Raw genomic sequence first — 55,965 nt, forward strand, 5'->3', positions numbered from 1 at the left:
AATTTTTGGGAAAACCCCGCTCCTTTCCGGTGCGGGGTTTTCTGCGTTTAGGCTCTTGGTCATGCGCTATGACCTCGTCATCTTCGACAACGACGGTGTGCTCGTCGACAGTGAGCCCATCTCCAACCGACTGCTCGCCGCCTATCTCACCGAGCTGGGGCACCCGACCTCCTACGAGGACTCCCTGCGCGACTACATGGGCGCGGCCATGCACCGCGTACACGATCTTGTCGAGGAGCGGACCGGGGAGCGGTTGCCGGTGGACTTCGATGATGTCTTTCATGCGCGGGTGTTCGCGGCCTTCGAGCGGGAGTTGAAGCCTGTGGACGGGGCTGTGGGGGTGCTGGAGAAGCTTGCCGCCGATGGGGTGCCGTACTGCGTGGCCTCGTCCGGGAGTCATGAGCGGATTCGGGTGGGGCATCGGACCACCGGGCTGGCTCGATGGTTCGAGGACGGGCGGATCTTCAGTTCGCAGGATGTCGGGCGGGGGAAGCCGGCGCCGGATCTGTTTCTCCATGCGGCCGAGCGGATGGGGGTCGCGCCGGAGCGGTGCGTCGTCGTGGAGGACAGTCCGCTGGGGGTGCGGGCTGCCGTCGCGGCCGGGATGGACGTGTACGGGTTCACGGCGATGACGCCGGCCTCGCGGCTGGAGGGTGCCACTGGACTCTTCGGTGACATGGGGGAGTTGGTCGGTCTGCTGGTCTGACCAAAGCTGAGGGAAATTCATCTTTGGCTGGATCTACCCACGAGTACGCCGGGGCCCTACGCTCGCCGCCATGACTGATGTGCTGCGGCGCGGCAGGGCCTCGCTGGCGTTCAGCTTCTTCGCCCAGGGCGTCGCCTTTGCGCTGTTGGTGACCCGGATCCCGGCCATTCAGGACCGGTACGGCGTCTCCGACGCGCTGTTGCCGGCCTTTCTCGCCGCCGTGCCGATCCTGGCCGGGGTCGGGAGCGTGGCGACCGAGCGGCTGGTGAAGCGGGTGCCGCCGAGTCGGGTGCTGCGGTGGTCCCAGCCGGTCGTGTTCCTGGCGCTGTTGGGCGTGGCGGCGGGGGACCGGATGGTCGAGCTGGGGGTGGCGCTCGGTGCGTTCGGGCTGTCCGTGGGGGCGTTGGACGCCTCGATGAACATGCTCGGGGTGAGTCTGCAGCGGTCGTACGGGCGCAGCATCATGCTCAGTTTTCACGCGGCGTACAGCCTGGGCGGGATTCTCGGGGCCTCGCTGGCGTGGGTGGGGGCGCACTGGGATCTCGCGCTGTTCGTCTCGTATCTGCCCGTCGTTGTGGCGCTGTTGCCGGGTGCGCTTGTGGGCAGTCGGTGGTACGTCGACGGGGAGCCGGTTGGTGTGAGGGACGAGGTGGTGAAGGGGTCGGCGGGCGGCGTCGGGTTCAAGGTGCTGTTGCCGCTGTGTCTGGTGATGACCTTCGCGTACATCGGGGATTCCACGGTCTCCAACTGGAGTGCGAAGTATCTCCAGGACGTGTTGGGGAGCAGTGAGCAGTTGGCGACTGTGCCGTACAACGTCTATATGGTGACGACCCTGTTGGGGCGGGCCATCGGGGACTTCGGGGTGCGGCGGTTCGGGGCCGTGGCCGTGGTGCGGGGTGGGGCGGTGGTCGCCGCGGGCGGGTTCGCCGTCGTGGCGGTGGCGGCTGGGGCCTGGGTGGGGATGCTCGGGTTCACCTTGCTGGGGCTGGGGTTGTGTGTGCTGGTGCCGCAGACCTTTGCCGCGGCGGGGCGGTTGTTCCCGGGGGCGTCCGATGCGGCCGTTGCTCGGCTGAATGTGTTCAACTATGTGGGCTTTTTGATCGGTTCGCCGTTGGTGGGGGCCTTGGGCGATGCGTGGAGTTATCGCGGGGCGATGCTTGTGCCGATGGTGTTGGTGCTGGTGACGCTCGTGTATGCCCGGTCGTTCGAGGCTCAACCGGACCGATACGGTGGCGGGCATGAGCGGCCGCGCACAGCTGATGTGGGACGAGGCAGTAACGGGGTATGACTTCGGTCCGGACCATCCGATGGATCCGGTCCGGCTTGCCCTGACCCGGCGACTGGTCGAGGCCTTCGGGCTCGACCAGGACGTGGATGTGGTCGCGGCGAAGGCGGCGGGGGACTCGACGTTGCGGCTCGTGCACCGGGAGGACTACATCGCGGCCGTGAAGGCGGCGTCGGCGGATCCCGGGGTGGCGGACGGGTCGTACGGTCTTGGGACGCTCGATGATCCCGCGTTCGCGGGGATGCATGAGGTCTCGGCGCTGATCGCGGGGCAGTCGGTGGGGGCCGCGGAGGCGGTGTGGCGCGGGGAGGCGCTGCACGCGGTGAACTTCGCGGGTGGGTTGCATCATGCGATGTCCGGGGGTGCTTCGGGGTTCTGCATCTACAACGACGCGTCGCTGGCCATCGCGCGGTTGCTGGAGCTGGGTGCTGAGCGGGTCGCGTATGTGGACGTGGATGTGCATCACGGGGACGGTGTGCAGGCGGCCTTCTGGGAGGATCCGCGGGTTCTGACGATCTCCCTGCATGAGCATCCTCGGACGTTGTTTCCGCAGACCGGGTGGCCTGAGGAGACCGGGGCGGCAGGGGTCGCGGAAGGGTCGGCGGTGAATGTGGCGTTGCCGGCGGGGACCGGGGACGCGGGGTGGTTGCGGGCGTTTCATGCTGTGGTGCCGGAGTTGATCGCTGATTTTCGGCCGCAGGTGTTGGTGACGCAGCATGGCGCGGATACGCACTTCGAGGATCCGTTGGCGCATTTGGCTGTGTCGCTCGATGCGCAGCGGGCTGTGCAGGTTGCCTGCCATTCGTTGGCACATGAGTACGCCGAGGGGCGGTGGGTGGCGCTCGGGGGTGGCGGGTACGCGGTGGTGGATGTGGTGCCGCGGTCGTGGACGCATCTGGTGGGGATTGCCGCGGGGCGGGAGATTGCTCCGGAGGCTTCGATTCCTGAGGAGTGGCGGCAGGAAGTGTTCGTTCGTACGCGGCAGTTGGCGCCGGTGCGGATGACTGACGGGCGGTGGCCTGTCAGGTGGGGGGACTGGGAGGCGGGGTACGACCCTGCGGACCGGTTGGACCAGGCGGTGCTGGCGGCTCGGCGGGCGGTGTTTCCGTTGCGGGGGCTGCTGGCGTAGGGGGTGGGGCTTTTCGCCCCCCCCAAGCGGCCCCCCGGTTACGCCAACCGTGTGCACTTCCCCCATTCCACCCCGCACCCTCGCCCCCCGCCCGTCAGCATCGCTCCCGTGTTGTCCATCGGTGCTCTGCGTGCTCATCTCGTTGCCGCTCGGTTGGCCGGGGTTGTGGCGACTTCGCGCGAGGAGAGTTTGCGGAGTTATCGGCTCTTCGCGGCTCGGGATCCTCGTGTGTTGATCGGGCTTGATCCTGAATCGTCCTGGGGGCAGCTGGAATTGATCGAGCTCATGGCCGACAGATGCGGGGTTTCCGGCGATCCGTTGCGCAGCGACGGGCATGATGTGATCGATCCCGCACGAACCCTGGTCGCGCTCGACGCCTTCGCCGAGCGGATCGGCGCTGCCGCCCAGCGCGGCGCCCCCGTCCTGCTCGGGACCGGACACCCGCATCGACTGCTCGGTTTCTACGTCGCCTTGGCGGACGCTCTCTCGGCGGCTGGATGTGCCGTACTCACACCGGCGCAGGGTCGCTGTATCGACATAACGACCCGGTTCGGTCTACGTACGTACAACCTTGACTACGTACGAGGAGTCGCGCTCGTACGCGAACCCGGTGCCCCGAGCTCCGGTGGTGAGCCCGGCGCACACACCCACTCGCCGCTCCCGGTTCGTACCGCGCTGGCCGCGGCCGCCGAGGCCGGCGGGCCGTTGCCGGAGCTGGTGATCGGGGATCACGGCTGGGTCTGCGGGGCAGGTCAGCTGGGGTTTGAGGCCATTGGGCTCGCCGATACCGATGACCCCGCGCTCTTCGTGGGGGAGGCCGAGGGGGTCGTGTCCGTCGTCGTTCCACTTGATGACGCTGTGCGGTCTGATTACTACCGGCCGCTTACCCGCTACGTACTCAATCGAGCGTGTCTGTCACAGTAGGCCGCCGATGGGTGCACCTCTTCCCCACTCGCATCACCCGCCCCTACATTGGGGAGTGAGCACGCAGCGACGAAGAGTCACCGGAAGGGGAAGCCGGTGGCCGTCGAGTGCGGAAGGTTCAGGTGTGTCATGGCTGCAGCTGGCGAGAGGCCTCTGAACGAGGTTCAGTTCCTTACCGTGGCGGAAGTCGCCTCGGTGATGCGAGTGTCGAAGATGACCGTGTACCGGCTGGTGCACAGCGGTCATCTGCCCGCGATCCGGGTGGGGCGGTCCTTCCGCGTCCCCGAGCAAGCGGTACACGAGTACCTCCGCGAGAGCTATGTGGGGGTGGAAACCGCCTGACGGCAAAGGGCGTGGGGGGATCCTCAGGGCACCAGCGGATCTCCCCCCGCCGCCTCGATTACGACCTCAGCGCTCGGGCGGGTAGGCTAGCCCCTCGTAGGTCGTGTGGGCCCATGGCGCCCAAACACCGAGTGATGAGAAGTGAGCGAGGGTAGTCGTGGGCTCTGTTATCAAGAAGCGGCGCAAGCGGATGGCCAAGAAGAAGCACCGCAAGCTGCTCAAGCGCACGCGCGTTCAGCGTCGCAACAAGAAGTAAGTTCGCGACGCGAGCCGCGAGAGCATGTGTGGCCCCCCACCGGATCAGGTGGGGGGCCACGCGCGTTCGCAGCCCAGTTGTGCGGTGGGCCGGACTCTGTGCGTATGTCTGGACACCGGCATGGCTTGGTCTGTTCGTACGTCTGTCGCTGTCGTCACTTCGTGCATTGGGTGGTCATCACAGCGCAACATCGACCCGCTAAGTTGGCCGCACACGGGGAACCCGGCAGGGTAACGAGCAGCGGTAGAGCAGGTCTGGACGATTCCTGGAAGGAAGGCGCTGATCTTGGGCAAGATCGTGCTCGTGACCGGAGTGGCCCGTCAACTGGGAGGCCGGTTCGTACGTCGGATCCAGCGTGACCCACAGGTGGACCGGGTCGTCGCCGTGGACGCGGTTGCGCCCGAGCACCATCTGGGCGGCGCGGACTTCATCCAGGCCGACATCCGGCAGCCCACCATCGCGCGGGTGCTGGCCGAGACGGCCGCCGACACGGTCGTACACATGGATGTGACGGGCACGGCGCTCGGCAGTGGCAGCCGGACCACGGTCAAGGAGACCAACGTCATCGGCACCATGCAGCTGCTCGGCGCGTGCCAGAAGTCGCCGACCGTGAAGCGGCTGGTGGTGAAGTCCAGTACGAACGTGTACGGGTCGGCGCCGCGCGATCCCGCAGTCTTCACCGAGACCACCCCGCCGAAGTCCCTGCCCAGTGGCGGGTTCGCCAAGGACACCGTCGAGGTCGAGGGGTATGTGCGCGGCTTCGCCCGGCGGCGGCCGGACGTCGCCGTGTGTGTGCTGCGGTTCGCCAACATCCTCGGCCCGACCGCTGACTCGCCGCTCGCCGCGTACTTCTCGCTGCCCGTGCTGCCGACCGTCTTCGGCTACGACCCGCGGTTGCAGTTCGTGCACGAGGACGATGTGATCGAGGTGCTGCGGATCGCCTCGCACGAGCCCGAGCGGGGCACCCTCAACAGCGGCACCTTCAATATCGCCGGCGACGGAGTCCTGCTGCTGTCGCAGTGTTCGCGACGGCTCGGCCGGCCCACCGTGCCCCTGCTGCTGCCCGCCGTCACCTGGGCCGGCTCGCTGGTGCGCACGCTCGGCATGACGGACTTCTCGCCCGAACAGATCCGGCTGCTCACCCACGGCCGGGTCGTGGCCACGGATCAGATGCGCGAGACCCTAGGCTTCCAGCCGAAGTACACGACCGCGGAGACCTTCGCGGAATTCGCGCGCAGCCGCGGACCCGGACTGCTCCCGCCGGAGGCCCTTGCGGGGGCCGTCGACCGGATCGCCGCGCTGTCCCTCCAGGGCAGCGGTCACCCCCCGACGCAGAGCGCCAACTGAGGAGCGCATCAACGATGGCGGACGCCAAGGTCATTCCGTTCGACGACGACCGGTCCCGCGCGGGCGCCGTACAGCGGCCGGCGCGGCGCCGGAGCGCGGGGAACCGGCGCAAGAGCGCGGAGCCCGCGCTGGTACGTGAGGTCAAGACCCTGCCCGACCGGGCTGCCTCGCAGGATGATGTTCCGGTGACACAGGAGAAGCGGGAGCCGCAGGACGGCGGCCTGGAGCGGCGCATCGCCGGCGGCCTGTCCTTTCTGCGCCGCCGTCTCACCGGGGACTACGAGGTCGACGACTTCGGCTACGACGAGGAGCTGACCGACCAGGTCCTGATGTCGCTGCTGCGCCCGGTGTACGAGAAGTACTTCCGGGTCGAGGTGAAGGGCGTGGAGAACATCCCGTCCGAGGGCGGCGCCCTGATCGTCGCCAACCACTCCGGCACCCTGCCGCTGGACGGCCTGATGATGCAGGTCGCCGTCCACGACAACCACCCGGCGGGGCGTCATCTGCGGCTGCTCGCGGCGGACCTGGTCTTCATGCTGCCGGTGGTCAACGAACTCGCGCGCAAGCTCGGCCACACCCTGGCCTGCGCGGAGGACGCCGAACGCCTTCTCGGCCAGGGCGAGCTGGTCGGGGTGATGCCGGAGGGCTTCAAGGGCATCGGCAAGCCCTTCAGCGAGCGCTACAAGCTCCAGCGCTTCGGCCGTGGCGGCTTCGTCTCGACCGCGCTGCGCCAGGGCGCGCCGATCATCCCGTGCTCGATCGTGGGCGCGGAGGAGATCTACCCGATGATCGGCAACGCCAGGACGCTGGCCCGGGTCCTCGGCTTCCCGTACTTCCCGCTGACCCCGACCTTCCCCTGGCTGGGCCCGCTGGGCGCGATCCCCCTCCCGACGAAGTGGACGATCCAGTTCGGCGAGCCGATCCGCACGGACGGCTATCCACCGGAGGCGGCCGAGGACCCGATGCTGATGTTCAACCTGACGGACCAGGTCAGGGAACAGATCCAGCACACCTTGTACAAGCTGCTGGTGCAGCGCAGATCGGTGTTCTTCTAGGCCATCCTTCGCGGACAGAAGAAACGTTTATACGGCATCGGGGGCGCCCTTCCGAAGAAGGGCGCCCCCGATACGCGTACTGCCTAGTTCGCGTCCTCGCCTTCGATGCCGAGCCCGGGGAGCAGGCCCGGGAGCAGCGGCGGGAGGGTCACATCCGGCTCCGGGAGCGGCATGTCGCCGGTCGACGGAGTCGTACTGTCGGTGCTGTTCAGGGGCGAGTCGAGCAGGCCTCCCGTGCTGCCACCGAGCAGGCCGTCGTCCTCGCTGCCGGAGCTCGCGGACTTGCTGGGGCTCCCGCTGCTGGACTGGCGGCCGTCGGAGGTGCTGATGCCGCTGCTGGGGGCGGTCGAGCGGTCCGTACCGGACGAGCCGGTGGAGGCCGCGCCGGAACCGCCCTGCCACATGCCGTCGCCGCCCTGGGCGGGGAGCTCGGGCAGCAGGGACTGCAGCGGGGCCACTTCTTCGTCTATGGCGTCGAAGACCGACGACACCTGCTCGCCGACGTCGCCGAGCTGGACGGGGAGCCGGTCGCGCAGGGCGCCCCAGGTGCCGCGGTGCGAGCGGGAGAAGGTGGACAGCGCCTGGATGGGGCCGAGGGAGTCCGGGTCGGCCGCATACGCCGCGGAGAGCAGGCGATGGCCCTCGGAGGCGTCGTGATGCATCCCGGACAGGGCGCGGCGGATCTCGCCGAGGGACTCGTGGTCGAGGTGGCCGCTGCGGCCGCGCTCCATCAGCCGACGCGCCTCGCTCAGCCGGGTGGAGGCCTGGTCGAGGAAGACCTGGCCGCGCTCGCTGTCGCCGTCGGCGAGGCCGCGCTTGAAGTCCTCTATGCCGCGCTTGAGGCCGTAGAGCGAGTCGCCGGGCAGGGCGTCACCGCTGGCGGCGGCGACTCCGCCGAAGGCGCCGGCGGCGACTCCGACGCTGAGGCCGCCCGCGGCGAGGCCCTTGGTGAGCCGGGACCGCGGTCGCAACTTGCCCAGCGGACTCGCCCGGTGGGCGCCCCGGGCCCGACGGGAACGCTGCTCGGGTACCGAAGAATCCGCCCCGCCTCCGGAGCCCTCCAGCAGCATGGCCTCCATCGCGGCCACGAGCTGAGCGCGCTGGACGACCTTGACCTCGGGATCCATCTCCGGCTTGGGCAGCTCGCCGAGACCCGACGCGAGGGCCAACAGGCGGCCCTGCTCGGTCTGTTCCGCAGCAGCCGGGGCCGGTGCCGGTCCTTCGGACTGCTCGGCCGCCGTACCCCGGTCGGACTGCTCCTGCAGGGCCTGGGCGAAGGCGTTCGCCCGCCGGTGCGCCGATACGTTCGCGATCACTGGCGGCACCTCCTCTCGTCATGACGGTCGACTCCCCAGGGGGTCCTGAGGGTTGCACGACCTGACCACATCCACACGATCGAGTGATCGGAGACGGCCGGGTAGTGACCACAGGGAGCCTGCATCCCGCACAACGAGCGGCTCGGCACTTGGGTTACGGACGGCGGATGATCGGATCGGGGAGTCAACGGACTTTCACCGAAAGCGAGTTGAGTACTACCGAGCGTATGCGATCAGCGGGCGTCGTCCGGCAGGAGCCGGGCGAGGGTGCGTACGGCGCGGTACTGGAGTGTCTTGATGGCGCCCTCGTTCTTGCCCATGGCGCGGGCGGTCTCGGCGACGGACAGCCCCTGGAGGAAGCGGAGCGTGACGCACTCCTGCTGCTGAGGATTGAGCCGCCGTACGGCGTCGAGCAGAGCCGCATTGGAGAGCGACTCCAGCACCGAATCCTCAGGGGACCGCTCGACCTCGTTGGCGTCGAGCATCTCGCCGGTGGTGACCTCCAGGCGGAAGCGGCTGGACTTGAAGTGGTCGGCGACGAGATTGCGGGCGATGGTGACGAGCCACGCGCCGAAGTCCCGCCCTTGCCAGGTGAAGGTGCCGATCCGCCTAAGCGCCCGGAGAAAGGTCTCACTCGTGAGGTCCTCGGCGGTGGCCTTCCCCCCGACCCGGTAATAGATGTACCGATAAACCGTGTCGCTGTACTGGTCGTAGAGCCGCCCGAAGGCTTCGGCCTCGCCGGCCTGGGCGCGTTCGACGAGATCCATCATGCGGGCGCTGTCGCTGTCAGCGGCCGGACGCCGGGCGGTCGTGGCACCGGCCGAACGCCCCCGTCTGCCGACGGCGGCGCTGCCGTCGGCGAGCGCGTAGCACGGGCCGACGGGGGCGGCGGCGACGGCGAGGGTGGGGACGGCGTACGCGGTGGGGACGAAGCCGCGCAACAGGTCTTGGACCGTTGCGCGCAGCGTAGCCAGGCCCGAGGCGTCAACCCCGACGTGTGGGTACACGGGACTCCCAGAGGCAGAGCTTCCATCACGTGCAGTGCGGGACCGTTCACCCGTCGTAGCGACGGAGAGGTACCGGTTTGCGTCTGAGGAGAATAACGCTTCGTGCAGGCACTGCTACACCCAGTTGCTCAAATCATCGATTACGTCGCTTCTGTAACCGAATGACGGTCAATCAAGTGCCGTATCGTGACCGGTTGTTGATCAGAGGGGGCGTATTTCGGTCGCGCCCGGGGCGTGTTGTGGCCGTGTGCGGCCAAGGGGACTGCACAGAGGGTTGTGGGGGTACGACGTCGGGATTGGCCGGGTTCGGTCGGCGCGGCCCGGGCGCTGCGCGTACCCCACCCGCGCGCGCAGGCCGCCGCAGGTACTACCGGCGACGGCGCGAGAGCGCGATCGCGGCCGCCGTGCCGCCGGCCACCGCGCCGACGCCCGCCGCTGCCGGGATGCCGACCTTTGCCGCCTTGCGGCCGGTGCGGTAGTCGCGCAGGCGCCAGTCCAGTTCGCGGGCGTGCTTGCGGAGCTTCGTGTCCGGGTTGATCGCGTAGGGGTGGCCCACCAGAGAGAGCATCGGGATGTCGTTGTGACTGTCGCTGTAGGCCGCGCAGCGCGACAGATCCAGGCCCTCCGCCGAGGCCAGCGCCCGTACCGCTTCCGCCTTCGCCGGCCCGTGCAGCGGCTCGCCCACCAGCTTGCCCGTGTACACGCCGTCCACCGACTCGGCCACCGTCCCCAGCGCCCCCGTCAGCCCCAGCCGGCGCGCGATCACCTGCGCGATCTCCACCGGCGCCGCCGTCACCAGCCACACCTTCTGCCCCGCGTCCAGGTGCGCCTGCGCCAGCGCCCGCGTCCCCGGCCAGATCCGCTCCGCCATGTACTCGTCGTAGATCTCCTCGCCGATCGACATCAGCTCGGAGACCCGGTGACCCTTCACGATCGACAGCGCCGAGTCCCGTGCGTCCTGCATGTGCTCCGGATCCTCGACCCCAGCCAGCCGGAACCACGCCTGCTGCCAGGCGAACCGGGCCAGATCGCGGGTCTCGAAGAACTTCCGCTTGTACAGGCCCCGCCCGAAGTGGAACAGCGCGGCACCCTGCATCACGGTGTTGTCCAGGTCGAAGAACGCCGCCGCCTGGTCGTCCCCGAGTACCGGGAACTCCGGTTCCTCCTCCGGTGCGGACTCCGGCACGGATTCGGGGACCGACTTGCGCGCTGCCTCCGCCGAGGCCTCGCCTGCCAACACGCTCCGCGCCGTGGCGGAGCGCCTACGGGGAGTGAGCCATCCGAGAGCGGCCATGACGTGAGCATAGCCAGTTTGTTCGGTGCCACCGGAGTCGAGAGGTTTGGAGGCTGTGAACTCTCCGCGACCGTGTCGTTAAAGAACTGATCTGGTCGGCGCGTTGTCCGACGGTTTCCCAGGGGTTCCGGGCGTCTGCCGACGAGCGAGAATGGCCGACATGAGTCCCATCTTTCGCCGCCGCCCGGCCAGGTCGCCCGAGGACCGGCTCGTCACCCTCATCCGCAAACCGGGCTGTCATCTGTGTGATGACGCACAGATCGTCATCGAGAAGGTCTGCGGAGACCTGGGCGTCCCCTGGGAGCAGAAGGACATCACCGAGGACCCCCAACTCCACGACGAATACTGGGAACAGATCCCCGTGGTGCTCGTCGACGGGGAGCAGCACACCTTCTGGCGCGTGAACGAGGACCGCCTCCGCAAGGCACTGACTGACTAGTCCAACTGGTCCGGCCCGTCGCTTAGGATCGATGGAGAGTTGGTCTTGGGGGCGGTATTGATGAGGGAAGTGTGCGGTTTTGCCTCCAGGAGAGATGCGCGTGACCCCGGTCACGTTGGCCGGGCAAATCGGACACCATCTTTGTGCACGCGTTCACAAAGACATAGCCTGCATTCGACGGGGCGGTCTGGGGACGCATGACCGCCTGCAGCCCCGCTCTACCCGCAGGAGCACCGTGGCAACTGGCCGAACTCACCGACCGGCGACCCGTAGCCGAGGGATTCCCGAGGCCACCGTCGCCCGGCTTCCGCTGTACCTCCGCGCGCTGACCGCACTGTCGGAGCGCTCGGTACCCACGGTCTCCTCCGAGGAGCTCGCCGCCGCGGCTGGGGTCAACTCCGCCAAGCTGCGCAAGGACTTCTCGTACCTGGGCTCCTACGGGACGCGTGGTGTGGGTTACGACGTCGAGTATCTCGTGTACCAGATCTCCCGCGAACTGGGGCTGACCCAGGACTGGCCGGTTGTGATCGTAGGTATTGGTAACCTCGGCGCCGCGCTGGCCAACTACGGCGGGTTCGCCTCGCGTGGATTCCGGGTCGCGGCGCTGATCGACGCCGATCCCGCAATGGCCGGAAAGCCCGTCGCCGGGATCCCGGTGCAGCACACCGACGACCTTGAGAAGATCATCGAGGACAACGGCGTCTCCATCGGTGTCATCGCCACCCCGGCCGGTGCCGCCCAGCAGGTGTGCGACCGTCTGGTCGCCGCCGGTGTCACCTCCATCCTGAACTTCGCGCCGACCGTGCTGAACGTCCCCGAGGGCGTCGATGTGCGCAAGGTCGACCTCTCCATCGAGCTGCAGATCCTCGCCTTCCACGAGCAGCGCAAGGCCGGCGAGGAAGCCGCGTCGACCGACGGCACCGGTCCGGTGACCGCCGTCCGCGGCGAGTCCGGCGACAAGGGGCCCGACGGGGACGTACCCGCCGTGATGCCGGCATGAGTCTTCTCGTCGTAGGACTGAGTCACCGCAGCGCTCCGGTCAGCGTGCTGGAGCGGGCCGCGCTGAGCACGGACGGCCAGATCAAGCTGCTCCAGGACACCGTCGCCGCCGAGCCGGCCACCGAGGCCGCGGTGCTCGCCACCTGCAACCGCATCGAGCTGTACGCCGATGTGGACAAGTTCCACGCGGGTGTCGCGGAGCTGTCCACGCTGCTCGCGCAGCACAGCGGGGTCGGGCTCGACGAGCTCACCCCCTACCTCTACGTGCACTACGAGGACCGGGCCGTCCACCACCTCTTCTCGGTGGCCTGTGGTCTGGACTCGATGGTCATCGGTGAGGGCCAGATCCTCGGGCAGATCAAGGACTCGCTGGCCCGGGCGCAGGACCTGCACACCGCGGGGCGCCTGCTGAACGATCTGTTCCAGCAGGCCCTGCGGGTCGGCAAGCGCGCCCACACCGAGACCGGCATCGACCGCGCCGGGCAGTCCCTGGTCACCTTCGGCCTGGAGCAGCTTTCCGGTGGTACGGCGGTGCAGGACTGGGTGCGTGGGAAGAAGGCCCTGGTCATCGGCGCCGGGTCGATGTCGTCGCTGGCCGCGGCGACGCTGGCGCGGGCCGGGGTCGCGGAGGTCGTGATCGCGAACCGTACGGCCGACCGGGCCGAGCGGCTTGCGGAGATATTGAACGAGGGTACGGCCGGGCCGGCTCGTGCGGTGCCGATGGACGCGGTGGCCGATGAACTGACACGTGCCGATGTTGCGGTGTCCTGTACCGGGGCTACGGGGTTGGTGCTCGGCGCCGAGGCTGTTGCTGCCGCTGTCGGAGGGCGGGTGCCGGAGGGGTCGGACGCGCAGCCCGGCGCGGACGGGGTGCCGCCTTCTTCGGCAGCGGGCGCCACCCTGGGCGGCGCGAATGCCCGCAGCCTGACGGGCCCCGTCACCGAAGAGAACTGCCCCCTCGACCTTGCCGCCATCCAGACCGGCTTCTCCGTGATGGGGGAAGCAGCCGTCGCCGGCATGGACGCGGCCACTCTGGAGCAGCACGCCGCCTGGGTGGACAACGGCATCCCGCGTCCGCACAGCCCCGCCGATGAGGCCGATGCCATTGCCGCGCTCGCGGCTGCCGCAGCGGCCGTCGGACGGATCCCCGAGCGTCGTAGGCCCGAGCCCGTCGTCGAGGCGCCGCGGCCCGAGCCCGTGCTGTATCTGCTCGATCTCGCCATGCCGCGGGACATCGACGCGGCCGTGCACCGGCTGGGCGGGGTGCGGCTGGTGGACATCGAGTCGCTGGCCGAGGCTTCGGCGGACGCTCCCATGGCGGCCGACGTCGACCAGGTGCGTCGTATCGTCTCCGACGAGGTCGCCGCATTCGGGGCGGCGCTGCGGGCCGCGCACATCACGCCGACCGTGGTCGCGTTGCGGACCATGGCCGCCGATGTGGTGGCTGGTGAGATCGCCCGGCTCGAAGGACGGCTGCCGGGGCTCGACGACAAGCACCGCAGCGAGATCACCCAGACCGTGAAGCGCGTCGTGGACAAGCTCCTGCACGCGCCGACCGTACGGGTCAAGCAGCTCGCGGCCGAACCCGGCGGCGCCGGGTACGCGGACGCGCTGCGGACCCTGTTCGACCTCGACCCCGAGACGGTGGCCGCCGTCTCCCGGGCCGAGGACAGCACCGAGAAGGACCGAGGGCCGGCATGAAAGACAAGGCACTGAGGCTCGGGACCCGGCGGAGCAAGCTCGCCATGGCCCAGTCCGGGCAGGTGGCGGACGCCGTGAGCCAGGTGACCGGGCGGCCCGTGGAGCTCGTCGAGATCACCACATACGGCGATGTCTCCCGTGAGGCGCTCGCCCAGATCGGCGGCACGGGTGTGTTCGTGACCGCCCTGCGCGAGGCGCTGCTCAAGGGCGAGGTCGACTTCGCGGTGCACTCCCTGAAGGACCTGCCGACCGGGCAGCCCGACGAGCTGGTGCTGGCCGCCATCCCGGTGCGCGAGGACCCGCGGGACGTGATCGTCGCCCGGGACGCGCTGAAGTTCACCGACCTGCCGCGTGGGGCGCGCATCGGTACGGGTTCGCCGCGCCGCATGGCGCAGCTGAACGCGTATGCGCGCGGCCACGGTCTGGACATCGAGACGGTCCCGATCCGGGGCAATGTCGACACGCGGATCGGGTATGTGCGGGACGGTGAGCTGGATGCCGTCGTGCTCGCCGCCGCCGGACTGAACCGCATCGGCCGGATCGACGAGGTGACCGACTTCCTGTCGGTCGACACGGTTTTGCCCGCCCCCGGCCAGGGGGCTCTGGCGATCGAGTGCGCCGCGGACAACGCGGACCTGATCGCCGCGCTCGGTGAGCTCGACGACCCGTTCACGCGGGTCGCCGTGACTGCCGAGCGGTCACTGCTCGCCGCCCTGGAGGCCGGTTGCAGCGCCCCTGTGGGCGCGCTGGCCGACCTTCTGGCCGACGGGCAGATTGTCAAGGAAATGCGCCTGCGGGGCGTCGTCGGCACGACCGACGGCACTCGTACGGTGCAGCTGTCCACCACCGGTCCCGTGCCCGAGACGCACGACCAGGCGCTGGCGCTCGGTCGCGAACTCGCCACCGAGATGCTTGCCCAGGGCGCGGCCGGTCTGATGGGGGAGCGAGCACATTGAGCCCCACCACCCTTCCCACCGGCCTCGAACACGGGCACGTCACCTTCCTCGGTGCCGGACCCGGGGATCCGGGACTACTGACTCTGCGCGCCGTGGAGGCGCTGGCGAACGCGGACGTTCTCGTCGCCGAGCACGAGGTGCTCGACGTCGTCCGCGTGCACGCCAGGTCGGGCGTCGCCGTAGTGAACCCGGATCCTTCCGCGGATCCAGGTCCGGACACAGGCACGCCTCAGCTAGCGGTTGTTGACGGCACGTCAACAACCGCTGGGGCACCCGCTGTGCGGGATGCCTCACATCTTGTCATGGAGGCCGCGCGGAGCGGCAGGCGGGTCGTGCGTGCGGTGTCCGGGGACCCCGGGCTCGACGCGTACGCCGCCGGGGAGATGCTGGCGTGCGCCGCGGCGGGGGTGCCCTTCGAGGTCGTCCCCGGTGTCGCGGCCGCGGTCGGTGTGCCCGCGTACGCCGGTGTGCCGCTGCGCGACGCGCAGGGCGCGGACGTGCGGTTCGTGGACGCGCGGACGGCGTCCGACCGGTGCTGGACGGAGGTGGGTGCCTCCGACGGCACGGTGGTCGTCTCGACGACCCTCGACTCCGTCGCCGCCGCTGCCGGTGAGCTGGTCGCCGCCGGGCGTAAGCCCGATACGCCCATGACGGTCACCGTCGCCGGTACCACCACCCGGCAGCGGACCTGGACGGCGACGCTGGGCACCATCGCGCAGACGCTGAAGCAGGCCAAGGTGCTGCCCTCGCCCGAGGGCGGGCGGCCGGTCATAGCCGTGGTCGGTGAGCGTTCCTCCGCCGCCCAGCGCGACCAGCTGTCGTGGTTCGAGTCCAAGCCGCTCTTCGGGTGGCGGGTGCTCGTGCCGCGCACGAAGGAGCAGGCGGCTTCGCTCTCCGACCAGCTTCGGTCGTACGGGGCCGTGCCGCACGAGGTGCCGACGATCGCCGTCGAGCCGCCGCGGACGCCTCAGCAGATGGAGCGCGCGGTCAAGGGCCTGGTGACCGGGCGGTACGAGTGGATCGCCTTCACGTCGGTCAACGCCGTGAAGGCCGTGCGGGAGAAGTTCGAGGAGTACGGGCTCGACGCTCGGGCGTTCGCCGGCATCAAGGTCGCCGCGGTGGGGGAGCAGACGGCGAAGGCGCTGATCGCCTTCGGCGTGAAGCCCGATCTGGTGCCCTCCGGGGAGCAGTCGGCCGCGGGCCTGCTGGAGGACTGGCCGCCGTACGACCCCGTCTTCGACCCGATCGACCGGGTGTTCCTGCCGCGGGCCGATATCGCCACCGAGACGCTGGTCGCGGGTCTGATCGAGCTCGGGTGGGAGGTGGACGACGTCACGGCCTATCGGACCGTGCGGGCGTCGCCGCCGCCGGCGGAGACCCGGGAGGCGATCAAGGGGGGTGGCTTCGACGCCGTTCTCTTCACGTCGTCCTCCACCGTGCGGAACCTGGTGGGTATCGCCGGCAAACCGCACAACGTGACCGTGATCGCCTGTATCGGTCCGGCGACCGCGAAGACCGCCGAGGAGCACGGGCTGCGGGTGGATGTGATGGCTCCCGAGCCGTCCGTCCACAAGCTGGCCGAGGCGCTGGCCGACTTCGGTGCCAGGCGTCGGGCCGCGGCCGTGGAGGCGGGGGACGCGGTGACCCGGCCGAGCGAGCGGCGGCCGGGGGCGCGTCGGCGGCGTACGACGACCTGAGGGTGACGGTCGGCTGGGGCGGCAGGGTGTTGGTGCCTGGTGCCGCCCCAGTGGCATGTCCGCTTCCGGGTGCCGTGGATGTTGACCATCGGGGGTGTACGGAGGGACGGTGTGGGTTGGCCGCTGAGGGCCGACATCGCGTCGGCATCGGGGGTGTCGGGGCGGGCGTAGCGTAGGTGGTATGACGACGTATGGATCATTTCCGGGGACTCGGCCTCGGCGGTTGCGGGGTTCTGCTGTCATGCGGCGGATGGTTGCCGAGACTCGGTTGCATCCGGCCGATCTGATCCTTCCCGCCTTTGTCCGGGAAGGCGTCAGCGAGCCTGTTCCCATTGCCAGCATGCCCGGCGTTGTGCAGCACACTCGGGACAGTCTGAAGAAGGCTGCCGCCGAGGCCGTTGCCGCCGGGGTTTCCGGGATCATGTTGTTCGGGGTGCCGGAGGAGAACAAGAAGGACGCCTTCGGGACCCCGGGGACCGATCCTGAGGGGATTCTGCAGGTCGCCCTCCGGGATGTCCGTGCCGAGGTCGGGGATGAGCTTCTCGTCATGTCCGACCTGTGTCTTGATGAGACCACCGATCACGGGCACTGTGGCGTGCTCGACGATCAAGGGCGCGTCGACAATGACGCCACCCTTGAGCGGTACGCCGAGATGGCTCAGGTCCAGGCCGACGCCGGGGCCCATGTCGTCGGGCCCAGCGGGATGATGGACGGGCAGATCGGGGTCATCCGGGATGCCCTTGATCAGATCGGGCGGGAGGATGTCGCCATCCTCGCCTACACCGCCAAGTACGCGTCCGCGTTCTACGGGCCCTTCCGGGAAGCCGTTGCCTCCTCGCTGCAGGGCGACCGCAAGACCTATCAGCAGGACCCCGCCAACGTCCGGGAGTCCATGCGGGAGTTGGCCCTCGATCTGGAGGAAGGGGCCGACATGGTGATGGTCAAGCCTGCCGGGCCCTATCTCGACATCCTCGCGCGCGTCGCGGATGCCGTGGACGTTCCGGTCGCCGCCTATCAGATCTCCGGTGAGTACTCCATGATCGAGGCCGCCGCCGAGAAGGGGTGGATCGATCGGGATCGAGCCATTCTGGAGACGCTCACCGGGATCAAGCGGGCGGGTGCGCGGAACATCCTCACCTACTGGGCGACCGAAGTGGCCCAGAAGCTTCAGTAGGCCAGGGCGTCCTCCGCCTCCGACTGCCAGTACGTCACCGACAGCGTGCTGTCGTAGTACATGCCCTTCGCCGGCAGCGCCGGAGTCGCGGAGGCGCCGCCCGAGCTGTTCGGGGTCGTGCCCTGGAAGGCGACCGTCAGCTTCTTGCCGGTCATGCCGCCCTCGCCGCTGCCGTCGGCCGCGCTGAGCAGGACGCCCGCGTAGCCGGAGGCACCCGGGTCGAGGGTCGGTACGGCCTGCGGCTTGCTGTCCGCCATGGCCTGCGGAACCCACTGCATCTCGTCGAAGCGGAGCACCGGGTAGTACATCAGCGAGCACGGCTTCGCGCCGGTGTTGGTCACCGTCAGCAGCATGTGGTTGAGGGGGCGGGACACCGGCTGGGCGGTGACCTTCGTGTTCGAGCCGTTGCAGATGGCTACGTCCGACGCGGCCGGCTCGTCGGTCCGGCCCGACTGCTCGGTTCCGGAGGACGGCTGCTTCGTCTCGGTCGAGCCGGCCGGCTGCTCCCCGTTCGAGGGCTGCTGCGTGGTCGTAGAGGCCGTCGGCTTCGACGCACCCTCGTCCTGGGTGCCGGTGCCGTTCTCACATGCGGTGAGGGCGAGCGTCGCGAGGGTGGCGCCTGCGGCGGCGAGAAGGCGGGCGTGGCGGAAGGTGCGCATGTCTGGATTCCTTGTCCTTGTCAGCGGGTCGGCTGTGGATGAGGAGAGCTTGTGCGATCTTTTGTCCCGGGCGCAGTACCCACCGGGGGATACGGGACGCTGGAACGCCCGCAACGGGTCTGACCTGGGGAAACACCCTTCCCCTGGAACGGGGGAGCGGGATGACGGGGGATGGAGGAATGGTGTCCGAGGGCACTTCCGGTGAGGGATTCGCCGCGCTTCTGCGGGAGTTGAAGGACCGTTCCGGGCTCAGCTACGGGGTGCTCGCCAAGCGGCTGCACATGAGTACGTCGACGCTGCACCGGTACTGCAACGGGGACGCCGTACCGACGGACTACGCGCCCGTGGAGCGGCTCGCCCGCCTCTGCAAGGCCTCGCCGGAGGAGCTCGTGGAGCTGCATCGGCGGTGGGTGCTGGCGGATGCGGGGCGGGGCCGCAAGTCGGTGGAGGAAGCACCGGGCCCGGCGACCGAGGCGCCCGAGGACGAACTCCCGCCCACCGACCCCGAGTCCGTCGACTCCAAGCTCTCCGACCCCCCTTCCCGCCCCCGCCGCCGCACCGCCGGCCTCGTCGCCGGAGTCGCCGTGGCCGCCGTCCTCGGAGGCGTCGCCTTCGCGGTGAACCCCCTCTCGGACAGCGGCCACCAGAGCGACGACGGTCGCCGCGGTCCCGTAGGCGCCGCCGCCTCCGGCGAGGTCTCCTCCCCGCCGGAGGCCGAGACCTCGCCCTCCAAGTCCCCCACGAAGGAGGAGAAGGAGACCGCCCCTCCCGCCTCCCCCTCCGCCACGAGCCCTGCGAACGGCGGCGGGCAGGAGGCCGACGCCGATCCGCTGCTGACCGTGAACACCCGGCCGTACACCTGGGAAGACCCCTGCTCCCAGCACTACTTGATCGACGAGGAGCCGGCGAAGGTCCCTCCGCCGCCGTTCCAGCAGGACGCGCCCGCCTGGGTGGCCGCGGTCGGGGGTGTGTCGGCGAGGGAGCAGTTGGTGACGATGACCGTGCAGGGCACCGGTGAGGAGACCGTCGTCCTCGACAGTCTGACCGTGAAGGTGGTCTCCAAGGACACGCCCCTGGCCTGGAACGACTACACCATGGGCGTCGGCTGCGGCGGTGATGTGCCGACCCGCCCCTTCACCGTCGCCCTCGACGCGGCCCGTCCGGTCGTCGTGGCGGCGGCCGGGCAGCGGGACCTGCCGTTCAAGGTGAGCGAGTCCGATCCTGAGGTCTTCCGGATCACGGCCGACGCCTCGGCGTACGACGTGCGGTGGTATCTGGAGCTGGCCTGGTCCAGCGGCAGTCGGCACGGCAAGCTCGTCATCGACGACGGCGGCAAGCCGTTCCGTACGAGCGGCAACAACGGCCGAGCCGGGTACGAGTTCCCGCTCGGCGGCGAGAAGTGGATCCCGTCCGGCGGAGGCGGCGCCTAGGGCGTCTGCCGGACGCTTGTCGACGGGCCCTCGTCGCGCAGGCCCTCGCCGTCCTCGCATCCGGTGAGCGCGCCCAGCAGCCCGCCCATGAGCACGAGGGCGGCGAGCAGCCGGGCGGCGGGGCGGCGTGCGGACATGGGCGGGCCCTTTCGGTGGTGGGTTCCGGGGAGGGCTTCAGCCTGTGCGATGAGCGGCCGCGGCCGCCAGACCCAGCCGCGGATTCGGGACGTGGGACGTCTGGAACGGCCGTTGACCTGCGACGACTTCGGGTCCCGGGGGCCCGGGACGGGACATAGATCGCGGAGTTCGGCCGTCCGTATCGCGGAAAGCTGCTTGTAGGCGCCACTTAGTTCCCTAAGGTGCGGGCAAGAGTCGCCTTTGCCTTCTAGGAGCCGTCGTGACCGTCGTCGAGCCCGCGCCGTCCCGCCCAGCCCCCGTTCCGCCGCTCGCCGCGCGGGCCCGGTCCATCGGGGGTTCGCCGGTACGGGACATCCTGGCCGTCACCGCGCGGCCCGAGGTGATCAACTTCGCGGGCGGGCTGCCGGCGCCGGAGCTGTTCGACGTGGAGGGGATCGCGGCGGCCTACCGGGCGGTGCTCGCCGAAGTGCCCGCGCAGGCGCTCCAGTACTCCACGACCGAGGGCGAGCCGGAGCTGCGGGCCGCGCTCGCCGCGCGGATGTCCGTGCGGGGGCTCGCCACCGACGCCGACGACGTCCTCGTCACCACCGGCTCACAGCAGGCGCTGTCCCTGCTCGCCACCGCGCTGCTCGAACCCGGCGACACCGTGCTGGTCGAAAGCCCCTGCTACCTGGCGGCACTTCAGGCCTTCGGCTTCACCGGCGCACGCGTCGTCGCCGTGCCGGGCGACGAGGACGGCGTCGACCCCGCCGCGCTGGAGGCACTGGTGGTCCGCGAGCGGCCCAAGCTCCTCTACACCGTCCCCACCTTCCAGAACCCCACCGGCCGCACCATGCCCCCCGCCCGCCGGGCCTCCGTCGCCTCCGTCGCCGCCCGGCACGGACTGTGGATCGTCGAGGACGACCCGTACGGCGAACTGCGCTTCGAGGGCGAGCGCGTGCCGTGGATCGCCGCACACCCGGGCGCCGAGGACCGTACCGTCCTGCTCGGCTCCTTCTCCAAGGTCATGGCACCCGGACTGCGCCTGGGCTGGCTGCGCGCACCGGCCGAACTGCGCCGCGCCTGCGCCGTCGCCAAGCAGGCCGCCGATCTGCACACCCCGACCGTCAACCAGCTGGCGGCTGCCCGCTACTTGGCGGACCGGGACCTGGACGCCCACGTGGCCCGAGTGGCGCGCGTCTACGGCGAACGGCGCGATGCCATGCTCGCGGGCCTGGCCGAGGCTCTTCCGCCCGGCTCGACCTGGAACCGTCCAGAGGGCGGCATGTTCCTCTGGGTCCGGCTGCCTTCGTCGTACGACACGACCGAGCTGCTGCCGCAGGTTGTGCGGCAGGACGTCGCCTATGTGCCGGGGGCACCCTTCTACGCCGGTGAGCCCGACCGTTCGACGCTGCGGCTGTGCTTCGTCACGGAGACGCCGGAGCGGATCGGGGAGGGGCTGCGGTGGCTGAGTGCGGGGCTTTAGCGCAGGGAGGCGGTGAAGGCGGCCCAGGTGGTGGGGGTGAGGCGGAGGGTGGGGCCCGTTTCTTCGGGGTTCTTGGAGTCGCGGATGTGGATAGTGTGGGGGCAGACGGCGACTTCGAGGCATTCGCCGCCTTCGCTGCCGCTGTAGGTCGACTTGAACCACTGAAGTGCGGTGCTCATTGCTCTCCTAGCAGACGGTCCAGCAGGCTCCTCGACTCCAGTGGGGACAGGGCCTGTGCTCGCAGCATCGCATACTTGCGAGCGAGCCTGGACACCTCATCTGCGTCGGAAACCCACTGGCTGCCACGTTGCCCCTCGATGTAGGCGAGGTGCTGGTGGTCCGGGGTTTCCAGGAGGACGAAGGGGCCGTCCAACCCGGCGTGGGACCTGCTTGTCATCGGCAGGAACTGCAGTGACAGACACGAGAGTTCAGCGCACGCGTGCAAGTGGTGCAATTGTTCCGCCTGCACCGCGGGGCCGCCGAGTCCCATGTGTAGCACCGGCTCCCACACCACGAAGCTCAGTGTCGGCGGGTTCCTGGAGTTTAGGATCTCCTGGCGTTCCAGACGTCCCGCGACCCTGGCCTCGATCTCCTCCTCTGCGTAGGCCGGAATCCGTTCCCGGAGTACGGCTTCAGCGTAGGCACGCGTCTGAAGGAGGCCAGGCAACGCCTGATTGGCATAGAGGGACAGCGCGATCGCCTCCCGCTCATGCTCCATGTACAGCTCCGCCCACATCGGGAACTGGTCGATCTCCGGCAGGTTGGCCACCCCCACCGACAACATCCCCTTGGTCTGAAGCACCTCGTCCAACAGCGCCGCCAGATCCGGCTTCAGGCTGCGCCTCCCCTGCTCGATCGACGCGATCGTCTCCTCGTCGACCTTTACCAGCGCAGCCAGTTCGCTCTGCGTGTACCCGGCGCTGCGGCGAGCCGCGGCCAGTTGCTTGCCCAGCATCTTCATCGAGGTCAGGTTCTTCGGCCGCGGCGGCCTCTTCGCGCTCATGCTGGTCTCAATCCCCCGGAGCAGGCGTACGTCACCGGTGAGGAACCCGTACAAAATATCTGTACGGGTTCACTCGCTGATCCACGCTAGTGACTCTGCGCGACATTCGTGCCGTGAATACAGAAAGCCAACTCCCTTACCAGCGTGAGCAGCTCTATCGACGGGACCGTCGATCCGTCGCCGCAGCCAGGCGGTTGGCCTCGTGGTCGCTGCACTACTGGGGGCTCGGCGCATGGGCGCGGGCCCACGACGTGTCGCTGTGCGTGAGCGAGCTGGCCACCAACGCACTCCTGCACGGCGCGCCGCCCGGACGCGGGTTCCTGCTGCGCATCCGGTACGACGGCGACGTGCTGCGGGTGGAGGTGCACGATAGCGGGTCCGAGTGGCCGTTGGCCGCGGAGCGCGGTGACGAGGGCGGGCGGGGGCTGTTCGTCGTCGAAGCGCTGGCCGACAAATGGGGCGTGGGGCGGCGGGATCCCGGCAAGGTCGTGTGGTGCGAGTTCGGAATGCCAATTGGTGGGCCCGATCGCTGGTATAACTAATGGTATGGCGACCAGTAAGCTCACCGTGACGGTGCCGGACGAACTCCTTCAGGCGGCGCGTGAGGCGGCGGACGGCAACCTCTCGGCCTTCGTCGCGCGGGCCATAAGAGATCAGCTGTTGCGCGATGCCATGATCCTCTACGCCGAGGACAGTGCTCGCATCGGCGACGACCTGGACGACCTGTACAGCGCGGCGGAGGAAGACCTGTGCGACAACTGAGGCGTGGGCAGGTGTGGACGGTTCCCACCGTGGGACGGGACCGTATCGTGGTCGTCGTCCAGAACGACCATGTCGCCGAGCTGCATCCGGGCGCGGTTCTGTGCGCGCTCCTCGACACGTCGGGGGAGCGCCGGGAGTCGCTGGTCACCGTACGGGTCACGGCGCCGGTGCGGGGCGTGGTCCTTGCGCCGGACCTTTACAACTTCCGCCTTACGCGGTTTGAGCAGGGCAAGTACCACGGAGACGTACCCGACGAGCAGATGGAGCGCGTCGACATCGCTTTGCGGGCCGTGCTCAGCCTGTGACCGCGCAGTCAGCGGGAGCGTTCGGCCAGGGTCAGCAGGAGGTGGGCAGACTCCGGGTGGAGGAAGTCGGAATGGGCGCCGGAGGGGTGCAGGCGGGTGAGACGGCTGCCCTGGTAGAGCCAGTCGGCGTCGATGTTGACCAGACGGTGGTCCAAGACTTCCTGCGGGTAGACGGTGTCAGTCGGTAGCAGCCGGGTGGAGAACTGCGGGACCGGAGCCACGCCGACGCCCGAGTGTCCGATTCCAGCTGCTCCCTCGGCGCGCAGGTGCCAGAAGCCGGTGGCCCGGTCCCAGCGGGAATGGGTGAGAGCGATCGGGCCGCGGAGCGGGGCGCCGGGGTGGTCGGCCGTCGGGAAGAGGGTGCCGAAGCGGTGGACGAAGACATCGCGCGGCGCGGCCATCTGAAAGATCAGGGCGCTGTCCACGGTGAAGGGGCGCCGGGGGTCGCGGGCCATGCTCCAGCCGAGGACCGGAGGCCGCTCCGCTGCCCGTTGCATCGCCTCGCAGACGAACCGGCCGCCGAAGGAGTGAGCCATCAGGTGGAGGTACTTGCCGTCGCGGCCCGCCATGACCGGTGGGCCCTTCGGGGCGCCCCGCTCCTTGTCCAGGTAGCCGAGCAAGTGGCCGATGACATACGGGGCGTGGCCCCTGCCCTCCGCGCTCATCGCATGGGCGCGGTCCCTGATCATGCGGTAACCGCCGAGGGTGCGCTTGCTGGCGGATGGCCAGCGGACGACCACGCACCACGGGCGGTAACCGGCTTTGAGGCCGGGATAGCGCTCGGGCACGGCCTCGTACAGGTCGAGGGCCTGGCGCAGCAGTCGTAAGGCAGTCCTCGTCGCCGTATCGGGTGGGGTCTGCCATCCGTGGACGTACACATGAACGTCGGTCGCCCAGGACGGGATGCGCAGGCGGCGGGAGAGGTGGTCGGCGACACGGTTGACGGGGACGGGGGTGGCGGCGCCGGGGAGGACCAGGCGCCCTTGCTCGTCGAGTTCGATCTCGGCCGGGATCATGATTCGAGGTTCAGCCTGCTGTCGATGCCGCAGTGCAGGGCGTAGGCGAGGGCTAGGGGGTTGTGGTACTTGTCGGCGAACTGCTGGACCAGCTCCCTGGTGATCTCGCCTGCCGTGTGTTTGCCCGCGAGATACAGCTCCAGGAAGCAGTAGGCGTACTCGGTCGCGAAGACCTGCGGGATCTCGATCTGCGGGGCCAGTACGCCATCGGCGCCCATCGCGCGCAGTTCCTGACCCAGGTGCTTGAGGGAGCCCATGGCAGCACCCCGGCCAGTGTGGCAAGCGTTCAGCAGGACGAACGGGCGGAACCGGGCCTGGCGTGTGCGCGGAATGCCGTCGCGACGCCAGGACACGGCGGGGCCGTCGATCGGTTCCCCGTCGGAGAGACTTACCGAGAGACCGTGGCCTGAGCCGCCGTGGGAAGCGTCGACGCCGACATCGACATAGTGGCCATGGCACCAGAAGTACATGACGTCCTCGTCGAGGATGTGCCGGGACAGTGCCTCCAGCAGTTCGTCGCCCCGAGTGCGCACGACCAGCTCGGACCTGTCGTCCAGCAGCCGGTGCACCTCTGCGGCGCGGCCCACGCCGTCCAGGGCCGTGTCCTTATTGAGGCTGGTCGCCGCCCGGTCACGCTTGCCGAGCGGGGCGTGGTTCCAGCCGTCGTCGCCGCCCTGCTCTATCTGGTGCAGGCAGCCCAGAAACGCCTCCCAGGGCTCGGCGCACTCCGCCGGGTTCACGGCCAGCATCGACCACGGCAGATTGACGCAGGAGGCGAAACTGACCCGCATTGGCCCGCGATCTGTCAGCGCGGCCATCAAGAAGTCCCGGACCAGGCGCAGTTCGTCGCCGCCACCCTTCAACACCTTCTCCATCAACGCATGGCCCTGGTCGGCAAGCTGAGTGGTGATGGCGTCCGTCACCTGCGCGTAGTCGGTCAGGTCAGTCGCCTCGGCCAGCGGGAAGCTGCCCACCTGGCCGCCGTACTCCCCGTCGGGGCGCTGATAACGAACCAGCTTGTTCTGCCAGAGCGTGCGCAGCCGGCCGCCCAGCTCCCACAGCTGCCGCTCGGAAATCTCCAGTCTGGCGCTGTGCCACTCCCGGTCCCAGGGTGCGTGTGGCCGCGGGGCGTTCACCTCGATGTGCAGACCGTCGGACTCGGAGCGGATGGTCACCCTCAGTTGAGGGAGGAAGCCGCTCGGCGGGAGGGTCGGCTGGGTCGGCTCCTCAGTTCGCTGCGGTGGTATCCCCGTGAAGCCGCGGGACGGGTCCCTGACGATCTCCACGGCTATCTCCAGCGCCATTCTCGTTGCCCTCCCCCGTGCCGTGCGGCCTGTCCCCCAGCACCGGGAAGACCGCCCTGATCTCCTGCAACATGTGCCCTGACGCGTGGTCGTAGAGCGTGAAACGTACGTCGTGCTCGCCCGGTTCCCGCGCGGTGAAGGTGAACCGGGTCGGGTCGTCCGGCTCGTACTCGGCCATCGGAGGATCGACCGTGGCGGACGAGCGGCAGCCTGCGGTCACCACCACACGGCCCAGGTCCGTCGGCGGGACGCCCGGCACCCGCTCCAGTCGCACCTCCAGCCGTGCCGGGCTGCCGACCAACGGTGTCTCCTCCAGCAGGAGCAGCCGGGCCCGCCACGCCGGGCGCGCGGTGCGTAGCCGCCAGCGCAGGAGGGGGATGTCGGGGTGGTCCGGGCCGTACACCCGCTCCCAGGCCGCCAGCAGCTCGTCGTGCGCTGGTCCCAGGTCCGGGGTGCCGGCCTCTAGGCAGGCGAAGGCCAGCTCGGTGAGGCTCTCCAGGGTGTCCGGGTGGTCGGGGCCGAACAGGGTGGCGCGGGCTGCATGTACGGCGTTCAGGAGGTCTACGGCGGCTTCGGGGGTGCCGGTGGCGGAGAGGACGTGGGCGAGTTCGGTGGTGAAGGTGGGAAGGAACCCGGCGTGCCACGCGGCGAAGATCTCGACGACCACGCCCGCTTGAGTCCATTCCGGCTGATCCGTAGCCCAGCCCGGCTTCATCGGGGCCTCCGCCGCACGCCGGTGTGCCTCGGTGATGGCGTCGGGGGTTGTAGGGAGGCGGAGGTGCGGCACGAGTGCGGCGTACGAGCGGAGGCTGTGGCTCAGGACCTCCAGCGCCTCGTCCGGCTTGCCCGCCTGGAGCAGGGCGTGGGCCAGCACGTTCATCAGATCCAAGGTGACCCGGCTGCCCTGACCGTGGTGGCGGGCGGCGTCTGCGATCAGCCTTCGTGCGTCGCGCACCGCGCGGTCCGCCGGGCCGATGTCCGCCGTCAGCCAGATCAGGTGGGCGCGCGCTTCCAGCCGAGCGAGGTGTTCGTCGGGAAGGTCCTTCGCGTACTGCCGGCAGACCTCGTCCAGAAGGATCGCCGCCTGCCGGGTGTCGCCCGCCTCCCAGTGGGCGAACGCAAGCGAGACGCGGTATTCGGTCGTGTCCGGATGCCCCGGCCCCCATGCCCGATCGGCGGCCTCGATCAGAGCCGTGAGTTCCCTAATGGCACCCAGGCGCTCGCCCCGGCCCCGCAGCAACAGGGCCAGTAGGCGGCCGGTGGCCAGGACGACCCTGTGGTCGGTGCCCAGGAGGCCGCGGCGGTCCTCCAGCAGGGAAGCCGCCTCCGCAGTCGCGCGCCCGAGGAGGCCCGCCTCCCCAAGGGCACTTACGAGCCTGACACGGGCGTCCAGTGTCCTGGCGTCGAGCGGGCCGAACAGACGCGTGAGACGCCGTACCAATTCCTCGGCGACGGCCACCGCCCGGCCCGCGACCGCTGGACCCGAGCACACCCACGCGATGTCGTCCCACACGTCCAGGGTGTCCGGGTGGTCGGGGCCCAGCAGGCGCTCGAAGATCTCGCCCAGAGCCTCCAGGTCCCGCAGCGCGCGCACACGGTCGTCGGCCAACTCCCGCCTTCTGGCCAGCTCCAGACGGCAGGACAGGGTCGCGAAGTGCTCCGGGCCCTGGACCGCGGTGCGGTCCGCCACGAGTTGTTCGAGTACGGCGATGGCGCGGGCGTGGTCGCGCCGGTGGACGTGGGCGGCCGCCAGCAGGTCCCGGGTCCAGAAGGTCTCAGTGTCGTCCGAGTCCAGGATCCGCTCCTGGTCCGCGATCACCGACTCGTACCCGGCGATCGCCTCGCCGTAGCGGCCGTGTTGCAGCCGCACGTAGGCGAGCACCCGGCGGGAGGTCAGCGTCCTGGGGTGGTCGGGGCCGAGCACGCGCGTGTGCTGGGCGACCGTTTCATCCGCGAGGCTTACGGCCGCTTCGTGCTTGCCCAGCCTGCTGTACCCCTGGGCCATTTCCAGGCGTACGTACAGTACGGACGCGTGATCCGATCCGTGCAGGCGGATCCGGTCACGCAGCACGGATTCGAGATCACTGAGCGAGCTCTCGTGGTCGCCGTTCCTCCGCCTGGCCAGTGCCAGTTCCTCCCGGACCGACAGAGTGTCGGGGTGGCCGGCGCCGGAGATCCGGGTCCGAGCCGCCACGACTTCCTCGTACAGGGCGACGGCCTGCTCCGGAGCGCTGGCCATCCGATGGGCCCATGCCAGATTCTCGTGGACCAGGAGCGTGACGGGGGCATCGGCTCCGAAGAGCCGGCGGCGGTCGGCCAGCAGCTCGGACAGCTCCTTCAACGCCCGCTCGTGATCCCTGGCCGACGAGCGCGCCAGTGCCAGGTTGTTGCGGACGCCGAGGGTGTTGGTGGTCTCCGGGCCTTGGAGCCGGAGATGGTCGGCGAGGAGCTTCTCGTAGGACGCGACAGCATTGCTGTGCTCGCCCGCCAAACGCAGCGCCCAACAGTGCCGATGCCGGGCTCTCAGAGTCGTCTTGTGTTCGGGACCCTGGATCCGGGTGCGGTCGGCGACGAGCGTGTCGAACGCCCTGGCTGCCTCCCGGTACCGCCGGGCCTCGAGGAGGGCCAGCCCTCGCTGCTCGCGACTGCCCATTGTCCAGGGGTGTTCGTGGCCATACAGCCGTTCCTGCACGGCCACGAGTTCGTCGTACACCTCGATGGCCTGCGCGTGGCTGCCCGCCCCGGAGAACGCCTCGGCCAGGGTCCGCCGTAACTCCAGCACCCGTTGGTGGTCCTGCGGGTGCCCGAGCGTGGTGGTCAAGTCGCTTAACAGGCCTTTCAGTTCCGCGACCGCACTCTCGTGGTCGCCTGACGCCTGCCGGGCACGGGCCAGGTCCTCGCGCGTCGCCAGCACCTTGGGATGCCGCTCGCCCAGGACACTGCTCCGGTCCGGGACCAGAGCCTCGAAGATTCGGATTGCCTCGGCGCACTGACCCGCCGACCAGTGACCCAGAGCCAGATTGGCTCGCGCCGTCAGGGTCGTCGGGTGCAGCGGACCGTACAGGCGGGTGTGGACGGTGACGAGTTCCGTGAACTCCCGTACAGCACGGGTGTGGTCGCCCGCTCGGCGCCGGGTGCCCGCCCGGAAGGCCCTGATTCGCAGGGTGCTTGGATGGTCGTTGCCCAGTGCGCGCGCGTAGTCGGCGACGAGAGCCTCGTAGTCGGCCAAGGCCTGGGCGTAGTCGTCCCGGCTTCGCCGGACCCGCGCGACGTCGTCGCGATAGTCGAGCGTGGCCGGATCGTCCGGGCCCCGCACCCGGGCGCTGTGCTCCGCCAGCGCCTCAAACTCCGGCAGTACGGCGTCTGGGCCCACCACGTCCCAGCGTGCGTAAGTCAGGTGCTGGCGGCAGCGCAGGGTGTCCGCATGGTCCTCGCCCTGCACGCGTTCGCGGTCGGCGAGGAGTTCCTCGTACAGGCCGAGCGCCGTGACCGGGTCGCCCGCCGACGAGTGCGCCGAGGCCAGCTCGCCGCGGCTCTTCAGGGTCTCCGTATGGTCCGGTCCGTGTACGTGGGTCCGGTCCGTCACGGCGGCCTCGTACAGCCGCAGCGCCGTGCGGTGGTCCCCGGCCGCTTCGTGGGCCCTGGCTAGGCCGGTGCGGGCGGCCAGCGTGTCCTCGTGACGGTCGCCCAGCAGTCGCTCGCGGTCCGCATGGACAGACTCGAACTCGGCCACCGCCTCCTCGTGATGGCCCGCCTGCTGGAGGGCCTTCGCCAGGTCGGCGCGGGCGGTGAGGGTGTCCTCGTGCTCGGAACCCTGGACGCGGAGGCGGTCGGCGACCACGGTTCTGAGTTCCCGTACGGCCCGGATCGCCTCGCCCGCCTTGTGGTGTGCCAGGGCCAGGTCGTGGTGGCCGCGCAGGGTCTCCTGGGCGTCCGGGCCGTGCAGGCGGCGGCGGTCCAGGTACAGGTTGCGGTACAGCTCGACGGCCCGGGCCGGGTTGCCCGCCTGGGTGTGCAGGTCAGCCAGGCGGTCACGGTCGGCGAGGGCCTCGTCATCAGGGACATGGGTCTCGGCTTGGACCACCCGGTCCATGAGGGGTATGGCGAGGGACTGTTGCTCGCGGGAGATCAGTTCCTCGGCGCCCCGGCGGTACATCGCGAGGATGTCGTTGCTCGGCGTGGTGGGCGGCGGGCCCGGGGACGCCAGGGCCTGGATGTGGACGAGCAGTTGGCGCAGGCGCTCCTGTGTGGCGCCCGCGCACTCCGCCGCCAGGGCGCGTTCCGCACGGTCGCGGGCGTTGGGGGCCTCGGCGGGGGAGGCCTGGCGCAGGGTCTTCTGGACCAGGCGGTGCAGGGACAGACCGTCCGGGCCGGAGGTGACAAGGTGGTAGGCGGCGAGCGCGGCGAGCACCTCGTCCTTCGCTCCCGCCAAGCGACTCGCTACCTCGCGCGGGACCGGCTCGGCGGCGAACCACGCCAGCGCGTACAACGTGGGTACGGCCACCGGGTGGGCCCCGCGGATCGTCTCCAGACTCGTCCGCCAGATCTGTGTGATCGTCCGCCCCGAGCGGCTCGCCCCGTCAGTGAGGACCAACTCCGGAACCCGGGCGAGCCGCTCGCGATAGGTGTCGAGACGCATCCGAGTCTCCCGCAGATACGCCCCCGCCTGGGTGAGAGCCAGCGGCAGGTGGCCGAGGTCGGCGGCGAGCTGCGCGACCAACTCGTCGTGCGTTCCGCCACCCACGTGCCCGGCGGTGGCGCGCAGCAGTTCTACGGACTCCTCATCACCGAGCACGTCGAGGTCGACCAGATCCGCGCCCTCCGGCCAGCCGCCCCGGCTTCGGCTGGTCACCAGCTGGTGGCCGTGGCCCAGCAGGCGCCCCATTACCGGGGTCAGGTTCTGCGGGTGCTCGACGTTGTCGTAGACCAGCAGCCACCCGTGATGTCTCTCCAGCCAGGTCAGCGCCCACTCGGTACGCTCCCGGGCGGTGGCGTGGGCGGCCCAGGACGGGTACAGGCGCAGGGCCAGGTCGGCGAGGCCGGTGTCGATCTGCTCCTCGCTCTCACCGGTGATCCACCAGACCAGCGAGTACGTCTCCCGGGTGGCGTGGGCGTAGCGCAGCACCAGGGCCGTCTTGCCGATACCGCCCAGACCGCTCACCGCGGTGGCGGTCGCCGTGGCCTGGGTGACGATGCCGCGCCCTGCGGAGCGGGACAGGGACTGGCGTAAGCGGTCGAGGTCGACGCTCCGGCCGACGAACGGCTGCGCGGGCAGCGGGGGCAGATTGGTCAGGTCGGCAGGCGGGCGCACCCGGCCGGCGGCGGTCTTCACCTCCTCGCTCAGCACCGGCGGAGCCGGATCGGTGTGCGGATCGGGGTACGCGTCGGAACGAGGGCGCGGGCCGCCGCTGTCCCGGTCGGGCATCGTAGGATCGGCCCGCAGAGCGGTCGTACTGGTGGCCCTTGCCTGGTCGATGACGCTCATGTCCCCCCGTGCCTTTCCTGACGCCGTCTCCCGGCGCGGTCAATTCCCCTCGGGTGCACAGTAGTTACAGCAAGTCCATCAACGGTAGCGAGACGCTGGGGAGTTGTCAGCGGTCAGCGGGGCCAGCTCGCTGGCGCGCGTGATCCCGTCACCGTGGAGGTGCGCCTGAACGCTTGGCCAGTCTGGAAGTTGTGCCAGAGCGCTGCGGCCAGCGCGAGGACGCGCTGTGCGACGCGCACGGCCACGCCCCCGCATGTACGGCCACCATGTTGTTCCAGGTCAAGCCAGCCCTTGAGCGTGTCGTTCATCGACTTGATCAGCTGACAGACCTTCTTGAGCATCGGCTCTCCGGCCCGGACAGCCTCGCGTCATCGACGGACACAGCAGCGTGATGCCTTGCTGGGACGGTGACCGCTCGACGACCCCGGACGCGGTGCCCTTGTCCGTGATCAGCAGCAGGCCGGACGGCTCACGCCAGGGCCCTCAGAATCGGCATTCCGGTCGGGGTGCACACCAGGAACAGCCGTAGCCCCCAATGGAACCAGAGTGGGATGCGCAGGATGGTCAAGTTCGTCGTCACAAACGGATCTTGAGCACCCTCGTCTCATGCCCGAAGGCATTCGGAAGACTCGTCTAGGACCGAAGTCCCGGCGCCGTTGCGGCCGGGGACCGCCGACGGGGGCCCGGGTGGCTGCCTAGGGTTATGGGATGTCCGACACACTGGAGTTCGATCTCGACGTGTATCTCGGCCGTATTGGATGGGCCGGGGAGCGCAGGGCCGATCGGGGCACCTTGCGGGGGGTCCATCTCGCGCATTCCTGTGCCATTCCCTTTGAGAACCTGGACCCCGTCAGCGGTAGGGCGCCCTCGCTCGACCTCGGTGACCTGATGGCCAAGCTGGTCCACGGCCGTCGCGGCGGTTACTGCTACGAGCACAACACCCTCTTCCGGCACGCGCTGGAGGCCCTCGGTTTCCGGGTGACCGGACTTGCGGCACGCGTCGTCCTCGGCGCGGACCGGCCCGAGAGCCGGCCGCGCACCCACATGACGCTGCTCGTCCATGCCCCCGGCGACCAGCAGCCGTACCTCGCCGACGTCGGCTTCGGAGCCATCGGCGCGCTGCTGGAGCCGGTACCGCTGAAGACCGGCGGCGAGTTCCACGACGCGGGCCGCCGGCACCGGCTCGTCCACGCCCCGCACCACGGGCCGCTGGAGCTGTGGGTGTTGGAGGCGCATGACGGGAAGGGCTGGGAGCAGCAGTACGCCTTCACCCTGGACCCCTTCGAGAAGCCCGACTACGAGGTGTTCAACTGGCACGTCGGGACGAACCCACGCTCCCCGTTCACCCAGAGCCGCTACGTCCAGCGCGTCACCGCCGAACGCCATGTCCTCCTCCACGGCAACGTCCTCACGGAGACCCTCGCCGACGGCACGGTCAGCGCACGCGAGGTCGTGGACGAGGACATCGAGCGGCTGCTGAAGGAGGAGTTCGGGATCGAGCTCTGACGGGCGCGGGCGTCGACGCACTCCCGGCGGCCGTCCGCGGGCCGGAAACATGCCCGGACCGTGGTTCCGGGGCTCGTCGCGGTCATTGGTGTGTAGACGTACGACTCCGCGTCGATGTCGTCCTCGATCCTCCTGCTGCGGGTCGGGCCGCCCGCGTCCACCTCCAGACGGTCACCCACGCGCGTGCCCCACATCCGGCCCCAACTGGCCCCGCACGCCTCGCTGTAGCGCAGCGCCACCCAGGCCCCGGTGGCCGTGTGGTGCTCGGCGAGGGTGGCGGGGCCCTTGCCGCAGCCCATGTGCATGGGGTCCTGGCCCTCGCAGGCGGTTCCTCGGCAGCGGGGGCCGGTGGGGGCGGGGGAGGCGGTCGGTTCGCCGTCGTCGCCCGGCAGGATGAGCAGGGTCGCCGTCACCACCGCGGCCAGCAGTACGGCGCCCACGGCCACGAGCGGAGCGCGCCGCCGCCCGCGCCGCTCGCCGGGCGTCCCCGGGTCCTTCGCCCGCCCGCTCCACTCCGCCTCCGCGATCTCCCACAGCGCCAGAAACCGGCCCTCGGGCTCATGGGCGATCCGGCACAGATCCTGAACGGCCTGCCGGGGCGGCAGCGCCTTGCCGTTGAGATAGCGCTCCCAGGACGACTTGCTGTACGTCGTCCGGCCCGCCAGAGCCGCCATGCTCAGGCCCGTGCGCGCCCTCAACTCCCGCAGCTCGGCGGCCAGTCGGGTACGGGTCATCCGCGCAGAGCCTTCCAGGTGTGCGGCCCGATGATGCCGTCCACGACCAGACCCTCCCGCTCCTGGATCCGCTTGACCGCGCCCTGCGTCAACGGCCCGTAGATCCCGTCGATCTCACCCGGCCGGAACCCCGCCCGCCGTAGCAGACACTGCGCCTCCGCGACCTCGGGGCCCGCCTGGCCGTACGCCAGAATCGCGTCCTGCGTACGGCTGTTGCCCGCGTACCAGCGCCCGTCCCCGCTCCGCTCCACCCGGCACTCGTACGTCCGCTTCGACCCTGACGCCGACGGGGGCCGCGGGGGCGCCGACGCGCGATCCTCCCCGCCGTCCGTCAACCGCGCGATCAGCACGACGGACGTGGAGATGGCCACCACCAGGGCCACCGCCCCCGCCATGAACGCGATCCGCACCGAACGCCCCTGCGGTTGCTCGGACGTTGAGCGGCGCGCGGCCCAGGCCTCCGCGGCGACCTCGTGCAGCGCCAGCAGTCTCGTCGGGTCGTCGCCGCCGATGCGGGCCATCGCCTCCACGGCCTCCCGGGGCGGCAGCGAGCGGCCGCCCAGATACCGCTCCCAGGACTTCGCGCTGTACCCGGTCTTCGCGGCCAACTGCCGCACGCTGAGCCCGCTGTGATCCTTCAGCCGACGCAGACGTACCACCAACTGACGTACCTGAGGGCTCAGTTCGGCGGGCAGCTCTTTCCAACGCGACATGCCTGGAACCACGGCCGAGCACGACGTGCGGTTCCCCGGGCCGTACGGAACCGGCCATCGGGCGTCCCGCGGGACCGTCCCGGCGGACCAGGTCCCCGCAGGTCAGCGCGCGGGACGTCCCGGGACACCGTCACTTCCCCGGCGGTTGTGGCGCTCCCCTTCGCCCGCCCCGCAGTCTCGATGGCAACGCAACGCCGCCCACTCGAAGGGGGAAGAAGATGCGAGCAGTGACGAGGACCCTCGTCGGAGCCGGTACCGCGGTGGGGATCGCGGTCGGAAGCCTGGCCGCCGCGGGCACCGCCTCCGCGGCGACCGCGCCGGAGACCAGGCCGGCGGTCAGTGCCGAGGCCGTGGCCCCGCTCGCGGTGAACAACCTGGGCCTGAACACGACCCAGGCCAAGAACTGGCAGTGCTGGCTGCGCGACACGGGCTACAACCCCGGCGCCATCGACGGACAGCTGGGCACCAACAGCTGGAAGGCGGCGCAGAACAAATTCAACGACCTGGGCCTCAACGCCGGTGCCGTCGACGGAGTCGTCGGACCCAACACCATCAAGGCGCTCCAGCGCTACCTGAACATCTTCGACTACGGCCTCACCGTCGACGGGATCGCCGGATCGAAGACCAAGGCCGCGTTCGCCGACTTCAACTCCATCGGCTGCTGAGCCGGCCGCCCATGGAACGCCGCGGCCCGTCCTCCCGCGGGGGAGAGGACGGGCCGCGGTTCCTTGCTCCGCTACAGCCGCTCGGGCGTCCGGATGCCCAGCAGGGCCATGCCCTGGTGAAGCGTCTTCGCCGTCATGTCGCACAGGAACAGACGGTTCTCGACCTGCTCCGGCGTCTCGGCCTTCAGCACCGGGCACTTGTCGTAGAACGACGTGTACAGCGACGCCAACTGGTACAGATACGCGGCCAGCTTGTGCGGGGCGTACTCCGCCGCCGCCTCGAAGACCGTGTCACCGAACGCGTCCAGATGCAGGCCGAGCGCCCGCTCCGCCTCGTGCAGCGCCAGCTCCGGGTGCGCGGCCGGCTTCGTCTCGCCCGCCTTGCGCAGGATCGACTGGATCCGGGCGTACGCATACTGCAGGTACACGCTCGTGTCGCCGTTCAGCGACACCATCTGGTCCAGGTCGAACTTGTAGTCCCGGTTCGGCGACGTCGACAGGTCCGCGTACTTCACGGCGCCGATGCCGACCTGCGCGGCCCGCTCCTGGATCTCGTCCTCGGTGAGGTCCTGCGCCTTCTCCCGTACGACCTCGGCGGCCCGCTGCACGGCCTCGTCCAGCAGGTCCTCAAGCCGTACGGTCTCGCCCTCACGCGTCTTGAACGGCTTGCCGTCCGCGCCGAGCACGGTGCCGTAGCCCATGTTGTGCGCGGTGACGTGCTCGGTCAGCCAGCCCGCCCTGCGCGCGGTCTCGAAGACCATCTTGAAGTGCAGCGACTGACGGACGTCCACGACGTACAGCAGCGTCGTGGCGTGCAGGTCGAAGACACGGTTCCTGATCGCGGACAGATCGGAGGCCGCGTAGCCGAAGCCGCCGTCCGCCTTCTGCACGATCAGCGGCACCGGCTGGTCGTCCTTGCCGCGGATCTCGTCGAAGAAGACGACGAGCGCGCCCTCGGAGCGCACGGCGACACCGGTCTCCTCCAGCAGCCGCGCCGTCTCCGCCATCATGTCGTTGTACGCGGACTCGCCGACGATCTCGTCGTCCCGGATCTCCATGTCCAGCTTCTCGAAGACGGAGTAGAAGTAGACCTTCGACTCGTCCACGAACTGCTGCCACAGCTCCAGGGTCTCCTTGTCGCCGGACTGCAGGGCGACGACCCTCTTGCGCGCCCGCTCCTTGAACTCCTCGTCCGAGTCGAAGACCACACGCGAGGCCTTGTACACCCGGTTCAGGTTGCTCATCGCCTGCTCGCCGTCGACCTCGGACGCTGGGGCCAGCACGCCGGGGTTCTCGATCAGGTACTGGATGAGCATGCCGAACTGGGTGCCCCAGTCGCCGATGTGGTGCCGGCCGATCGTCTTCTCGCCGGTGAAGTCGATCATGCCGCGCAGGGCGTCACCGATCACCGCGGAGCGGAGGTGACCGACGTGCATCTCCTTCGCCACGTTCGGCTGGGCGTAGTCGATGACCGTGATGCCGGGGTTCTCGGCGAGGGGCACGCCGAGGCGGTCGCTGTCCGCGTAGCGCGCCGCGAGGTTGTCGGTGATCGCCTTGTCGCTGATCGTGACGTTCAGGAAGCCGGGCCCGGAGACCTCGACGTCCTTGATCACATCACCGGTGACGATGCCGCCGACGACCTGCGCCGCCAGCTCCCTCGGGTTCGCCTTCGCCTTCTTGGCGAGGGCCAGGATCCCGTTGGCCTGGAAATCGGCCCGGTCGCTTCGTCGCAGCAGCGGGTCGACTCCGTCGGCCTCCGGCAGGGCGGAAGCGAGGGCGTCGGCGAGGCGCTGGTTGACGAGATCGGTGAGCGACGTGACCGAGGTCATGGGGTGGGAGCCGTTCTCCTCGTGGGATGGATAGACCCGGCCAGTATCCCATGGGGGTAAAGCGGTTTTCCCGGGCGCGGTGCGGTCTGGGAGAATGTCCGCGTCAGCCGTTTGACCGTACTGGCTGCCCTGGAGAAAGAAGGACGTGCCGATCGTGGCTCAGAGCACCGAGACCACCGACTGGGTCTCCCGTTTCGCGGATGAGGTCATCGAGGAGTCGGAGCGTCGGGCCCCGGGCAAACCGGTCGTCGTCGCCTCCGGACTCTCCCCCTCCGGTCCCATTCACCTGGGCAACCTCCGCGAGGTCATGACGCCCCACCTCGTCGCCGACGAGATCCGGCGGCGCGGGTACCAGGTCCGGCACCTGATCTCCTGGGACGACTACGACCGCTACCGCAAGGTGCCCAAGGGCATCGCCGGGGTCGACGAGGACGCCTGGGCCGAGCACATCGGCAAGCCGCTCACCTCGGTGCCGGCGCCGAAGGGCTCGCCGTACCCGAACTGGGCCGAGCACTTCAAGGCCGCGATGATCGACTCGCTCGCCGAGCTGGGCGTCGAGTTCGACGGGATCAGCCAGACCGCGCAGTACACCTCCGGCGTGTACCGCGAGCAGATCCTGCACGCCATGAAGCACCGCGCCGACATCGATGCCGTGCTCGCGCAGTACCGGACCAAGAAGGGCCCGGCCAAGAAGTCGCAGAAGCCCGTCGACGAGGCCGAGCTGGAGGCCGCCGAGGGATCGGGCGCCGCGAGCGAGGACGACGGCTCCCTGGGCGCCGCCGGGTACTTCCCGTACAAGCCGTACTGCGGCAACTGCGAGAAGGACCTGACCACGGTCACCTCCTACGAGGACGAGACCACCGAGCTGTCGTACGCCTGCAACGAGTGCGGCTTCTCCGAGACCGTCCGGCTGAGCGAGTTCAACCGCGGCAAGCTCGTCTGGAAGGTCGACTGGCCCATGCGCTGGGCCTACGAGGGCGTCGTGTTCGAGCCGAGCGGTGTCGACCACTCCTCCCCGGGCTCCTCCTTCCAGGTCGGCGGGCAGATCGTCGGGATCTTCGGCGGCAAGCAGCCCATCGGGCCGATGTACGCCTTCGTCGGCATCTCCGGGATGGCGAAGATGTCGTCCTCGCGCGGCGGCGTGCCCACGCCCGCGGACGCCCTCCAGATCATGGAGCCCCAGCTGCTGCGCTGGCTGTACGCCCGCCGTCGGCCCAACCAGTCCTTCAAGATCGCCTTCGACCAGGAGATCCAGCGGCTGTACGACGAGTGGGACAAGCTCGACGCCAAGGTCGCCGACGGCTCTGCCCTCCCGGCGGACATCGCCGCGCACTCGCGTGCGGTGCGTACCGCGGACGGGGAGCTGCCTCGTACGGACCGGCCGATGCCGTACCGGACCCTCGCGTCCGTCGCCGACATCACCGCCGGGCACGAGGACCAGGCGCTGCGGATCCTGTCCGAGCTGGACCCGTCCAACCCGCTCGGCTCGCTGGACGAGGCCCGGCCGCGGTACGACAAGGCCGAGGCCTGGATCAACACGCATGTGCCCGCCGACCAGCGGACCATCGTGCGTTCCGAGCCCGACGTCGAGCTGCTGAAGTCTCTCGACGAGGCGTCCCGGCGGTCGCTACGGCTGCTGCTCGACGGGCTCGCCGATCACTGGTCGCTCGACGGGCTGACGCACCTGGTGTACGGCGTGCCCAAGGTGCAGGCCGGGTTCTCCGCCGACGCCACGCCCAAGGAACTGCCGCCCGAGATCAAGACGGCTCAGCGGACGTTCTTCGCGCTGCTGTACCACCTGCTCGTCGGGCGGGACACCGGGCCCCGGCTGCCTACGCTGCTGCTTGCGGTGGGGCAGGAGCGGGTGCGGGCCCTGCTCGGGGAGTAAGCGGCACGGTAAAGGGGGCCCTCGGCTTGGTCGAGGGCCCCCTTTCTTGTGCCTTCTAGGCGATGTGCTCGTCCGCCAGTTCCGCGTTGAGGCGGTTCGAGAAGCGGTTCACCATGCGCTTGGCCTCGGCCTCGGGGAGCGCGATGCCGTAGGTCGCCTCGACGTCGGCCATGAAGCCACGGGGGGTGGGCGCTCCGTTCCCGCTCTTTATCGACTCACGGAAGACCTGGTAGTAGGCGTCCTCGTCCGGTTCGGCGGGGAGGGTGCCGCCGCCCTCGCCGAGCTCGCGGGTGCGGCCGGGGGCCACCGGGATGGGGAAGCTTCCCGTCTCCTCCATGGAGGGTTCCGGGGCGGGGGGTGCTTCCTGGTACTGCTGCTCGGCGTTCTGCTGCTCGGCGTACTGCTGGTGGGCGTACCACTGGTCGTAGTCCGGGTCGAAGGTCGGGTCGTAGCCGCCTTGGTACTCGGTCTGCTCCGGGTGCCTGGCGTGCAGCCAGGGGCTTTCTTCCGGCTCAGGTTCGTACGCGAACTGCTCGGCGTTGTTGTTGCTGACCAGTTCGGGGCGCTGCTCGCTGCGAGGTGCCGCTTTCTGTGGGACGGGTGCCGCCCCATCGGCACGATTGCCCGCGGCTGCGCCGGGCCCGGGTATCAGTGCCGGTTCTATGCCCGCCGCCGCCAAGCCCGCCGGGGCCGTCTCCGCCAGGGGGACGCCGTACCTTGCCAGCCTCAACGGCATCAGGCTCTCCACCGGGGCCTTGCGGCGCCAGGCCTTGCCGTAGCGGGAGCGCAGGCGGGCCTGGTAGACCAGACGCTCCTGCTCCAGCTTGATGACCTGTTCGTACGAGCGGAGCTCCCAGAGCTTCATTCGGCGCCACAGGAGGAACGTCGGGACCGGGCTCAGGAGCCAGCGGGTCAGACGTACGCCCTCCATGTGCTTGTCGGCCGTGATGTCCGCGATACGGCCGATCGCGTGGCGGGCCGCTTCCACCGCGACCACGAACAGGATCGGGATCACCCCGTGCATGCCGACACCCAGCGGGTCCGGCCAGGCCGCCGCGCCGTTGAAGGCGATGGTGGCCGCCGTCAGCAGCCACGCCGTCTGGCGCAGCAGCGGGAACGGGATACGGATCCACGTCAACAGCAGATCCAGAGCCAGCAGGACGCAGATGCCCGCGTCGATGCCGATCGGGAAGACGTACGAGAAGTTCCCGAACCCCTTCTTGATGGCCAGTTCGCGGACGGCGGCGTACGACCCCGCGAAGCCGATGCCGGCGATGATCACTGCGCCGAACACGACCACGCCGATGAGAACGCGGTGCATCCGGGTCAGCTGTATTGGCGCGGCCACCCGCTACTCCCCTCCCCTTGCGTGTTGTTGCGCGCAACAGGGTGGCACATGTGTGCGGCGCACGGGTCGCCGGTCCGGAACGAGAGCGTCAGCTTTTCTTCGTCGGCGACTTGGACGACGATTTCGAGGCGGACGAAGTAGCCTTTTCCGAGGGCGACTTGGAGGCCGACGTGCCACCGCCGTTCGCCTTCGTCACCGCGGCCACCGCCTCCTTGGCGGCCTTCTTCGCCAGCGTGGTGAGGGTGTCCGCGCTCGGCGTCTTCTCACCGGCGAGACCGGCGCCGTTGTAGTCGACGGTGATGACGACGTTCTCGACGCGGGCCACGATCGTCTGCTGCTTGAAGGAGCCTTCCTTCTTCTTCAGGTCGTAGCGCACGGCCGTTGCCTCGTCGCCCGTCCCGGTCACCGGCTCGGACTTGACGTTCTTCGCGCCGTCCACCGCCTGGACGTCCTTGACCTGCTTCGCGTAGTACTCCTGCGCCAGCTTGTCGCCCTCACCGCGGGTGACATCCGAGTCGAAGCGCAGCAGCGAGACGTTCAGCCAGCGGAACTGCGAGCCCTCCACGCCGTTGTTGTCCAGGCTGTCCCAGGAGCAGCTGGCGCGCGCCGCGGTGTCGTTGGACGCGCCCTCCTTGCCCGACTTGCCGGCCTTCGGCACCAGATCGGACAGTGTGTCCTTCGACAACACATCGCATGCCTCGGGCAGCTTGCTGTACGCGGCCGCCTGCACCGTGGGCGACGGGCTCGCCGACGCCGAGGCGCTCGCTGAGGAGTCCTTGCCCGCGTCGTCCGAGCCGGAGTCCGAGGAGCAGCCGGCGGCGATCAGCATCACCGGGACGGCGGCCGCACCGACAACAGCGCGGGAAAGGCGCCTGGCTCGCTGATGGCTCGGGTCACGCTGGGCTGCTCGCTGCATGGTTCCTTCACTCATGAGACTCGTGGTTTCTGCCGTCGGATCGGGTCCGAGGGGCCACGGTACGCGGTGCGCAAGCCGTACGTTTCTGTTTCGCCGTCTTCACAAACGGTCGCGAACAAGCCTCAGCCGGCCAGCGCGTCCGCCAGCTCGGCCGCCAGTTTCCGCGCCCTGTCCTGCATTTCCTTGCTGTCCGGGACGGTGCCGACGGTGGCCGGCTGCTCCTCGTACTGGATGGTCACGATGACGTTGGACGTGCGGAACGCCACAGTCACCGTGCGCTGCTGGGCCGTCGAGCCGGCGCTGCTCAACACGTCGTTCAGGAACGCCTCGTCGCCCAGGTCGTCGAGGATGCGGGGCTGGAGGTCGGCGGGGGTGGTGGACGGCGAGGAGGAAGAGGAAGGGGAAGAGGAGGCGGAGGCGGAGTCCGAGGGGGTCACCGAGGCGGACGCGGAGTCGCTCGGGGTGGCCGTGGAGCTTTCGGTGGCGGATTCCGTGACGGTCGGCTCCGGGAGGTCGGCGGCCGCCTGCTGGGTGGAGAAGACCTGCTGGGCCTGGCTGTCGTCGCTGACGGCGTTGTCGTACGACACGACCCGCTCGAAGTCGATGAGGAGATGGTCGGTGGCGTCCGCCGACTCCACCTTCCAACGGCAGCCGACCTTGCGGTCGGTGTCGTAGGTGAGGGTCGCGGTGCCCTCGTAGGCCTTCTCGCGCTGGTTCTCGTCGGCGATCTGCGGGATGCCGGGGAGGAGGGTGTCGAGGGTGTCCTGGTCGACCGAGCTGCAGGGTTCCGGGAGTGTGCGGTAGCGACCGGGCTCGGCCGCCGCCGTGGCCGTACCGGAGTCGCCCAGGTTGGAATCGTCCGTCGGGCTGCCGTCCGTGGAGCTGCCGGTGCAGCCGGCCAGAAGTGCCGCGAGGAGCGCGACGGCGCCGGATACGTACGCCTTCCGCTGCACGGTCGGCTCCTCTCGCTGCGGCTTAATCGTTTGCGGGGTGGGGGCGGCCCCTGCAGACAATGTGTATCGCACGCACTGCCGTGAACGCCGGTCCGTTGTCCCTTTCGTTGACGTTGGCGCCGGTTTTGCGATTTGAGACTTGTGCTGTTTATCGGGGGAATGAGGACGAGATGTCGTACGTGGAAATATCCGGAGCGAAGGTTCCGATCCGTATGTGGACCGACCCCGCGTCGGTCGAGGACGTGGCCCTCCAGCAGTTGCGGAACGTGGCGACCCTGCCGTGGATCAAGGGCCTGGCGGTCATGCCGGACGTTCACTACGGCAAGGGTGCGACGGTGGGGTCCGTCATCGCGATGCAGGGGGCGGTGTGTCCTGCGGCGGTGGGGGTGGACATCGGTTGTGGGATGTCGGCGGTCAGGACGTCCCTCACGGTGAACGACCTTCCGGGGGATCTGTCCAGGCTGCGGTCGAAGATCGAGCAGGCGATTCCGGTGGGGCGGGGGATGCATGACGATCCCGTGGATCCGGGGCGGCTGCACGGCTTCGGTACGGCTGGGTGGGACGACTTCTGGGGGCGGTTCGACGGGGTTGCGGAGGCGGTGAAGTTCCGGGAGGAGCGGGCCCTCAGGCAGATGGGAACGCTCGGGGCCGGCAATCATCTAGTTGAATGTTGCACGGACTCGGAGGGTGTGGTTTGGCTCATGCTGCACTCCGGCTCCCGGAACATCGGCAAGGAGCTGGCCGAGCACCACATCGGCGTCGCCCAGAAACTCCCGCACAACCAGGGTCTGGTCGACCGTGACTTGGCGGTGTTCATCTCGGACACTCCGCAGATGGCTGCCTACCGCAATGACCTGTACTGGGCGCAGGAGTACGCCAAGTACAACCGCGCGATCATGATGGCGCTCCTGAAGGACGTGATCCGGAAGGAGTTCAAGAAGGCGAAGCCCACGTTTGAGCCGGAGATCTCCTGCCACCATAACTACGTGGCGGAGGAGCGGTACGAGGGGATGGACCTGCTGGTCACTCGGAAGGGCGCGATCCGCGCCGGCTCCGGTGAGTTCGGGATCATTCCGGGTTCGATGGGTACCAGCTCGTACATCGTGAAAGGGCTCGGTAACGAGAAGGCATTCAACTCTGCCTCGCACGGCGCCGGTCGGCGTATGAGCCGCAATGCGGCGAAGCGGCGCTTCACGGTGCGGGATCTGGAGGAGCAGACGCGGGGAGTCGAGTGTCGTAAGGACTCCGGCGTTCTGGACGAGATTCCGGGGGCTTACAAGAACATCGACCAGGTGATGGCACAGCAGCGCGATCTCGTTGAGGTCGTGGCGAAGCTGAAGCAGTTCATCTGTGTGAAGGGTTGAGCTGCAAGGCCCCCGGCGGGACCGGGGGCCTTCTTGCTACCGATCAGCCGGCGCGGGGATTTGACCGGTCCGCAGGCGCCAGAGGCGCATGTAACAGCTGTGCTTGGTCCGACCGAGTTCCTCGGCAGCTGCGGCGTCGTTGTTCAGCCGCAGTAGCACACGGTCCTCCTCCTTCGTCCAGCGGCGTCGCTCGGGCGCGATCTTCATGTCGGCCGGGCGGACCCAGGCGCTCAGTGAATCGACCGCAGCCTTCTTGCGGTCCAGGGCCAGACAGTCCTCGTAGTAGAGGTGGGTGGCCAGTTCCTGTGCGGCTTCCTTCGTGTAGAGGATGTTGTAGATGCCGTCTCGGGTGTTGCGCCTCAGGGTGCGCTCCATCCCTGTGATTTTCCCTGCGTAAAAGCACAGATAAGCGCCGATGTTTGTGCTGGCCGTGGTCAACCCGATGAAGGGAAAGCCCTGGGTCGTGTAGCCGACGGACCCATCTGCATCGACGACACCTCGCAGGTAGTCCCGGTGCGAGAAGTCCCCATGTGGTGGGGCAATCGTCTTCGACTTGCGTCCGTACGGCAGGCCGAGGCCGTTGAGCTTGGTCCTGGCTTCGAGGGAGCACAGGGTCCAGGTGACCGAGGTGTGCACGTCAGCGAAATTCGTGGACCGGGTGCGGCTGGTGATGCTGCTGTTGTACGGCGTCAGCTTCTGGAACATGCGTAGCACTTCGACGTCGCGGGCGTTGATTTCAACGGTCAGACGTCCCTTCCGGCCCACCCCCTTTGCCAGATGCCCGTCCGCTTGCAAGAAGCCGAACATGTAGGCGTACTCGGGGATCGTCAGGTCCATGAACTGGTGGGCGATAGGCTCGCAGTCAGCCATGAGGAAGCGTATTCCTTCCTTGCAGGTCAGGCCCTCGGCTGGGACCGGCATCCCGCCGGGGGTCGTCGATTTGATGTGGTGGTGCGAGCCTAGGTCGCCTGTTCAGCAGCCGTTCGAGTGATCGATGATGTTCACCCCTGTGGGTTATCCGAGCCGCTTCTCCAGCAGCGTCACCGCGTACGGGCTGCCCTTGCCGTCCTGCTTTGCGTGCTGTTCGCCGACCACTGTGTAGCCCGCGGACTCGTAGTACGTGCGCAGGCGGGGGTTGGAGGAGAGGCAGTCCAGGCGGGCGTAGGGGCGGCCGGTTGCGGCTATACGGGATTCGGCCTCTGTGAGCATCTGGCGGCCTGTGCCTGGCGGGGCCGTGTGGGGAGTTGTCATCAGGCGGTGGATGTAGCCCGCGTCCGGCGGGCGGGGGCCCCAGGCTGCTGGGTCGGTCCACCAGAGTTCCCAGGCGCCGGTCAGGCTTCCGGCCGCGTATGCCAGCCAGACCTCGCCGTCCCGCATGCGGTTGCGGAAGTGGGTTTCGTTCTTCTCGCCCGGCTTCCACTGGTCGATTCCGCGGGCCAGTTGCCACAGGGCAGCTGAGTCTCGGAGGTGGACCAGGGTGGGGGCCTCAGCCGCCGTTGCCTTGCGGTAGGTCAACTGGGGCCAGGTGGCCGGGGGTTGTTCCAGGAGGGCCGTTCGCAGGGTGTCGGTGAGGGCTTTCGTGTCCAGGGACAGGGCCTTTGTTACGTAGCCCTCTATCGAGCCGTATCGCTCCTTCAGCGCTTTCAGGAACAGGCGCATCACCGATTCCGGAGCCCTGGCGAAGTCCGGCCACTGCGGGGAGCGGCCGTCGTTCCTCGCCCGCCACTCCGACAGCAGGGCCTCGGTGGCCAGTTCCGTGAGGCTGAAGTCCTCGATGATCGTCTGCTCGTCCACGCCGAGCAATGACAGGACCAGAGCCGCCAGTTCGCCCGTGCGGTCCTTGCCCGAGGCGCAGTGGAAGACCAGGGGTTCGTTCGACTCCGCTGACTTCGCTATCAGTTCCAGGGCCTGGCGGATTTCCTCCGTGCCGTCCTCGGCGACCTCCAGGAAGCGCTCCGCCAAGTACGGGCCCGCGGCTACGTCGGCGGTCAGCGCCGCCTGGTCATAGGGGCGGTGCTCGATGCTGAGGTTGCGGTACGTGAAGGAGGCGTGGTCCGGGACTCGGCCTCGGGTCTCGATCTCCCACGGGTAGCGCAGGTCGATCACCGTGCGGACGCCCAGGGCCAGGAAGCGGGACCAGTCCTCGGTTCCCTCGGTGAGCTTGCCGAGGGAGTCCGCGCGGTAGAGGCGGCCGGGGCGGACACGGCGGCCGTCCGGCGTCCGGTAGCCGCCCAGGTCGCGGAAGTTGTGCAGGGCGTCGAAGCGTATGTGTCTGTCCACACCCTTGTTCTACGTCGGTGCTACTTCGGCGCGTGCGTTACCGCGTAGATCATGACGAACGCCACGATGTGGATGCCGAAGAGGAAGTAGCCGAGCCACCACCACATTTGGCGTTCGTTGTGGTGCTCCCGGGGTTCCTGGGGGTTCTTGGGGGCCTTGGGGGCCTTGTCCGTCATCACAGCTCCCTGTGGACCTTGGTGTTCGACGCCTGTGCGCGCGGGCGGACCACCAGCAGGTCGATGTTGACGTGGCTGGGGCGGGTCACCGCCCAGGTGATCGTGTCGGCCACGTCGTCCGCGGAGAGGGGTTCGGCCACACCCTCGTAGACCTTCCCCGCCTTCTCCTCGTCGCCGCCGAAGCGGGTGAGCGCGAACTCGTCGGTCTTGACCATGCCGGGTGCGATCTCGATGACGCGGACCGGGCGGCCGACGATCTCCAGGCGGAGGGTCTCCGCCAGGACGTGGGCGCCGTGCTTGGCGGCGACATAGCCCGCGCCGCCCTCGTAGGTGGCGTGGCCGGCGGTGGAGGAGACGACGACCACCGTGCCGTCGCCGCTCGCCTCCAGCTTGGGGAGGAGGGCCTGGGTGAGGTTGAGGGTGCCGATGACGTTGGTCTCGTACATCGTGCGCCAGTCGGCCGGGTCGCCGGTGGCGACCGGGTCGGCGCCGAGGGCTCCGCCGGCGTTGTTGACGAGGACGCCGATCGTCTTGAAGGCCGTGGCGAACTCGTCGACCGCGGCGCGGTCGGTGACGTCGAGCTGGTAGGCCGCCGCGGAGTGGCCGGCGGCGTTGATCTCCTCGGCCAGCGCCTCGATGCGGTCCTTGCGGCGGGCGGTCAGGACGACCCGGTATCCGGAGGCCGCGAGCTGCCGTGCGGTGGCGGCGCCGATTCCGCTGCTCGCACCGGTGACGACGGCGATGCGGGAGGCGGCGGATGGTGCGGCGGTGGCCATGGGGCTGCTCCTCGGGACGGGTCGGTCGAAGGTCGGGGGTCGAAAGCCTGTCCGGCCAGGATAGGCGGGCGGTGAGACAATGAGACGGGTGATCCTCCACTGCGGGAGGTGGATCATGGGACAGGCGCGTGAGGTCATGGACCGGCTCACGGAGGCGATCACTTCGGCGGATCAGAAGACCATCGGCGAGCTGTACGCGGAGGACGCGGTCGCCGTCACGCCCGACGGCGGGGAGCTCCACGGCCGGGAGGACATCGCCGCGTACTGGCGCCAGATGACGGAGGCGGTGCCCGAGGGCACGTACACGCCGGTGCACTCGTACGAGGTCGGCAACACGGCCATCGACGAGGGGTTCTTCAGCGGCCGGAACACGGGGCCGATCCAGCTGCCCACCGGGGAGATGCTGCCCCCGACGCAGAAGGAGATCAGGATCCGCGGAGTGGACCTCGCCACTGTCGACGACAGCGGACACATCGTCGACTACCGGCTCTACTTCGACGAGATGGAGTTCCTGGACCAGCTGGGGCTGCTGCCGCCGGCGTGACCCCTGAGCTCAGCTGCCTCGTGGGGCGTACATGATCACGGCCATCCCCGCGAGGCAGATCAACGCGCCCGCCACGTCCCACCGGTCGGGCCGGTAGCCGTCCGCCACCATGCCCCAGGCGAGGGAGCCGGCCACGAAGACCCCGCCGTACGCGGCGAGGATGCGCCCGAAGTTCGCGTCCGGCTGGAGGGTGGCCACGAATCCGTAGGCGCCGAGCGCCAGGACGCCGGCGCCGATCCACAGCCAGCCGCGGTGCTCCCGTACGCCCTGCCAGACCAGCCAGGCGCCGCCGATCTCGAACAGGGCGGCGACCACGAAGAGGGCTGCGGAGCGGGCGACGAGCATGCGCAGCAGCTTCGCACAGGGCGGTCCGCGGTCCGTCACCTGATGGACGGCGCCTGTGACGCGCTTCACGTGGGATACATCCGTACGACGGGATGACCGACTGTGTGTGATCACGGAGGAGTGGGCGGTATGCGGGGTGCGCGGGTGCTCGGGGCCGGGGTCGCGGCGGTGCTGCTGGTGGCGGGCGGGGCGGCGGGGGCCGGTGCCGCCGACGGCCCGGAGGCGGACCTCGCCTATCACGGGGCCGCGTCCCTGGCCTCCGGTGAGGTGGACCTGCTGTTCACTCCGCGCAACCACGGGCCGTCGGCGGTGCCGGACGCGACGGTCCGGCTGCGCTGGTCCGAGCCGCTCGCCGACCGGCAGGAGCTGCCGTACGGGTGTGCCCGGTCGGGGCCGGGGACGGTGCTGTGCGGGGTGGGGGCGCTGGAGGCGGACGAGGCGGGGGAGCGGATCGCGCTGCGCGTGCGGCTGCGGGAGGAGCCGTCCGAGGTGCTGCTGGAGATCGACACGGTGTGGAGCGGCGGGACGGTGGACCGTAATCCGGACAACGACCGGCTGCGGGTGCTGATCCTGGACACCGGGGACACGTACCACTTCTAGCAGTGCTGCTTCTGCAAGTGCGCGTCGTACGATCTCTGCACGGCGCAGGTGACGGGGAGTGGGCATGGCGGAGAGCGGATCCACGCGGGAGCGGCTGCTCGATGAGCTGTCCGCGGTCTCCCGCCGTTACATGGCCTCGTACGCGCTGTTCAACCAGGCCGTCGCCGACCGTATCGGCCTGCATCCGACCGACCTCCAGTGCCTGAACCTGCTGACGCTGGAGGGCGGCCCGGTGACCACGGGCCGGGTGGCGGAGCTGACGGGGCTGACCACGGGATCGGCGACGCGGCTGGTGGACCGGCTGGAGCGGGCCGGGTACGTGGTCCGGGAGCGGGACGCGGAGGACCGGCGGCGGGTGCTGGTGGCGACCGTGCCGGAGAAGGTCGCCGAGTTCGGGCGGATGTGGGAGCGGCTGAGCGGCGGCTGGTCGGCGCTCTTCGACGACCTGGACGAGTCCGAACTCGCCCTGATCATCGGGCACATGAGGCGCACGGTTCAGTTCAGCGGGGAGCAGGTCGCCCGACTGCGCGCCGAGAAGGCTTAGTTGTCGCCGTCGTAGCGCTCGCGCGCCTGGTGGACCTGCTCGATGTGGGTTTCCGCCCAGTCCTTCACCGCGGTCAGCAGCAGGGCCAGGCTGTGGCCGAGCGGGGTGAGTTCGTAGTCGACGCGGACCGGCACGGACGGGGTGACCGTGCGGCTGAGGATGCCGTCGCGCTCCAGTGAACGCAGCGTCTGCGTCAGCATCTTGGGGCTGACGCCCGCGATCTTGCGGCCGAGGTCGCTGTAGCGCATCGGTCCTGCCGCGAGGGCGGAGACGACCAGGCTGACCCACTTGTCGCTGATGCGGTCGAGGAGTTGGTTGGTCGGGCAGCCGCGCAGGAACGCGTCGTAATCCCTGCGTGCCTGTTCGCGCCGCTGGGCCGCGGTCTGCGTCGCCATGGCTCACCTCCGGGTGATGTACGCACCTTCAGGTAACTACTTACGAATAGATAGTAGCTCTTCCTAGGGTTGTTGAGGCCGAGGAGATACCGAGGCTCTCAGAACTGTTTTGAGGAGCTGTCAGACATGCGTGCTGTGGTGGTGACGACGTTCGGTGGGCCCGAGGCCGTGGAGGTCGTGGAGACCGAGGTGCCGGAGCCGGGGGCGCGGCAGGTGCGGATCAAGGTGGCGGCGGCCGCGCTGAACCCGGTGGACGCCGGGGTGCGCCAGGGCGTCTTCGGGGGCGCGGGCAAGCGGATCGGGCTTGGCTGGGATGTTGCCGGGACGGTGGACGCGACGGGGGTTGCGTCCGCCTGGACCGTCGGCGACGAGGTGGTGGCGCTCGACTACGGCATGGTGAAGCCGCTGGGCACCCACGCCGAGTACGTCGTCGTGGACACGGACGCGGTGGCCAAGGCGCCGGCGAGCGTGGACGCGGTGCACGCGGCCACCATTCCGCTGAACGCCCTGACCGCCGTACAGGCCCTGGATCTGCTGGAGGTGACGCCGGGCCAGTCGCTGCTGGTGACCGGCGCCGCGGGGGCGGTCGGCGGATACGCCGTCCAGCTCGCCGCCCACCGCGGGATCTCGGTGACCGCGCTGGCCCGGGAGGCGGACGGGGAGCTCGTACGGTCCCTGGGAGCCGCTCGCTTCACGAGCGGCGACGAGGGCGGCTTCGACGCCGTGCTCGACGCGGCCGTCCTCGGCGGGCCGGCACTGGCGAGGGTGCGCGACGGGGGCGCCTACGTCGGTGTCATCCCGGGGGCCGGGCCTGCGGCCGAGCGTGGGGTGCGGGTCGGCACGGTCGAGGTGAGCGCCGACGGTGCGCGGCTCGCCGAGCTGGTCCGGCTGGTCGACGAGGGCGTACTGACGCTCCGGGTGGCCGAGACCTACGCCCTGGACGACGCGGCGAAGGCCCACGCCCGGCTCGCGGAGGGCGGGGTGCGGGGACGGCTGGTCCTGCGGCCGTGACGCTCCGCTGGGAGTGGCGCTATGGTTCGTCGACCGTCTGCGGCGCGCCCCTTGGCGGCGCTGCCGAACCGCACTGGACTTCGCCCGACCTGCTCAGTGGCCCCCCTCCGGCGCCTTGCGCGGGAGCAGGGTCACGAGTGGCAGGCATACGGTGACGGCGGCGGCGACCGTGGTGAGGGTCAGTGTCGTGGCGTGGGCCTCGCCGCCGTCGGCCGCCTTGAAGTACACGGTCGTCACGGCCGCCGCCCCGATCGCGTTGGCCAGTTGCTGGACCGCGCTGAGCGAGCCGCTCGCGCTGCCCGACTCCTCCGGGGAGATGTCGCCGATGGTGATGTCGTAGACAGTGCCGAAGCAGGTGCCCATGCCGACGCCGATGACCAGCAGCGGTGGGACCAGGGTCCAGCCGTCGGCGCTGGACAGCGGGGCCAGCCAGACGCAGCCCGCCAGGATGATCAGCAGGCCGGCCAGGACCAGACGGCGGCCCAGAGTGTGGATCAGCCGGTAGCAGGCGATCGAGGCGATGACGATCCCCAGGGGCAGCGGGATCAGGCCCAGCGCGGTGCCCGCGGGGGAGCGGTGCAGCCCCTCCTGGAAGTGGAGGGAGATGACGTAGAGGAGTCCTGACGTCGAGGCGGAGACCACGATGCCGAGCGTCAGGCCGGAGGTGAAGCCGCGGTCCCGCAGGAGGGACGGCTTCAGGAGCGGGTTCGGTGCGGTGCGCTGGCGGTGGCAGAACCCGGCGAAGAGGACCGCGCCGAGCAGTAGGGCGACGAACGCCCGGGGCGTCCAGCCGTTGCCCGCGCCGTCGATCAGACCGCCGAGCAGACCGAGCAGCGCGCCGCCGAGCAGGGCCGAGCCGGGGCCGTCGACGCGGACGCTCCGGTCGCCGGTGTCGCGGGGCAGCAGGCGTACGGCGGCGAACAGGGCGGCGCCGCCGAGCAGCAGGTTGATCAGGAACATGGGGCGCCAGCCGAGGCCCGCGAGATCGGCGTCGACGAGGAACCCGGCGAGGATCGGGCCGCCCACGGCGGACAGGCCCATCACCGGCGCGAAGAGGCTGAACGCCTTGCCGATCTGCTCCCGGGGCCAGGTCGCGCCGATGATCCCGAAGCCCTGCGGGATGACGAGCGCCCCGAACGCGCCCTGGGCGAGCCGGGCGATCACCAGGAACACCGGACCCGGCGCGAGACCGCAGGCCAGGGACGCGACCACGAACCCGGTGAGGCCGATGAGGAACAGGCGCCGGCGGCCGTACTTGTCGCCGAGCCGCCCGCCGGGCACGAGCAGTACGCCGAGCGCGAGTGCGTAGGAGGCGCCGAGCCACTGGATCAGACCGGCGCCGCCGCCGAGGTCGGCCGTGATCGTGGGGGCGGCGATGTTGGTGATGGTGGCGTCGAGGAGGTCGAGGACGTCGGCGGCGAGGACGACCGCGAGGATCGCCCAGCGGGTGCACTGTGCCGGGGCGCCGTGCGGAGTGTCTCTTGCTTCATTTTCTTGTGCGTCATGCAGTGTCTGTGTCACGCAGATAAATATCCTGGCCCGGCCGGGGGGCGTCAATCGGATTGGAGGGAGGGGTGGAATACGGCGGACCCGCCGACCGTTCAGCGGTATAGTTGAACAGTCAACAACATGGAGGGTGAGCGACCATGCAGTTCGGGATCTTCAGCGTCGGCGACGTCACGCCGGACCCCACCACGGGCCGGACGCCGACCGAGCGGGAGCGCATCAAGGCCATGGTCGCCATCGCGCTGAAGGCCGAGGAGGTCGGCCTGGACGTCTTCGCGACCGGTGAGCACCACAACCCGCCGTTCGTACCGTCGTCCCCGACGACGATGCTCGGCTACATCGCGGCGCGGACGGAGCGGCTGATCCTCTCCACCTCGACCACGCTGATCACCACCAACGACCCGGTGAAGATCGCCGAGGACTTCGCGATGCTCCAGCACCTGGCCGACGGGCGCGTGGACCTGATGATGGGCCGCGGCAACACCGGCCCGGTCTACCCCTGGTTCGGGCAGGACATCCGGTAGGGCATCAACCTCGCCATCGAGAACTACGCACCGCTGCATAACAGTTGCGTGGCGTGATAATGTGGCTGTGCTCTGTGACGGGGTGTCGCGGCAGGGTCTGCCGGAGGGGTGACGTCGTGCAAGCGGCCGAGCGCCCGTGAACCTCAGCCCAGGCCCTTGGGGTTGGAATCCCTCGCTTCACGCGAGGGAGGAGGCCAAAACAACATCTTCTGGCCCGTTTTCTGGGCGTCTAAAGGGCAGTTGAGCCGGACCGGGGTGCACCTCGTGCCCCGGGCACGGCACCCCCGAGCAGGCGATCGTCGGGCTCGGCGGGCAGGTGTTCATGCGGAAGAACTCCCAGGACGCGGTGCGCGAGTTCCGTCCGTACTTCGACAACGCGCCGGTCTACGGGCACGGCCCCTCCCTGGAGGACTTCACCGAGCAGACCCCGCTGACCGTCGGCTCGCCGCAGCAGGTGATCGAGAAGACCCTGTCCTTCCGCGAGTACGCCGGTGACTACCAGCGCCAACTCTTCCTCATGGACCACGCGGGGCTGCCGTTGAGGACCGTGCTCGAGCAGCTCGACATGCTCGGCGAGGAGGTCGTGCCGGTGCTGCGCAAGGAGTTCGCCGCCGGGCGGCCGGAGAACGTGCCGGACGCCCCCACCCATCAGACCCTGCTGGCCGCCCAGGAGGTGACCGTCGCATGAAGCTCGTCGTCGTCTCGGCAGGGCTGAGCGTCCCGTCCTCCACCCGACTGCTCGGCGACCGTCTGGCCGCCGCGGCCGCCGGGCGGACCGGGGCCGAGATCGAGGTCGTGGAGCTGCGCGACCTCGCGGTGGAGATCGCGCACAACTTCACCAACGGCTTCCCCGGCCGCAAGCTGGCCGCCGCGCAGGCGGCGGTCACGGAGGCGGACGGGCTGATCGTGGTCACGCCGGTGTTCTCGGCGTCGTACAGCGGACTGTTCAAGTCGTTCTTCGACGTCCTGGAGCAGGACGCGCTCGCCGGGAAGCCGGTGCTCATCGCCGCGACCGGCGGCACCGCCCGGCACTCCCTCGTCCTGGAACACGCCCTGCGCCCCCTCTTCGCCTACCTGAAGGCCGTGATCGTCCCGACCGGCGTCTACGCGGCCTCGGAGGACTGGGGAGCGGAGGGTCTGGACGGGCGTATCGAGCGGGCGGCGGGTGAGCTGGCGGCGCTGGTGAGCGGGCTGGGTTCGGTGCGACCGGCGAAGGACGACCTCGCTGTGGTGCCGTTCGCAGAGCAGCTGGCGGCGATATCCAGCCCGTCCGGCGTTTGAGGACGAGGCCCGTTCAGGGCCGAAGCGGGGGGCGTGGGGGCGGCAGCCCCCGCGCGGCCGGGTGACAGTGAGAGCCCGGTAAGAAGGGTGACGGCAAGCTCGCTCGCACGGCTGAATGGCCGGAGGCCTTGGCAGACTTGCTGCGTGCCTCACACCGTGCTCCTCGCCGAAGACGACCGCGCCATCCGGCATGCCCTGGAGCGTGCCCTGACCCTGGAGGGCTACCGGGTCACCGCGGTCGCCGACGGCGTGGAGGCGCTGGCGCAGGCCCACACCGCACCGCCGGACGTGCTCGTCCTCGACGTGATGATGCCCGGCATCGACGGCCTCCAGGTCTGCCGGGTGCTGCGCGCCGAGGGCGACCGCACCCCGATCCTGATGCTGACGGCGCTCGTGGAGACCCAGGACCGTATCGCGGGCCTGGACGCGGGCGCCGACGACTACGTCGTCAAGCCCTTCGACGTCGAGGAGGTCTTCGCGAGGCTGCGCGCCCTGCTGCGCCGCACCGGCCAGGGCGGGACCGGCGGCGCCGCCGTCGACGTACCGAAGAAGCAGGAACCCGAGCAGGTGCCCGAGCGGTACATGGAGGCGGCCGGGCTGCGGATGGACCCGCAGGCGCGCCGGGCCTGGCGCGGCGAGCGGGAGCTGGAGCTGACCCGCACCGAGTTCGAGCTGCTGGAACTGCTCGTGCGCAACGCCGGGATCGTCCTCGACCACGCCACCATCTACGACCGCATCTGGGGCTACGACTTCGGCCCCGGCTCCAAGAACCTCGCCGTCTACGTCGGCTATCTGCGCCGCAAGCTCGACGAGCCCGGTGCCCCGCCGCTCATCCACACGGTGCGCGGAGTGGGTTACGTGCTCCGGGAGGACTGAGTGGGTCGCGTCGGGCGGCTGCTGCGGCGCCCGCGGCCCCGGCTGGTCTCCCTGCGCACCACGTTCGCGGTGTCCTTCGCCGCCGTCACCGCCGCGGTCACCGTGCTCGTCGGCATCCTGTCCTACAGCGCCGCCGCCCGGCTGGTGCGGGTGGACCAGCAGTCCGTGTTCGACGAGGTCGTGCAGGACGTGCGGAACGAGGTCAGCAACCGGCGGATGGACCCCGTGGACTTCTCCTCCACCGCGCCGGGCCACGATCTGGTACGCCCGGCCCGTACGGATGTGCAGGTGCTCGGCCCGGACGGCTCCGTCTACGACCCGGGGCGTCCCGGACTGCCCGTCACCGACGCCGACCGGCGCATCGCCGCCCAGCGGGTCTCCGGGCGCACGGTCGTGCACGCGGACGTCGATGTCGGCGACGACGTCTACCGCGTCGCCACCGTCTCCTTCGGCGGTGGGCGGGGGGCGGTGCAGATCGCGCAGGAGTTCAGCAACACCGAGGATCTGCTGCGGACACTCCAGCAGCGGACGTTGATCCTCATGTCGGCGGTCGTGGTCGGGGCCGGGCTGTTCGGCTGGTGGCTGGCCCGGCGGATCACCCGGCGCCTGATCGTCCTCACCTCCGCCGCGGAGGACGTCGCGCGGACGCGCCGGCTCGGCATCCAGGTGCCGGTCACCGGATACGACGAGGTGGGGCGGCTCGGCCGTGCCTTCGACCGTATGCTCGGGCGGCTCGCCCAGTCCGAGGAGGACCAGCGGCGGCTGGTGCAGGACGCGGGACATGAGCTGCGTACGCCGCTGACGTCATTGCGGACCAACATCTCCTTGCTGCGCCGTATCGACGAGTTCCCGCCGGAGACCCGGGACGAGCTGGTCGCCGACCTCGCGCAGGAGGCACGTGAACTGACCGACCTCGTCAACGAGTTGGTGGATCTGGCGGCCGGGCAGTCCGACACGGAACCGCCGCAACGGGTGGACCTCGCCGATATCGCGGAGGACGTGGCCGGGCTGGCACAGCGGCGCACCGGGCGCCGGATCGTGGTGCGGGCGAGCGGCGACACGACGACGGACGGACGGCCGGGGATGCTCCAGCGGGCCATGTCCAACCTGGTGGAGAACGCGGCGAAGTTCGACCGTGGCGGAACGGCTCCCATCGAGATCAACGTGGCCGGGCCCGCGGTGCACGGGACGGTCCGGGTGGAGGTGCTGGACCGGGGGCCCGGAATCACGGACGACGACCTCACGCACGTGTTCGACCGGTTCTACCGGGCCGCGGACGCTCGGTCGTTGCCCGGGTCGGGGCTCGGGCTGTCGATCGTGCGGGAGGTGGCGCTGGCGCATGGGGGCGCGACGTTCGCCGCGCGGCGGGCGGGAGGCGGGTCGGTGATCGGGTTCACGGTGGGGGGTGGGGTCTGAAGGTCCACTTCATTAGGCTCGGCCTTATGCTGAGCCGTGAAGAGGGCGCCGCGCTCGCCGCGATCGATGATGCCGACATCGCCCGTACGCTGCTGGAACTCATAGCCGTCCCCAGTGTCACCGGCAGCGCTGCCGAGTCCGAGATCCAGCATCTTCTGGCCCGGAGGCTTGAGCTTCTGGACCTCGACGTCGACCTGTGGTCCATGGACCTCGACGCACTCCGCGCCCACCCCGACTTCCCCGGCTCCGAAGCCCCCCGCGACGAGGCCTGGGGACTGGTCGGTACGACGGCCGGCGGTGACGGGCCGACCCTCGTCCTTCAGGGCCATGTCGATGTCGTACCCCCCGGAGACCTCGCCACCTGGGACGGTGACCCCTTCGCCCCCCGCGTCACCGGAGATCTCGTGCACGGCCGTGGCGCCTGTGACATGAAGGCCGGACTGGCCGCGCACCTCGCCGCGCTGGCCGCGATACGGGCGGCCGGGGTTCGGCTGCGGGGGCGGGTCGCCGTGCACTTCGTCGTCAGCGAGGAAGACGGCGGTCTCGGTGCCTTCGGGACTCTGCAGCGTGGGTATCGCGGT

Annotated in this window: 52 protein-coding genes and 4 pseudogenes (1 of these 56 only partly in view); 32 read left to right on the forward strand and 24 right to left on the reverse strand. The window is 69.6% G+C overall.

The window, feature by feature from the left end; translation table 11 throughout:
• Positions 1–61 precede the first annotated feature (61 nt).
• The 8 genes from H4N64_RS30860 to H4N64_RS30895 all read left to right on the forward strand — a co-directional run bounded on the left by H4N64_RS30860 (position 62) and on the right by H4N64_RS30895 (position 7,044).
• The gene (locus H4N64_RS30860) at positions 62–706 is read left to right on the forward strand and encodes an HAD family hydrolase (RefSeq protein ID WP_186285728.1); all 645 of its coding nucleotides are present in this window, start codon (positions 62–64) and stop codon (positions 704–706) included.
• 70 nt (positions 707–776) lie between these two features.
• Positions 777–1,994, forward strand: a complete 1,218-nt coding sequence (locus H4N64_RS30865) for an MFS transporter (protein ID WP_186285729.1) — start codon at positions 777–779, stop codon at positions 1,992–1,994.
• Positions 1,945–3,120, forward strand: coding sequence for an acetoin utilization protein AcuC (locus H4N64_RS30870; RefSeq protein WP_186285730.1), 1,176 nt, complete (start codon positions 1,945–1,947; stop codon positions 3,118–3,120). Before H4N64_RS30865 ends, H4N64_RS30870 begins: the two co-directional genes overlap by 50 nt.
• A 108-nt stretch (positions 3,121–3,228) precedes the next feature.
• Positions 3,229–4,044 (forward strand): phosphatase, encoded by an 816-nt coding sequence (locus tag H4N64_RS30875; RefSeq protein WP_186285731.1) that lies wholly within the window; start codon positions 3,229–3,231, stop codon positions 4,042–4,044.
• Positions 4,045–4,173: 129 nt separating this feature from the next.
• Positions 4,174–4,386, forward strand: a complete 213-nt coding sequence (locus tag H4N64_RS30880) for a helix-turn-helix domain-containing protein (RefSeq protein WP_004984898.1) — start codon at positions 4,174–4,176, stop codon at positions 4,384–4,386.
• A gap of 157 nt (positions 4,387–4,543) precedes the next feature.
• Positions 4,544–4,642 (forward strand): 30S ribosomal protein bS22, encoded by a 99-nt coding sequence (locus tag H4N64_RS30885; RefSeq protein ID WP_003948845.1) that lies wholly within the window; start codon positions 4,544–4,546, stop codon positions 4,640–4,642.
• Between the two features lie 285 nt (positions 4,643–4,927).
• Complete coding sequence (locus H4N64_RS30890) at positions 4,928–5,989, forward strand: NAD-dependent epimerase/dehydratase family protein (protein WP_186285732.1); 1,062 nt, start codon at positions 4,928–4,930, stop codon at positions 5,987–5,989.
• A gap of 14 nt (positions 5,990–6,003) precedes the next feature.
• Positions 6,004–7,044, forward strand: coding sequence for a lysophospholipid acyltransferase family protein (locus tag H4N64_RS30895; protein WP_186285733.1), 1,041 nt, complete (start codon positions 6,004–6,006; stop codon positions 7,042–7,044).
• An 83-nt stretch (positions 7,045–7,127) separates the two neighbouring features.
• Here the strand turns inward: H4N64_RS30895 and H4N64_RS30900 are convergent, their stop codons facing one another.
• From H4N64_RS30900 to H4N64_RS30910, 3 genes are all read right to left on the reverse strand, one after another.
• Entirely contained in the window at positions 7,128–8,360 is a 1,233-nt protein-coding gene (locus H4N64_RS30900) for a DUF5667 domain-containing protein (RefSeq protein WP_186285734.1), read from the reverse strand.
• 233 nt (positions 8,361–8,593) lie between these two features.
• On the reverse strand, positions 8,594–9,367 hold the full coding sequence (locus H4N64_RS30905; RefSeq protein ID WP_186285735.1) for an ECF subfamily RNA polymerase sigma factor, BldN family: 774 nt from the start codon (positions 9,365–9,367) through the stop codon (positions 8,594–8,596).
• Between the two features lie 367 nt (positions 9,368–9,734).
• A complete protein-coding gene (locus H4N64_RS30910; RefSeq protein WP_186285736.1) occupies positions 9,735–10,661 on the reverse strand; it encodes an HAD family hydrolase in 927 nt (308 codons plus the stop codon).
• A 151-nt stretch (positions 10,662–10,812) separates the two neighbouring features.
• Here H4N64_RS30910 and H4N64_RS30915 point away from each other — a divergent pair, with 151 nt between their 5' ends.
• From H4N64_RS30915 to hemB, 6 genes are all read left to right on the forward strand, one after another.
• Positions 10,813–11,100, forward strand: a complete 288-nt coding sequence (locus H4N64_RS30915) for a glutaredoxin family protein (RefSeq protein ID WP_186285737.1) — start codon at positions 10,813–10,815, stop codon at positions 11,098–11,100.
• 235 nt (positions 11,101–11,335) lie between these two features.
• Positions 11,336–12,100 (forward strand): redox-sensing transcriptional repressor Rex, encoded by a 765-nt coding sequence (locus tag H4N64_RS30920; RefSeq protein ID WP_186285738.1) that lies wholly within the window; start codon positions 11,336–11,338, stop codon positions 12,098–12,100.
• Positions 12,097–13,800, forward strand: a complete 1,704-nt coding sequence (locus tag H4N64_RS30925) for a glutamyl-tRNA reductase (RefSeq protein WP_186285739.1) — start codon at positions 12,097–12,099, stop codon at positions 13,798–13,800. Before H4N64_RS30920 ends, H4N64_RS30925 begins: the two co-directional genes overlap by 4 nt.
• The gene (gene hemC, locus H4N64_RS30930) at positions 13,797–14,756 is read left to right on the forward strand and encodes a hydroxymethylbilane synthase (RefSeq protein WP_186285740.1); all 960 of its coding nucleotides are present in this window, start codon (positions 13,797–13,799) and stop codon (positions 14,754–14,756) included. Before H4N64_RS30925 ends, hemC begins: the two co-directional genes overlap by 4 nt.
• Positions 14,753–16,453: a bifunctional uroporphyrinogen-III C-methyltransferase/uroporphyrinogen-III synthase gene (locus H4N64_RS30935; protein ID WP_186285741.1), complete on the forward strand. Its 1,701-nt coding sequence runs from the start codon at positions 14,753–14,755 to the stop codon at positions 16,451–16,453. Before hemC ends, H4N64_RS30935 begins: the two co-directional genes overlap by 4 nt.
• A 181-nt stretch (positions 16,454–16,634) precedes the next feature.
• Positions 16,635–17,627: a porphobilinogen synthase gene (gene hemB / locus H4N64_RS30940; RefSeq protein WP_186285742.1), complete on the forward strand. Its 993-nt coding sequence runs from the start codon at positions 16,635–16,637 to the stop codon at positions 17,625–17,627.
• On the opposite strand, the gene H4N64_RS30945 is transcribed toward hemB, so the two are convergent.
• Positions 17,621–18,286: a DUF4232 domain-containing protein gene (locus tag H4N64_RS30945; protein ID WP_186285743.1), complete on the reverse strand. Its 666-nt coding sequence runs from the start codon at positions 18,284–18,286 to the stop codon at positions 17,621–17,623. The genes hemB and H4N64_RS30945 overlap by 7 nt on opposite strands.
• 182 nt (positions 18,287–18,468) lie before the next feature.
• Here H4N64_RS30945 and H4N64_RS30950 point away from each other — a divergent pair, with 182 nt between their 5' ends.
• Positions 18,469–19,716 (forward strand): helix-turn-helix domain-containing protein, encoded by a 1,248-nt coding sequence (locus H4N64_RS30950; protein WP_336246839.1) that lies wholly within the window; start codon positions 18,469–18,471, stop codon positions 19,714–19,716.
• On the opposite strand, the gene H4N64_RS30955 is transcribed toward H4N64_RS30950, so the two are convergent.
• A complete protein-coding gene (locus tag H4N64_RS30955; RefSeq protein WP_186285744.1) occupies positions 19,713–19,853 on the reverse strand; it encodes a hypothetical protein in 141 nt (46 codons plus the stop codon). The genes H4N64_RS30950 and H4N64_RS30955 overlap by 4 nt on opposite strands.
• 260 nt (positions 19,854–20,113) lie before the next feature.
• Between H4N64_RS30955 and H4N64_RS30960 the strand changes: the two genes are divergently transcribed.
• Positions 20,114–21,319 carry an aminotransferase class I/II-fold pyridoxal phosphate-dependent enzyme gene (locus tag H4N64_RS30960; RefSeq protein WP_186285745.1) on the forward strand — a complete coding sequence of 402 codons (1,206 nt, stop codon included), beginning with the start codon at positions 20,114–20,116 and terminating at the stop codon, positions 21,317–21,319.
• On the opposite strand, the gene H4N64_RS30965 is transcribed toward H4N64_RS30960, so the two are convergent.
• On the reverse strand, positions 21,316–21,498 hold the full coding sequence (locus H4N64_RS30965) for a DUF397 domain-containing protein (protein WP_186285746.1): 183 nt from the start codon (positions 21,496–21,498) through the stop codon (positions 21,316–21,318). The genes H4N64_RS30960 and H4N64_RS30965 overlap by 4 nt on opposite strands.
• Complete coding sequence (locus H4N64_RS30970) at positions 21,495–22,322, reverse strand: helix-turn-helix domain-containing protein (protein WP_186285747.1); 828 nt, start codon at positions 22,320–22,322, stop codon at positions 21,495–21,497. The genes H4N64_RS30965 and H4N64_RS30970 overlap by 4 nt, the downstream gene beginning before the upstream one ends.
• Positions 22,323–22,435: 113 nt before the next feature.
• Between H4N64_RS30970 and H4N64_RS30975 the strand changes: the two genes are divergently transcribed.
• From H4N64_RS30975 to H4N64_RS30985, 3 genes are read left to right on the forward strand one after another with little or no spacing between them, the layout of a single operon-like run.
• The gene (locus H4N64_RS30975; protein WP_186285748.1) at positions 22,436–22,864 is read left to right on the forward strand and encodes an ATP-binding protein; all 429 of its coding nucleotides are present in this window, start codon (positions 22,436–22,438) and stop codon (positions 22,862–22,864) included.
• Between the two features lie 4 nt (positions 22,865–22,868).
• Positions 22,869–23,084 (forward strand): hypothetical protein, encoded by a 216-nt coding sequence (locus H4N64_RS30980; RefSeq protein WP_186285749.1) that lies wholly within the window; start codon positions 22,869–22,871, stop codon positions 23,082–23,084.
• Positions 23,085–23,095: 11 nt separating this feature from the next.
• Positions 23,096–23,389: a type II toxin-antitoxin system PemK/MazF family toxin gene (locus tag H4N64_RS30985; RefSeq protein ID WP_336246841.1), complete on the forward strand. Its 294-nt coding sequence runs from the start codon at positions 23,096–23,098 to the stop codon at positions 23,387–23,389.
• Positions 23,390–23,397: 8 nt separating this feature from the next.
• Here the strand turns inward: H4N64_RS30985 and H4N64_RS30990 are convergent, their stop codons facing one another.
• From H4N64_RS30990 to H4N64_RS46890, 4 genes and pseudogenes are all read right to left on the reverse strand, one after another.
• Complete coding sequence (locus tag H4N64_RS30990) at positions 23,398–24,405, reverse strand: alpha/beta hydrolase family protein (protein ID WP_186285751.1); 1,008 nt, start codon at positions 24,403–24,405, stop codon at positions 23,398–23,400.
• Positions 24,402–25,709, reverse strand: coding sequence for a hypothetical protein (locus H4N64_RS30995; protein ID WP_186285752.1), 1,308 nt, complete (start codon positions 25,707–25,709; stop codon positions 24,402–24,404). Before H4N64_RS30995 ends, H4N64_RS30990 begins: the two co-directional genes overlap by 4 nt.
• Complete coding sequence (gene fxsT, locus H4N64_RS31000; RefSeq protein ID WP_186285753.1) at positions 25,633–31,194, reverse strand: FxSxx-COOH system tetratricopeptide repeat protein; 5,562 nt, start codon at positions 31,192–31,194, stop codon at positions 25,633–25,635. Before fxsT ends, H4N64_RS30995 begins: the two co-directional genes overlap by 77 nt.
• A gap of 113 nt (positions 31,195–31,307) precedes the next feature.
• A pseudogene (locus H4N64_RS46890) lies at positions 31,308–31,752 on the reverse strand (IS982 family transposase); the annotation flags it as partial.
• 150 nt (positions 31,753–31,902) lie between these two features.
• Here H4N64_RS46890 and H4N64_RS31010 point away from each other — a divergent pair.
• On the forward strand, positions 31,903–32,700 hold the full coding sequence (locus tag H4N64_RS31010) for an arylamine N-acetyltransferase family protein (RefSeq protein ID WP_186285754.1): 798 nt from the start codon (positions 31,903–31,905) through the stop codon (positions 32,698–32,700).
• A 59-nt stretch (positions 32,701–32,759) separates the two neighbouring features.
• Here H4N64_RS31010 and H4N64_RS31015 read toward each other — a convergent pair.
• Positions 32,760–33,434, reverse strand: a pseudogene (locus H4N64_RS31015) (helix-turn-helix domain-containing protein); the annotation flags it as partial.
• Positions 33,431–34,147: a peptidoglycan-binding protein gene (locus H4N64_RS31020; protein ID WP_186285755.1), complete on the reverse strand. Its 717-nt coding sequence runs from the start codon at positions 34,145–34,147 to the stop codon at positions 33,431–33,433. The gene H4N64_RS31020 and the pseudogene H4N64_RS31015, both read right to left, overlap by 4 nt.
• Before the next feature lie 218 nt (positions 34,148–34,365).
• On the opposite strand from H4N64_RS31020, the gene H4N64_RS31025 reads away from it, so the two are divergent.
• A complete protein-coding gene (locus H4N64_RS31025; protein WP_186285756.1) occupies positions 34,366–34,812 on the forward strand; it encodes a peptidoglycan-binding domain-containing protein in 447 nt (148 codons plus the stop codon).
• 71 nt (positions 34,813–34,883) lie between these two features.
• Here the strand turns inward: H4N64_RS31025 and argS are convergent, their stop codons facing one another.
• Complete coding sequence (argS, locus tag H4N64_RS31030) at positions 34,884–36,641, reverse strand: arginine--tRNA ligase (protein WP_186285757.1); 1,758 nt, start codon at positions 36,639–36,641, stop codon at positions 34,884–34,886.
• A gap of 145 nt (positions 36,642–36,786) precedes the next feature.
• On the opposite strand from argS, the gene lysS reads away from it, so the two are divergent.
• Positions 36,787–38,529 (forward strand): lysine--tRNA ligase, encoded by a 1,743-nt coding sequence (lysS, locus tag H4N64_RS31035; protein ID WP_186285758.1) that lies wholly within the window; start codon positions 36,787–36,789, stop codon positions 38,527–38,529.
• 55 nt (positions 38,530–38,584) lie between these two features.
• Here lysS and H4N64_RS31040 read toward each other — a convergent pair whose 3' ends face one another.
• From H4N64_RS31040 to H4N64_RS31050, 3 genes are all read right to left on the reverse strand, one after another.
• On the reverse strand, positions 38,585–39,877 hold the full coding sequence (locus tag H4N64_RS31040; protein ID WP_186285759.1) for a DUF2637 domain-containing protein: 1,293 nt from the start codon (positions 39,875–39,877) through the stop codon (positions 38,585–38,587).
• 88 nt (positions 39,878–39,965) lie between these two features.
• On the reverse strand, positions 39,966–40,808 hold the full coding sequence (locus H4N64_RS31045; protein ID WP_186285760.1) for a DUF3558 family protein: 843 nt from the start codon (positions 40,806–40,808) through the stop codon (positions 39,966–39,968).
• Between the two features lie 107 nt (positions 40,809–40,915).
• Complete coding sequence (locus H4N64_RS31050) at positions 40,916–41,746, reverse strand: DUF3558 domain-containing protein (protein WP_186285761.1); 831 nt, start codon at positions 41,744–41,746, stop codon at positions 40,916–40,918.
• Between the two features lie 170 nt (positions 41,747–41,916).
• On the opposite strand from H4N64_RS31050, the gene H4N64_RS31055 reads away from it, so the two are divergent.
• A complete protein-coding gene (locus tag H4N64_RS31055) occupies positions 41,917–43,110 on the forward strand; it encodes an RtcB family protein (protein WP_186285762.1) in 1,194 nt (397 codons plus the stop codon).
• A gap of 36 nt (positions 43,111–43,146) precedes the next feature.
• Here the strand turns inward: H4N64_RS31055 and H4N64_RS31060 are convergent, their stop codons facing one another.
• The 4 genes from H4N64_RS31060 to H4N64_RS31075 all read right to left on the reverse strand — a co-directional run bounded on the left by H4N64_RS31060 (position 43,147) and on the right by H4N64_RS31075 (position 46,342).
• Positions 43,147–43,980 (reverse strand): hypothetical protein, encoded by an 834-nt coding sequence (locus H4N64_RS31060; RefSeq protein WP_186285763.1) that lies wholly within the window; start codon positions 43,978–43,980, stop codon positions 43,147–43,149.
• Positions 43,981–44,124: 144 nt separating this feature from the next.
• On the reverse strand, positions 44,125–45,390 hold the full coding sequence (locus H4N64_RS31065; protein ID WP_186285764.1) for a tyrosine-protein phosphatase: 1,266 nt from the start codon (positions 45,388–45,390) through the stop codon (positions 44,125–44,127).
• A 20-nt stretch (positions 45,391–45,410) separates the two neighbouring features.
• Positions 45,411–45,566 carry a hypothetical protein gene (locus H4N64_RS31070; RefSeq protein ID WP_186285765.1) on the reverse strand — a complete coding sequence of 52 codons (156 nt, stop codon included), beginning with the start codon at positions 45,564–45,566 and terminating at the stop codon, positions 45,411–45,413.
• Entirely contained in the window at positions 45,566–46,342 is a 777-nt protein-coding gene (locus H4N64_RS31075) for an SDR family NAD(P)-dependent oxidoreductase (RefSeq protein ID WP_186285766.1), read from the reverse strand. Before H4N64_RS31075 ends, H4N64_RS31070 begins: the two co-directional genes overlap by 1 nt.
• A 115-nt stretch (positions 46,343–46,457) precedes the next feature.
• On the opposite strand from H4N64_RS31075, the gene H4N64_RS31080 reads away from it, so the two are divergent.
• Complete coding sequence (locus H4N64_RS31080; protein WP_186285767.1) at positions 46,458–46,886, forward strand: ester cyclase; 429 nt, start codon at positions 46,458–46,460, stop codon at positions 46,884–46,886.
• A 9-nt stretch (positions 46,887–46,895) separates the two neighbouring features.
• On the opposite strand, the gene H4N64_RS31085 is transcribed toward H4N64_RS31080, so the two are convergent.
• Positions 46,896–47,231: a YnfA family protein gene (locus tag H4N64_RS31085; RefSeq protein WP_186285796.1), complete on the reverse strand. Its 336-nt coding sequence runs from the start codon at positions 47,229–47,231 to the stop codon at positions 46,896–46,898.
• Positions 47,232–47,360: 129 nt separating this feature from the next.
• Here H4N64_RS31085 and H4N64_RS31090 point away from each other — a divergent pair, with 129 nt between their 5' ends.
• Entirely contained in the window at positions 47,361–47,831 is a 471-nt protein-coding gene (locus H4N64_RS31090) for a hypothetical protein (RefSeq protein ID WP_186285768.1), read from the forward strand.
• A 64-nt stretch (positions 47,832–47,895) separates the two neighbouring features.
• The gene (locus H4N64_RS31095) at positions 47,896–48,375 is read left to right on the forward strand and encodes a MarR family winged helix-turn-helix transcriptional regulator (RefSeq protein ID WP_186285769.1); all 480 of its coding nucleotides are present in this window, start codon (positions 47,896–47,898) and stop codon (positions 48,373–48,375) included.
• Here H4N64_RS31095 and H4N64_RS31100 read toward each other — a convergent pair.
• On the reverse strand, positions 48,372–48,770 hold the full coding sequence (locus tag H4N64_RS31100; protein WP_186285770.1) for a winged helix-turn-helix transcriptional regulator: 399 nt from the start codon (positions 48,768–48,770) through the stop codon (positions 48,372–48,374). The genes H4N64_RS31095 and H4N64_RS31100 overlap by 4 nt on opposite strands.
• Positions 48,771–48,896: 126 nt before the next feature.
• Here H4N64_RS31100 and H4N64_RS31105 point away from each other — a divergent pair, with 126 nt between their 5' ends.
• Positions 48,897–49,781 carry an NADP-dependent oxidoreductase gene (locus H4N64_RS31105; RefSeq protein WP_186285771.1) on the forward strand — a complete coding sequence of 295 codons (885 nt, stop codon included), beginning with the start codon at positions 48,897–48,899 and terminating at the stop codon, positions 49,779–49,781.
• A gap of 93 nt (positions 49,782–49,874) precedes the next feature.
• Here H4N64_RS31105 and H4N64_RS31110 read toward each other — a convergent pair whose 3' ends face one another.
• Positions 49,875–51,302, reverse strand: coding sequence for an MFS transporter (locus H4N64_RS31110; RefSeq protein WP_186285772.1), 1,428 nt, complete (start codon positions 51,300–51,302; stop codon positions 49,875–49,877).
• Between the two features lie 125 nt (positions 51,303–51,427).
• On the opposite strand from H4N64_RS31110, the pseudogene H4N64_RS46470 reads away from it, so the two are divergent.
• The 5 genes and pseudogenes from H4N64_RS46470 to H4N64_RS31135 form a co-directional block, all read left to right on the forward strand.
• Positions 51,428–52,499 (forward strand): annotated as a pseudogene (locus H4N64_RS46470) (CE1758 family FMN-dependent luciferase-like monooxygenase).
• Entirely contained in the window at positions 52,496–53,092 is a 597-nt protein-coding gene (locus tag H4N64_RS31120) for a CE1759 family FMN reductase (RefSeq protein ID WP_186285773.1), read from the forward strand. Before H4N64_RS46470 ends, H4N64_RS31120 begins: the two are co-directional and overlap by 4 nt.
• A 156-nt stretch (positions 53,093–53,248) precedes the next feature.
• The gene (locus H4N64_RS31125) at positions 53,249–53,968 is read left to right on the forward strand and encodes a response regulator transcription factor (protein ID WP_336246842.1); all 720 of its coding nucleotides are present in this window, start codon (positions 53,249–53,251) and stop codon (positions 53,966–53,968) included.
• Positions 53,969–55,384 carry an ATP-binding protein gene (locus H4N64_RS31130; protein WP_186285775.1) on the forward strand — a complete coding sequence of 472 codons (1,416 nt, stop codon included), beginning with the start codon at positions 53,969–53,971 and terminating at the stop codon, positions 55,382–55,384.
• A 26-nt stretch (positions 55,385–55,410) separates the two neighbouring features.
• Positions 55,411–55,965, forward strand: a pseudogene (locus H4N64_RS31135) (ArgE/DapE family deacylase) (it continues 707 nt past the right edge of the window).

This window comes from Streptomyces cupreus (assembly GCF_014257025.1).
GTDB classification, from domain to species: domain Bacteria; phylum Actinomycetota; class Actinomycetes; order Streptomycetales; family Streptomycetaceae; genus Streptomyces; species Streptomyces cupreus.

Excerpts from the sequence above, each read along its gene's own strand:
- H4N64_RS30860 (WP_186285728.1), top strand. The coding sequence starts at position 62 with ATGCGCTATGACCTCGTCATCTTCGACAACGACGGTGTGCTCGTCGAC.
- H4N64_RS30865 (WP_186285729.1), top strand. The coding sequence starts at position 777 with ATGACTGATGTGCTGCGGCGCGGCAGGGCCTCGCTGGCGTTCAGCTTC.
- H4N64_RS30870 (WP_186285730.1), top strand. The coding sequence starts at position 1,945 with ATGAGCGGCCGCGCACAGCTGATGTGGGACGAGGCAGTAACGGGGTAT.
- H4N64_RS30880 (WP_004984898.1), top strand. The coding sequence starts at position 4,174 with ATGGCTGCAGCTGGCGAGAGGCCTCTGAACGAGGTTCAGTTCCTTACC.
- H4N64_RS30895 (WP_186285733.1), top strand. The coding sequence starts at position 6,004 with ATGGCGGACGCCAAGGTCATTCCGTTCGACGACGACCGGTCCCGCGCG.
- H4N64_RS30910 (WP_186285736.1), bottom strand. The coding sequence starts at position 10,661 with ATGGCCGCTCTCGGATGGCTCACTCCCCGTAGGCGCTCCGCCACGGCG.
- H4N64_RS30915 (WP_186285737.1), top strand. The coding sequence starts at position 10,813 with ATGGCCGACATGAGTCCCATCTTTCGCCGCCGCCCGGCCAGGTCGCCC.
- H4N64_RS30925 (WP_186285739.1), top strand. The coding sequence starts at position 12,097 with ATGAGTCTTCTCGTCGTAGGACTGAGTCACCGCAGCGCTCCGGTCAGC.
- hemC (WP_186285740.1), top strand. The coding sequence starts at position 13,797 with ATGAAAGACAAGGCACTGAGGCTCGGGACCCGGCGGAGCAAGCTCGCC.
- hemB (WP_186285742.1), top strand. The coding sequence starts at position 16,635 with ATGACGACGTATGGATCATTTCCGGGGACTCGGCCTCGGCGGTTGCGG.
- H4N64_RS30945 (WP_186285743.1), bottom strand. The coding sequence starts at position 18,286 with ATGCGCACCTTCCGCCACGCCCGCCTTCTCGCCGCCGCAGGCGCCACC.
- H4N64_RS30955 (WP_186285744.1), bottom strand. The coding sequence starts at position 19,853 with ATGTCCGCACGCCGCCCCGCCGCCCGGCTGCTCGCCGCCCTCGTGCTC.
- H4N64_RS30965 (WP_186285746.1), bottom strand. The coding sequence starts at position 21,498 with ATGAGCACCGCACTTCAGTGGTTCAAGTCGACCTACAGCGGCAGCGAA.
- H4N64_RS30970 (WP_186285747.1), bottom strand. The coding sequence starts at position 22,322 with ATGAGCGCGAAGAGGCCGCCGCGGCCGAAGAACCTGACCTCGATGAAG.
- H4N64_RS30980 (WP_186285749.1), top strand. The coding sequence starts at position 22,869 with ATGGCGACCAGTAAGCTCACCGTGACGGTGCCGGACGAACTCCTTCAG.
- H4N64_RS30990 (WP_186285751.1), bottom strand. The coding sequence starts at position 24,405 with ATGATCCCGGCCGAGATCGAACTCGACGAGCAAGGGCGCCTGGTCCTC.
- H4N64_RS30995 (WP_186285752.1), bottom strand. The coding sequence starts at position 25,709 with ATGGCGCTGGAGATAGCCGTGGAGATCGTCAGGGACCCGTCCCGCGGC.
- fxsT (WP_186285753.1), bottom strand. The coding sequence starts at position 31,194 with ATGAGCGTCATCGACCAGGCAAGGGCCACCAGTACGACCGCTCTGCGG.
- H4N64_RS31010 (WP_186285754.1), top strand. The coding sequence starts at position 31,903 with ATGTCCGACACACTGGAGTTCGATCTCGACGTGTATCTCGGCCGTATT.
- H4N64_RS31020 (WP_186285755.1), bottom strand. The coding sequence starts at position 34,147 with ATGTCGCGTTGGAAAGAGCTGCCCGCCGAACTGAGCCCTCAGGTACGT.
- H4N64_RS31025 (WP_186285756.1), top strand. The coding sequence starts at position 34,366 with ATGCGAGCAGTGACGAGGACCCTCGTCGGAGCCGGTACCGCGGTGGGG.
- argS (WP_186285757.1), bottom strand. The coding sequence starts at position 36,641 with ATGACCTCGGTCACGTCGCTCACCGATCTCGTCAACCAGCGCCTCGCC.
- H4N64_RS31045 (WP_186285760.1), bottom strand. The coding sequence starts at position 40,808 with ATGAGTGAAGGAACCATGCAGCGAGCAGCCCAGCGTGACCCGAGCCAT.
- H4N64_RS31055 (WP_186285762.1), top strand. The coding sequence starts at position 41,917 with ATGTCGTACGTGGAAATATCCGGAGCGAAGGTTCCGATCCGTATGTGG.
- H4N64_RS31060 (WP_186285763.1), bottom strand. The coding sequence starts at position 43,980 with ATGGCTGACTGCGAGCCTATCGCCCACCAGTTCATGGACCTGACGATC.
- H4N64_RS31070 (WP_186285765.1), bottom strand. The coding sequence starts at position 45,566 with ATGACGGACAAGGCCCCCAAGGCCCCCAAGAACCCCCAGGAACCCCGG.
- H4N64_RS31075 (WP_186285766.1), bottom strand. The coding sequence starts at position 46,342 with ATGGCCACCGCCGCACCATCCGCCGCCTCCCGCATCGCCGTCGTCACC.
- H4N64_RS31080 (WP_186285767.1), top strand. The coding sequence starts at position 46,458 with ATGGGACAGGCGCGTGAGGTCATGGACCGGCTCACGGAGGCGATCACT.
- H4N64_RS31085 (WP_186285796.1), bottom strand. The coding sequence starts at position 47,231 with ATGCTCGTCGCCCGCTCCGCAGCCCTCTTCGTGGTCGCCGCCCTGTTC.
- H4N64_RS31090 (WP_186285768.1), top strand. The coding sequence starts at position 47,361 with ATGCGGGGTGCGCGGGTGCTCGGGGCCGGGGTCGCGGCGGTGCTGCTG.
- H4N64_RS31095 (WP_186285769.1), top strand. The coding sequence starts at position 47,896 with ATGGCGGAGAGCGGATCCACGCGGGAGCGGCTGCTCGATGAGCTGTCC.
- H4N64_RS31100 (WP_186285770.1), bottom strand. The coding sequence starts at position 48,770 with ATGGCGACGCAGACCGCGGCCCAGCGGCGCGAACAGGCACGCAGGGAT.
- H4N64_RS31105 (WP_186285771.1), top strand. The coding sequence starts at position 48,897 with ATGCGTGCTGTGGTGGTGACGACGTTCGGTGGGCCCGAGGCCGTGGAG.
- H4N64_RS31120 (WP_186285773.1), top strand. The coding sequence starts at position 52,496 with ATGAAGCTCGTCGTCGTCTCGGCAGGGCTGAGCGTCCCGTCCTCCACC.